Origin of the sequence: Cupriavidus pinatubonensis, assembly GCF_019602855.1 — a bacterium.
In the GTDB taxonomy this organism is placed as follows: domain Bacteria; phylum Pseudomonadota; class Gammaproteobacteria; order Burkholderiales; family Burkholderiaceae; genus Cupriavidus; species Cupriavidus pinatubonensis.
Genome location: NZ_CP080767.1, coordinates 2,932,952 through 2,990,622 on the forward strand (window position 1 = coordinate 2,932,952; position 57,671 = coordinate 2,990,622).

50 protein-coding genes (1 of these 50 cut by a window edge) are annotated in these 57,671 nt (G+C 62.5%); 37 read left to right on the forward strand and 13 right to left on the reverse strand.

Features of this window, described 5'->3' with window-relative positions; all coding sequences use genetic code 11:
- Nucleotides 1–766, forward strand: the 3' portion of a protein-coding gene (locus K2O51_RS26305; RefSeq protein ID WP_140950377.1) for an MFS transporter. Its footprint begins 545 nt before the window's first position; only the last 766 of its 1,311 coding nucleotides appear in the window; its start codon lies off the left edge, out of view; the stop codon is at nt 764–766.
- Nucleotides 767–983: 217 nt separating this feature from the next.
- Nucleotides 984–1,694 carry a hypothetical protein gene (locus tag K2O51_RS26310; protein WP_041679688.1) on the forward strand — a complete coding sequence of 237 codons (711 nt, stop codon included), beginning with the start codon at nt 984–986 and terminating at the stop codon, nt 1,692–1,694.
- Between the two features lie 88 nt (nt 1,695–1,782).
- Here K2O51_RS26310 and K2O51_RS26315 read toward each other — a convergent pair whose 3' ends face one another.
- The 6 genes from K2O51_RS26315 to K2O51_RS26340 form a co-directional block, all read right to left on the reverse strand.
- Entirely contained in the window at nt 1,783–7,641 is a 5,859-nt protein-coding gene (locus K2O51_RS26315) for a hybrid sensor histidine kinase/response regulator (protein WP_245001879.1), read from the reverse strand.
- 144 nt (nt 7,642–7,785) lie between these two features.
- A complete protein-coding gene (locus K2O51_RS26320; RefSeq protein WP_140950375.1) occupies nt 7,786–9,987 on the reverse strand; it encodes a methyl-accepting chemotaxis protein in 2,202 nt (733 codons plus the stop codon).
- A 114-nt stretch (nt 9,988–10,101) separates the two neighbouring features.
- On the reverse strand, nt 10,102–10,650 hold the full coding sequence (locus K2O51_RS26325) for a chemotaxis protein CheW (RefSeq protein WP_011298770.1): 549 nt from the start codon (nt 10,648–10,650) through the stop codon (nt 10,102–10,104).
- A 51-nt stretch (nt 10,651–10,701) separates the two neighbouring features.
- Nucleotides 10,702–11,073 (reverse strand): response regulator, encoded by a 372-nt coding sequence (locus K2O51_RS26330; RefSeq protein WP_011298771.1) that lies wholly within the window; start codon nt 11,071–11,073, stop codon nt 10,702–10,704.
- A 22-nt stretch (nt 11,074–11,095) separates the two neighbouring features.
- The gene (locus K2O51_RS26335; protein ID WP_011298772.1) at nt 11,096–11,578 is read right to left on the reverse strand and encodes a response regulator; all 483 of its coding nucleotides are present in this window, start codon (nt 11,576–11,578) and stop codon (nt 11,096–11,098) included.
- Between the two features lie 337 nt (nt 11,579–11,915).
- Nucleotides 11,916–12,086 carry a rubredoxin gene (locus K2O51_RS26340; protein ID WP_011298773.1) on the reverse strand — a complete coding sequence of 57 codons (171 nt, stop codon included), beginning with the start codon at nt 12,084–12,086 and terminating at the stop codon, nt 11,916–11,918.
- Nucleotides 12,087–12,321: 235 nt separating this feature from the next.
- Here K2O51_RS26340 and hemL point away from each other — a divergent pair, with 235 nt between their 5' ends.
- From hemL to K2O51_RS26365, 5 genes are all read left to right on the forward strand, one after another.
- A complete protein-coding gene (hemL, locus tag K2O51_RS26345; protein WP_140950373.1) occupies nt 12,322–13,611 on the forward strand; it encodes a glutamate-1-semialdehyde 2,1-aminomutase in 1,290 nt (429 codons plus the stop codon).
- Nucleotides 13,612–13,692: 81 nt separating this feature from the next.
- Nucleotides 13,693–14,319 (forward strand): LemA family protein, encoded by a 627-nt coding sequence (locus K2O51_RS26350; protein ID WP_011298775.1) that lies wholly within the window; start codon nt 13,693–13,695, stop codon nt 14,317–14,319.
- A 73-nt stretch (nt 14,320–14,392) separates the two neighbouring features.
- Nucleotides 14,393–15,202 carry a TPM domain-containing protein gene (locus K2O51_RS26355; protein WP_049796472.1) on the forward strand — a complete coding sequence of 270 codons (810 nt, stop codon included), beginning with the start codon at nt 14,393–14,395 and terminating at the stop codon, nt 15,200–15,202.
- 12 nt (nt 15,203–15,214) lie between these two features.
- Nucleotides 15,215–15,718, forward strand: a complete 504-nt coding sequence (locus K2O51_RS26360) for a TPM domain-containing protein (protein WP_011298777.1) — start codon at nt 15,215–15,217, stop codon at nt 15,716–15,718.
- Between the two features lie 271 nt (nt 15,719–15,989).
- Nucleotides 15,990–16,607: a methyltransferase family protein gene (locus K2O51_RS26365; RefSeq protein ID WP_235679760.1), complete on the forward strand. Its 618-nt coding sequence runs from the start codon at nt 15,990–15,992 to the stop codon at nt 16,605–16,607.
- Here K2O51_RS26365 and K2O51_RS26370 read toward each other — a convergent pair.
- The gene (locus K2O51_RS26370; protein ID WP_140950372.1) at nt 16,601–17,878 is read right to left on the reverse strand and encodes an MFS transporter; all 1,278 of its coding nucleotides are present in this window, start codon (nt 17,876–17,878) and stop codon (nt 16,601–16,603) included. The genes K2O51_RS26365 and K2O51_RS26370 overlap by 7 nt on opposite strands.
- A gap of 77 nt (nt 17,879–17,955) precedes the next feature.
- Between K2O51_RS26370 and K2O51_RS26375 the strand changes: the two genes are divergently transcribed.
- The 3 genes from K2O51_RS26375 to K2O51_RS26385 all read left to right on the forward strand — a co-directional run bounded on the left by K2O51_RS26375 (nt 17,956) and on the right by K2O51_RS26385 (nt 21,972).
- Entirely contained in the window at nt 17,956–18,903 is a 948-nt protein-coding gene (locus K2O51_RS26375; RefSeq protein ID WP_140950371.1) for a LysR substrate-binding domain-containing protein, read from the forward strand.
- 1,193 nt (nt 18,904–20,096) lie between these two features.
- On the forward strand, nt 20,097–21,470 hold the full coding sequence (locus tag K2O51_RS26380; RefSeq protein WP_140950370.1) for a sigma-54 dependent transcriptional regulator: 1,374 nt from the start codon (nt 20,097–20,099) through the stop codon (nt 21,468–21,470).
- 31 nt (nt 21,471–21,501) lie between these two features.
- The gene (locus tag K2O51_RS26385; RefSeq protein ID WP_220630959.1) at nt 21,502–21,972 is read left to right on the forward strand and encodes a GtrA family protein; all 471 of its coding nucleotides are present in this window, start codon (nt 21,502–21,504) and stop codon (nt 21,970–21,972) included.
- 134 nt (nt 21,973–22,106) lie between these two features.
- Here K2O51_RS26385 and K2O51_RS26390 read toward each other — a convergent pair whose 3' ends face one another.
- Together K2O51_RS26390 and K2O51_RS26395 are read right to left on the reverse strand one after the other, a co-directional pair.
- Entirely contained in the window at nt 22,107–23,120 is a 1,014-nt protein-coding gene (locus K2O51_RS26390) for a glycosyltransferase family 2 protein (protein WP_220630960.1), read from the reverse strand.
- Nucleotides 23,121–23,161: 41 nt separating this feature from the next.
- Complete coding sequence (locus K2O51_RS26395; protein ID WP_220630961.1) at nt 23,162–24,415, reverse strand: glycosyltransferase family 87 protein; 1,254 nt, start codon at nt 24,413–24,415, stop codon at nt 23,162–23,164.
- A 1,114-nt stretch (nt 24,416–25,529) separates the two neighbouring features.
- On the opposite strand from K2O51_RS26395, the gene K2O51_RS26400 reads away from it, so the two are divergent.
- The 17 genes from K2O51_RS26400 (at nt 25,530) to K2O51_RS26475 (ending at nt 40,500) form a co-directional block, all read left to right on the forward strand.
- Nucleotides 25,530–25,715, forward strand: coding sequence for a Flp family type IVb pilin (locus K2O51_RS26400; RefSeq protein WP_220631684.1), 186 nt, complete (start codon nt 25,530–25,532; stop codon nt 25,713–25,715).
- A gap of 84 nt (nt 25,716–25,799) precedes the next feature.
- Nucleotides 25,800–25,982, forward strand: coding sequence for a Flp family type IVb pilin (locus tag K2O51_RS26405; RefSeq protein WP_220630962.1), 183 nt, complete (start codon nt 25,800–25,802; stop codon nt 25,980–25,982).
- Nucleotides 25,983–25,997: 15 nt separating this feature from the next.
- The gene (locus tag K2O51_RS26410) at nt 25,998–26,501 is read left to right on the forward strand and encodes an A24 family peptidase (RefSeq protein ID WP_220630963.1); all 504 of its coding nucleotides are present in this window, start codon (nt 25,998–26,000) and stop codon (nt 26,499–26,501) included.
- Nucleotides 26,502–26,574: 73 nt separating this feature from the next.
- On the forward strand, nt 26,575–28,002 hold the full coding sequence (locus K2O51_RS26415; RefSeq protein WP_220630964.1) for an ATP-binding protein: 1,428 nt from the start codon (nt 26,575–26,577) through the stop codon (nt 28,000–28,002).
- Between the two features lie 40 nt (nt 28,003–28,042).
- Complete coding sequence (gene cpaB, locus K2O51_RS26420) at nt 28,043–28,885, forward strand: Flp pilus assembly protein CpaB (RefSeq protein WP_220630965.1); 843 nt, start codon at nt 28,043–28,045, stop codon at nt 28,883–28,885.
- A 69-nt stretch (nt 28,886–28,954) separates the two neighbouring features.
- Nucleotides 28,955–30,856, forward strand: a complete 1,902-nt coding sequence (locus K2O51_RS26425) for a type II and III secretion system protein family protein (RefSeq protein ID WP_220630966.1) — start codon at nt 28,955–28,957, stop codon at nt 30,854–30,856.
- Nucleotides 30,857–30,888: 32 nt separating this feature from the next.
- Nucleotides 30,889–31,236 (forward strand): hypothetical protein, encoded by a 348-nt coding sequence (locus K2O51_RS26430; protein ID WP_220630967.1) that lies wholly within the window; start codon nt 30,889–30,891, stop codon nt 31,234–31,236.
- Nucleotides 31,237–31,258: 22 nt separating this feature from the next.
- Nucleotides 31,259–32,554: a pilus assembly protein TadG-related protein gene (locus K2O51_RS26435; RefSeq protein WP_220630968.1), complete on the forward strand. Its 1,296-nt coding sequence runs from the start codon at nt 31,259–31,261 to the stop codon at nt 32,552–32,554.
- A 9-nt stretch (nt 32,555–32,563) separates the two neighbouring features.
- On the forward strand, nt 32,564–33,073 hold the full coding sequence (locus K2O51_RS26440; protein WP_220630969.1) for a TadE/TadG family type IV pilus assembly protein: 510 nt from the start codon (nt 32,564–32,566) through the stop codon (nt 33,071–33,073).
- Nucleotides 33,070–33,528 (forward strand): TadE/TadG family type IV pilus assembly protein, encoded by a 459-nt coding sequence (locus tag K2O51_RS26445; RefSeq protein WP_220630970.1) that lies wholly within the window; start codon nt 33,070–33,072, stop codon nt 33,526–33,528. Before K2O51_RS26440 ends, K2O51_RS26445 begins: the two co-directional genes overlap by 4 nt.
- 50 nt (nt 33,529–33,578) lie before the next feature.
- Entirely contained in the window at nt 33,579–34,772 is a 1,194-nt protein-coding gene (locus tag K2O51_RS26450) for a CpaE/TadZ family protein (protein ID WP_220630971.1), read from the forward strand.
- A gap of 52 nt (nt 34,773–34,824) precedes the next feature.
- Nucleotides 34,825–36,195 (forward strand): TadA family conjugal transfer-associated ATPase, encoded by a 1,371-nt coding sequence (locus K2O51_RS26455; protein WP_220630972.1) that lies wholly within the window; start codon nt 34,825–34,827, stop codon nt 36,193–36,195.
- 47 nt (nt 36,196–36,242) lie between these two features.
- Nucleotides 36,243–37,220, forward strand: coding sequence for a type II secretion system F family protein (locus K2O51_RS26460; protein WP_220630973.1), 978 nt, complete (start codon nt 36,243–36,245; stop codon nt 37,218–37,220).
- Between the two features lie 53 nt (nt 37,221–37,273).
- Nucleotides 37,274–38,245 (forward strand): type II secretion system F family protein, encoded by a 972-nt coding sequence (locus K2O51_RS26465; RefSeq protein WP_220630974.1) that lies wholly within the window; start codon nt 37,274–37,276, stop codon nt 38,243–38,245.
- 193 nt (nt 38,246–38,438) lie between these two features.
- Entirely contained in the window at nt 38,439–39,227 is a 789-nt protein-coding gene (locus tag K2O51_RS26470; RefSeq protein ID WP_220630975.1) for a metallophosphoesterase, read from the forward strand.
- 101 nt (nt 39,228–39,328) lie between these two features.
- Nucleotides 39,329–39,634: a hypothetical protein gene (locus K2O51_RS35270; protein WP_245001880.1), complete on the forward strand. Its 306-nt coding sequence runs from the start codon at nt 39,329–39,331 to the stop codon at nt 39,632–39,634.
- The gene (locus K2O51_RS26475; RefSeq protein WP_245001881.1) at nt 39,565–40,500 is read left to right on the forward strand and encodes a glycosyltransferase family 87 protein; all 936 of its coding nucleotides are present in this window, start codon (nt 39,565–39,567) and stop codon (nt 40,498–40,500) included. Before K2O51_RS35270 ends, K2O51_RS26475 begins: the two co-directional genes overlap by 70 nt.
- A gap of 150 nt (nt 40,501–40,650) precedes the next feature.
- Here the strand turns inward: K2O51_RS26475 and groL are convergent, their stop codons facing one another.
- Both groL and groES read right to left on the reverse strand, forming a co-directional pair.
- Nucleotides 40,651–42,294: a chaperonin GroEL gene (gene groL, locus K2O51_RS26480; RefSeq protein WP_011298805.1), complete on the reverse strand. Its 1,644-nt coding sequence runs from the start codon at nt 42,292–42,294 to the stop codon at nt 40,651–40,653.
- A gap of 46 nt (nt 42,295–42,340) precedes the next feature.
- Complete coding sequence (groES, locus tag K2O51_RS26485; RefSeq protein ID WP_008644494.1) at nt 42,341–42,631, reverse strand: co-chaperone GroES; 291 nt, start codon at nt 42,629–42,631, stop codon at nt 42,341–42,343.
- A 722-nt stretch (nt 42,632–43,353) separates the two neighbouring features.
- Here groES and K2O51_RS26490 point away from each other — a divergent pair.
- The 4 genes from K2O51_RS26490 to K2O51_RS26505 all read left to right on the forward strand — a co-directional run bounded on the left by K2O51_RS26490 (nt 43,354) and on the right by K2O51_RS26505 (nt 49,355).
- Nucleotides 43,354–44,601: an SIR2 family protein gene (locus K2O51_RS26490; RefSeq protein ID WP_220630976.1), complete on the forward strand. Its 1,248-nt coding sequence runs from the start codon at nt 43,354–43,356 to the stop codon at nt 44,599–44,601.
- Complete coding sequence (locus tag K2O51_RS26495) at nt 44,598–46,388, forward strand: ATP-binding protein (RefSeq protein WP_220630977.1); 1,791 nt, start codon at nt 44,598–44,600, stop codon at nt 46,386–46,388. The genes K2O51_RS26490 and K2O51_RS26495 overlap by 4 nt, the downstream gene beginning before the upstream one ends.
- 475 nt (nt 46,389–46,863) lie before the next feature.
- On the forward strand, nt 46,864–48,489 hold the full coding sequence (locus K2O51_RS26500) for an AAA family ATPase (protein WP_220630978.1): 1,626 nt from the start codon (nt 46,864–46,866) through the stop codon (nt 48,487–48,489).
- A gap of 2 nt (nt 48,490–48,491) precedes the next feature.
- Complete coding sequence (locus K2O51_RS26505) at nt 48,492–49,355, forward strand: HNH endonuclease (protein WP_220630979.1); 864 nt, start codon at nt 48,492–48,494, stop codon at nt 49,353–49,355.
- An 814-nt stretch (nt 49,356–50,169) separates the two neighbouring features.
- Here the strand turns inward: K2O51_RS26505 and K2O51_RS26510 are convergent.
- Entirely contained in the window at nt 50,170–51,294 is a 1,125-nt protein-coding gene (locus K2O51_RS26510; RefSeq protein ID WP_220630980.1) for a porin, read from the reverse strand.
- Nucleotides 51,295–51,591: 297 nt separating this feature from the next.
- Between K2O51_RS26510 and K2O51_RS26515 the strand changes: the two genes are divergently transcribed.
- Genes K2O51_RS26515 through K2O51_RS26530 form a run of 4 tightly spaced genes read left to right on the forward strand, consistent with a single transcriptional unit; the run spans nt 51,592 to nt 55,137 of the window.
- Nucleotides 51,592–52,365: an SDR family NAD(P)-dependent oxidoreductase gene (locus tag K2O51_RS26515; protein WP_220630981.1), complete on the forward strand. Its 774-nt coding sequence runs from the start codon at nt 51,592–51,594 to the stop codon at nt 52,363–52,365.
- 48 nt (nt 52,366–52,413) lie between these two features.
- On the forward strand, nt 52,414–53,763 hold the full coding sequence (locus K2O51_RS26520) for an aromatic ring-hydroxylating dioxygenase subunit alpha (RefSeq protein ID WP_220630982.1): 1,350 nt from the start codon (nt 52,414–52,416) through the stop codon (nt 53,761–53,763).
- 43 nt (nt 53,764–53,806) lie between these two features.
- On the forward strand, nt 53,807–54,310 hold the full coding sequence (locus tag K2O51_RS26525; protein WP_220630983.1) for an aromatic-ring-hydroxylating dioxygenase subunit beta: 504 nt from the start codon (nt 53,807–53,809) through the stop codon (nt 54,308–54,310).
- 14 nt (nt 54,311–54,324) lie between these two features.
- The gene (locus tag K2O51_RS26530) at nt 54,325–55,137 is read left to right on the forward strand and encodes a DODA-type extradiol aromatic ring-opening family dioxygenase (protein WP_220630984.1); all 813 of its coding nucleotides are present in this window, start codon (nt 54,325–54,327) and stop codon (nt 55,135–55,137) included.
- Nucleotides 55,138–55,386: 249 nt separating this feature from the next.
- Here K2O51_RS26530 and K2O51_RS26535 read toward each other — a convergent pair whose 3' ends face one another.
- A complete protein-coding gene (locus K2O51_RS26535; protein ID WP_220630985.1) occupies nt 55,387–56,067 on the reverse strand; it encodes a GntR family transcriptional regulator in 681 nt (226 codons plus the stop codon).
- Nucleotides 56,068–56,080: 13 nt separating this feature from the next.
- On the opposite strand from K2O51_RS26535, the gene K2O51_RS26540 reads away from it, so the two are divergent.
- Together K2O51_RS26540 and K2O51_RS26545 are read left to right on the forward strand one after the other, a co-directional pair.
- Entirely contained in the window at nt 56,081–56,845 is a 765-nt protein-coding gene (locus K2O51_RS26540) for an SDR family NAD(P)-dependent oxidoreductase (protein ID WP_220630986.1), read from the forward strand.
- 2 nt (nt 56,846–56,847) lie between these two features.
- Nucleotides 56,848–57,603, forward strand: a complete 756-nt coding sequence (locus K2O51_RS26545) for an alpha/beta fold hydrolase (RefSeq protein ID WP_220630987.1) — start codon at nt 56,848–56,850, stop codon at nt 57,601–57,603.
- The last annotated feature ends 68 nt before the right edge of the window (nt 57,604–57,671 follow it).

The following is a 57,671-nucleotide window of genomic DNA, read 5'->3' on the forward strand; positions in this document are numbered from 1 at the left end:
CTGGTCCGGCTGGCAGTGGATGTTCCTGCTCGAAGGCATCCCTTCGATCCTGGTCGGCCTGTGGGTGCTGGCCTACCTGGATGATCGTATCGTGCACGCCAAGTGGCTGACCAACGAGGAAAAGGCGCTGCTCGAACGCAATATCGCCCACGAAGACGCCCACAAGGAAGACCCGCCGATCCGCACCGTGCTGTCCAGCCCGCGTGTGTGGCTGATGAGTGCGATCTACTTCTGCTTCGTGATGGGCCTCTACGGCGTGAGCTTCTGGCTGCCGACCATCATCAAGCAGACCGGCGTCAAGAGCGCGCTCGACATCGGCCTGCTGACCGCGATCCCGTATGGCTGCGCGGTGGTCGGCATGGTGCTGTTTGCGTTCAGCGCCGACCGTTCCGGCGAACGCCGCTGGCACATTGCCATTCCCGCCGTGGCGGGCGCGCTCGGCCTGCTGCTTTCGGTGTACTGGCATGACAGCACCGCGCTGGCCATGGTGGCGCTGACGCTGGCGACGATCGGCATCCTGACCACGCTGCCGCTGTTCTGGAGCCTGCCTACCGCCTTCCTGGCCGGTACCGGCGCTGCCGCCGGCATCGCGCTGATCAACTCGCTCGGCAACCTGGCCGGCTTCCTCAGCCCGTATGCGGTCGGCTGGCTCAAGGACCTGACCCATACCACCGATTCCGGCATGTACCTGCTCGCGGCCTGCCTGGTGGTCGGCGCCGCGCTAACGCTGTCGGTGCCGGCACGGCTGGTAAGCAGCAAGACCTGACCTTCGTTCCCCTTGCACGCCGCAAACTGCCGCGGCGTGCACCTGCCGGGTGGCCTGCGCGCCGCCCGCATCCTGCAACACGCCCTCCTCCGACACGCATGTAGGAGCCTGACGGGCAGTGTGCTCCGGTACCCCTCCGTAGCATGGAATGGAGACCCGCCACGTCCCTCCGGGATTGTGGCGGCCCTGTTTCCCTTCTTTCGTCAAGGAGGCCAAGATGAAGCAACTGTCTTCACGAACGGCCCGCCCCGTCGAGGTGTCCGGTGCGCGGGAACGGCACGCGCGCGCACTTCGCGTGGCGCTTCTGACGGGCGCAGGTGCATTGGCATTGCTGGCTTTCGTACCGGCGGCGAGCCAGGCACAGGCTCCCCCTGCACCGGCGGATGCCGCAACCGCGCCCATGGCGCCAACGCCGGGCACAACGGGCGCACCTGGCACGCCTGGTACACCGCCGCTGCCGGTCCCCTCGGCCGTACCGCCGGCCGCGGGACCTGCGCCCTCGACCGCGCCAATCAATACGGCTCCCGCGGCACCATCGCCCCCGCTGGCCTCACCTACGCCTCCCTCCCCGCCATTGACGACGCCGCCGCCCCCGCCGCCGCGCGACGCCATGGTGCCGCGCAAGGCCGGCTCAGTGACCTATATCTGCGGCGGCGTTGCCGACGACGAGCAGCGCGCACTGTCCGCGCAGGCCCGCAACTACAACATGGGGCTGCTGTTCACGCAGGGCGCGCGCGGGGAATACCTGTCCGACGTCAACGTGAAACTGATTCGGAACGGGCGTGAAGTGGCCAACTTCGTCGCCGACGGGCCGAAGTGCCTGCTGCGCGCGCCGGAAGGCAGCTACAGCGTACGTGCGACGTATGAAGGCCGGACCAAGACGCAGGTGGTCAGCACGGGCACGCGGAATGCGCAGATGCGTTGGTAATCCGCTGTCAGCGCGCTAACCATCCGCAAAGAAGAGAGGGCCACCATGACGGCGGCCCTCTCTGCTTTCTGCACGTTCGCAAACGGCTTCAAGGTTCCGGCTGGTCCCCCAGCATCTGCGCAACCGAACCTGCAACCCTGGCAGCCCGCGCACCAATCAGCCGCTGCAGCGTGCTGAGCAGTTCATCCTCGTTGTAGGGCTTGCCGAGGTAGACGTCCACGCCGATTTCCTGCGCATAGCGGCGGTGCTTTTCCGCCGTGCGCGAGGTAATCATCACGAGCGGCATATGCGCCGTGCGGCTGTCGGCCCGCACGTTGCGCGTGAGGTCGAAGCCGTCCATGTGCGGCATTTCGATGTCCACAAGCATGGCGTCCGGCATCACATCCTGCAACTGCTTGAGCGCGTCGACACCGTCGCGGGCGAGCAGCACCTCATAGCCGGCACGCGTGAGCAGTCGGTGCGCGGCCTTGCGCACGGTCAGCGAATCGTCCACGACCATGACAGTGGGCTGCATCACCAGACCATGCACCGGCGTGGTCGCGCCACTGCCGTCCAGTTCTGCCACGGCGCCGAGCGGCTGCGCAGTTTCAGGCGGCACCATGGCCGGCGCCGCTTCGCCGCGCACGCGCTCGAAGCGCTGCGCGAGCACCACGGGGTTGTAGATCAGCACGATCTCGCCGTCGCCCATCGTGGTCGCGCCTGCAATGCCCTCCAGGCGCGCGAGGTGCGGGCCGATGTGCTTGACCACCACTTCGCGGTTGCCCACCACTTCGTCCACGTGCACCGCCACGCGTTCGGAGCCGCTGCGCACGATGACCACCGGCGAATACTTGCGGCCGGACGGGCTCGCGGCGCTTTCCTCGAGCAAGCCACCGAAGTAGTAGAACGGCACGACATGGCCCGCCACGGCGATCTGCCCCTGGTTGTAGGCGTCGAGCAGGGCCTGCGTACGAAGCTGCTGGACCTGGTCGATCATGCCGCTCGGCATGGCATATATGCGACCGCCGAGCATCACGACCAGCACCTGCGTGATAGCCGTGGTCAGCGGCAGATGCACCGTGAACGTGGTGCCGCGGCCAGCCGTGGTGGACAGCGTGATCCGGCCGCCGAGCGCCACGGTTTCGGCGCGCACCACGTCCATGCCCACGCCGCGGCCGGCGAGTTCCGAGACTGCATCGGCCGTCGAAAAGCCCGGCGCAAAGATCATCTCGGTCAGGCGGGCCTCGCTCGCGTCATCGTCCTGCGCAAGCAGGCTGCGCTCCACGGCCCGCGCGCGAATGCGTGCAAGGTCCAGCCCTGCGCCGTCATCGACGAAATGCAGCACGACCTCGTTGCCTTCCTGCTGCACTTCCAGCGTCAGCGAACCGGCTGCCGGCTTGCCTGCCGCGCGGCGGGCGTCCGACTTTTCGATGCCATGCACCACGGCATTGCGGATCAGGTGCTCGATCGGGCCGGCCATGCGATCCAGCACCGACCGGTCGATTTCCACGGTGCCGCCCTGGATCAGCAGGCGGACTTCCTTGCCGGTCTCGGCAGCGGCCTGGCGCGCCACGCGGTAGAGGCGTTCGGCCAACGCGTCGAACTGCACCATGCGCGCCTGCATCAGCCCGCGTTGCAGACCACGCGTAAGGCGCGCCTGCGCCGCCAGGTCGCCGGCGGTGCGGTCGAAGCCGCGGTGCAGGTTTTGCTCCACGGTTGCCACGTCGTTGACCGATTCGGCCATCATCCGCGTCAGTTCCTGGAAGCGCGTGAAGCGGTCGAACTCGAGCGGATCGAAATCCTGCTTTTGCTGGGCATCGGCAATGCGCGAGGCCATCTGCGATTCGGCCTGGATTTCGATCTCGCGCAACTGGCCGCGCAGACGCGCGACGTTGTCGTTCAGTTCGCCGAGGTACGCGCGCATGGAATCCAGTTCGCTTTCCAGGCGTGCGCGCGTGGCGCCGACTTCGCCAGCCTCGTTGATCAGCGTATCGAGCGCACGCGCCTGCACGCGCACCAGCGCACGCTGGCGCTCAGTGGCATCCGAAGGCTGTACCGCAGCGCCCGCAGGGGCCCCGACAGCCGGCACCGGCAGCGCCGTGCCAGCGCTCTCAGGCTTCGGCGGAGCAACGCTCGCCATCACCGGCGTCGCCGGCTGCTCGGACTGGCCGATCCCGTTGATGAGATCGGCATCGTCCGGCACCAGCAGGCGCCCGGCTTGCAGCGCCTCCACGTGCATCAGGATGCGGTCATACCACGCATACAGGCGCCCGAACAGCTGCGGGCCAACGCGTTGCGCGCGCAGGCTGGCGTCGAGCAGCGTTTCCATCTCGTGCGCGGCCTGGCCCAGCGCCATCGCGCCGGCCATGCGCGCACTGCCCTTGAGCGTATGCAGCGCACGCAGTACCAGGCCACCTTGCCGGGCGTCTTCGGGCGCGGCTTCCCATGTGCGCACCAGCCGGCCAAGTTCCGGCAGGCTGCCGTGCGCTTCTTCCAGGAAGATCTCGACCAGGGCCGCATCGAGTTCGGCGGCATCCGACTGCATCATCGCCTGTGGCAGCGGCCGCGCGGGCGTCGGCGTCGGCAGCGGGATCACCATGGCGTCATGCTTGATTGATGCCGGTGCAGGTTCCGGCGGCGCGATCTCGGGCGCTGCGGGCGCAGCTTCCACGGTCGGCTCGGGCGCAGGCTGATCCGGCGCCACTGCAGCGGGCGGCACCTGGCCGAACAGGCTCGCCACCGAAGCATCGGGCTCGGCAGGCGCCTGCGGCGCAGGCACCAGCACGCGCGGGCGCAGCAGCGCACGCTCGCCGAATTCGGACAGGCTGCGGTGCAGGCCCGCATCGGCTTCCGGCCAGATGCCCGCGGCGAACTGGTGCAGCATGCCGCGCAGCCGCTCGACCGACTGCTCCAGCAGGCGGAAATCGCCCGGGTGCATGGCGACGGGATGAGAGCCAAGCTGCAGCAGCAGGTGTTCAAGCGCCTCGGCAATCTCGCGCACGGGCTCCAGACCGACGGTCGACGCACTACCCTGCAGCGTGTGCGCGACGCGCAGGGCCAGCTCGCTCGGGCACGGATGGTTCTCGTGGCGCCACTCGGAGATGTCGGTAGCGAACTGGCGCAGCAGGTCGTCGGCCTCCTGCAGGTAGACGTTGTAGAGCGGCAGTCCGATCCGGATCGGCCCGATCACCTTGAAGTTGTCGTCCGCGTCCGACAGCGCGCCGGACAGGCGGAAAGGAATGACGTTGCCGTCGTCCGTCGCATGGGGTTGCGTGAGTGGGTCCGTGTCGGGCGGCCCGGCAATCTGGACATCCGGCATCGGCGCATCGTCGGGGACGGCATGGCGCGGCTCCGTCACGGCTGCGGTAGCGTCCGCTTCAGGTTGGGGATCCCGCACCGCCTCCGCTGCCGCTACCAGCGGCGCAATGTCATGCGCGGCGCCGGCATCGCGATGCAGCAGTGCCACCCACGCGGACAACTCCGCATGCGCGCGGCGCAGCAGGTTCAGCAAGGCCGGCACGGGCGCGCGCGCCTCGGCGAGCCACAGGTTCATCACCTGCTCCACGGCCCACGCGGCATCGCCATAGCGATGCAGGCCGACCATGCGGCTCGAACCCTTGAGCGTATGGAATGCGCGGCGAATCCGGCTGAGCGTGTCAGTATCGCCAAGCGCCTCCAGCCCCGAGCCGAGATCACCCGCGATGCCGCCGAGCACTTCGTCGGCCTCGTTCAGGAATATCTCGAACAGCTCGGCATCCAGCGCGGCACTGTCGTCGGCTGCAGGCGCGGCTTCCGGCGCCTGTGCGGCAACCGGCATCGGCTCGGCCAATGCAGCAATCAGCCGTTCGCCGGACGTGTCGCTGCCCGCAAGCCACGCGTTGAGTTGCGTGCTCGCTTCCGCGGCCTGGCGACGCAATACGGCGTTATCGTCGATCGCGGCCTGGTCTGCCAGGGTCTGCAGCGCAGCGCGCAGCCGCTGGACCGCCGGCGTATCGGCCGTGGCTTCCGTGCGAATCGCTTCCCTGGCCGCGGCACGCGCTACCGCGAGCGGGTCGCTGTTCGCGGAATGCTCCTGACGCAAGGCGGCGCCATCATCGAGATCGATATCTTCGGCATCGTGGCGATTGCGGCCGAGTTCCAGCGCATCGATAAACGCGTGCACCGAACCCAGCGTGGTGGCAATTGCTGCCAGGCATTCGCCGCGCGCTACCTCGCCATCATCGGGGCCGAGCGTAGCGGCTTGCCGCACGGCCTCCTGCACGGCTTCGCTGGCGTGCTGGGCATCGTCGCTGAGCGTGTCGGGCAATGCATCGGTGTGCTGCAGTGCGTCCAGCGTGATCCGCAGCGCCTCGAATGCCTGCACGGCCTCGGCAAGGCTGGCGCCGGCGTCGGGCCGCGCCGCATTGCGGTCGTACGTATCGAGCCACGATTCGCCGCCGTCAAGCTGGGAGCGCAATTGCGCGACGGCCTGCACCCGCGCTGCCTGCGCGCGCGCTTCATCGGCCATGCGCGCAAGCCATGCGGGCGCGGCGGCGGCCGGGTCGACGAGGCATTGCGCGAGTTCCTCGCAGCGCGTGGCAAACACCGCTGCGGCAGCGTTGGGACTCATGCCATGCACGCGCCACGGCAGCGCCAGCGCGCGCGTCAGGAACAGCGCGATGCCGCTCGCACCGAGCGCCTCGTTGCGATCATGCGCCGCGCCGGCCTTCAATGCCGCCTGCGACAGGCAAAGCTGCAACGCGGGCTGCGCGAGCGGTTGCGCGGCCTCGGCCAGCGCCGCGAGCGCGATTTCCCAGCCAGCCGTATCGCCTTCCGCGGCCCGCTCAAGACCTGCGGCGGCCTGTTGAAGGTTTCGGGTATCGATCGGATCGAGCCAGCCGTAGTAGCGCAGATGGTAGTCGGCGCCCCGCGTGGCATGCGCACGGTCGAGGCGGAATGCCTGCAGCGTGCGCGCGATATCGGCACGCAGCAACTGGACGGCAGCATCCTCTGCGCCGTGCGGCGGCTGTCCCCCGTCATCCTGTGTCGTACAAACGAGCAGGAAGACGGCGTCGTTGAGCAGCGACTGCGGCACGCGGACCTGGCCCTGCTGGTACTGGCGCAGCAGCAGGTGCGCGCGGCCGGCAAAGCGCTTGGCCAGCAGGTCGGACAGCAGCAGCCCGTGGGCAAATGCTCGGAACGCCAGCGACAGCACATGCCAGACGCCACGGTCCGGGTGGTCGGTCACGCGGCGTGCCTCCTGCTCGCTGGCGCGGACGTCGTCCAGCGCTTCCTGCAGCGGCAGGTAGGCTTCGCGCAAGCGCGCGGATTCTGTGCACGGCACCGGCAGGCGCAGTGCCTTGAGCAGCGCCGCCTCGTAGCGCTGGCGCGCACGCGTCACGGCCGATGCATTGCGCGTCGGCAGCAAAATGCCAGGCAGCATCTGCAGTTCATCGAGCCAGAGGTCGGCCGGATGCACACGCTCGTCGCCGAGCAGTTCCAGGATCTCGGCATACGGGCGGAACAGCCGCAACGGGTCCTGTTCATCGCCCGCCATCAGGTCATCTACGTATTCGGCCAAGGCCTGTACGCCCGCGCGAAACACGGCGAGCGTTCCAGCGTTGGCGACTACGCCGCCGCCATCAAGGCCTTCGATCAGGCGGCGCAGCGCCTGGCAGTATGGATCGACGCCGCGCAGGCCTACGATATGCACCGCTCCGGCGGCCTGGTGCAGTTGCTGCCCGGCCAGGCGCAGCGACGTGGTATCGCGCGCGCCCAGTGCCTCGGGCGCCTGCTGGACTTCATCGACGTAGTGGGACAGCTCGGTCGCGGCGTCATCGAGCGCCGCGCGCAGGCTCGGCACCACCCATGCCAGCACGGACAGGTCGCGCGAGGCCGATGCGGCCGGCAGGGCCAATGCGTCCGGTTCGAGCGCATCCGTCATCGGCAACTCGGCGGGGTCACGCGAAAAGGGAGAATTCAAAGACATCACGGCTTCCATTGCGGCCTTTGCGCGCGGGTCGGGGCTGTCCCGACGCGGCGGGCGCCAGGATCGTCATTCGCACCGGGGCTGCCTTGCAGCCGGCATGCGCGATACCGGCATGCTGGCGGGAAACCCCGTGCCTGTTCATGGTCAGGCGATCTTGAACCGCGACACGGAGTTGCGCAGCTCTTCGGTGAGCTGCGTCAGATCGCGCACCGAATTCGCCGTCTGGCGCGTACCGGCGGTGGTCTGCTCGGTCGCCTGCAGAATGCGCTCGATGTGGCGGGCCACGCCGCCAGCGAGATCCGCTTCGTGCGAAGTGGAGCGCGAGATCTGTTCGATCAGTTCGGCAAGCTGGCGCGACACGCGGCCGATTTCCTGCAGTGCGGCGCCGGCATTGTCCGACAGGCGCGCCCCTTCGACCACACCCTGCGTGCTGCGCTCCATCGCGTGCACGGCATCCTGCGTGTCGGTCTGGATGGTGCGGATCAGCGCGCCAATCTGCTTGGTTGCTTCCCCCGAGCGTTCCGCCAGGCGCTGCACTTCTTCGGCCACCACCGTGAAGCCGCGGCCGGCCTCACCAGCCGATGCGGCCTGGATGGCGGCGTTGAGTGCCAGCACGTTGGTCTGCTCGGTAATGTCCGAGATCAGCTCGACGATTTCGCCGATCTCCTGCGACGACTCGCCCAGCCGCTTGATGCGCTTGGACGTTTCCTGGATCTGCTCGCGGATGTCGTTCATGCCCGCGATCGCGTTCTGCACCGCCTGCTGCCCTTGCTCCGCAGCCGTCAGCGAGGCGCGCGCCACGTTGGCAGACTCCGCCGCACCGCGCGACACCTGCGTGATGCGATCCGCCATGTCCACCACGGACTCACCGGTCTGGCGGATCTGGCGCGACTGCTCTTCGGTCGTCGTGGCAAGCTGGTTGGACGTGGCCTGCACCTGTCCCGACGCCAGCGTCACTTCCCCTGCCGTCTGCTGCACGCGGCCCACCAGTTCGCGCAGTTCTTCCACCGTATAGTTCACCGAGTCGGCAATGGCGCCGGTGATGTCCTCGGTCACGGTCGCCTGGCGTGTCAGGTCACCGTCGGCGATGTCCTGCAGTTCGTTCATCAGCTGCAGAATGGCCTTTTGCGTGGTGTCGTTGTTGCGTTTTTCTTCCAGGCGGCGTGCTTCGGCTTCACGTTCGCGCGCTTCGGCTTCGACCGCGCGCAGGCGCGAATCGCGCAGGTACAGCGAGGCCAGGCCGGCCAGGCAGAGCAGCGTGGCCAGCGCTGAAACCAGCATCGCGCCCAGCGTCACCGGACGGAAGCGCGCGCCTTCGGAGTAAGACTTCTGCAGCGCCGACAGCTCGCCGCGCAGGCTTTCGTTGTCGTTGAAGATCTGCTGCTGCGCGCGCTTGGCGGCAATCAGGCCGGGCAGGTTCTGCAGGATCGTCTGGGTGGTCTTCTGCACCGCGTCGAAGCGCTGCGACAGCTGCTGCAGGTACCCGCGCGTCTCGGCATCGGTGGCGGCATTCAGCCGCAGCGCCTCGCTGCCGTTGAGCAGACCGTCCAGCGTCTCGCGGAAGGTGTTGGTGTCCTTGCCGAGCAGGAACGCGGTTTCGGGGTTCACGCCTTCGCCGGACAGGAACTCATTCAGGTTCTTGCCCAAGCGCTGCGTCAGCATCACAAGCTGGGCGGATGCGGCCACCTCACGCGCATTGGAGCCTGATTGCAGCTTGAGCGCCGCCACCTGTTCGGCGGCTTCGAGCAGTTCGGGGTTGGATGCGTTGAAAACCTGCAGCGTCTGGCCGATCGTCGTCAGCACCGCCTGCTGCGCGAGCACGTCGGCGGCGCTCTTCTCGCTGCGCTTCCACGAGCTGATCGCGGTTTCGAGCAGCGGCTGTGCCTCGCCCGTCGTGGCGCGCACGTGCCTGTCATCGCTGCCGGCCTGCAGCGCCTGCAAGTCAGCGGCCAGCGCTTCCTTGGACTGGCGCAGCTGCGTGAAGGCCTGCATATTGCCCAGCAGCGCCACTGGCGCGGCCTTGCCCAGGCGCTGCGAGTGCATCAGCATGTCGCCCGAGATTTCGATCTGCGCCGCGGCATTGTTGGCGATGCGGTTATCCATATACACCGAGCCGAGCAGCGCGACCAGCGACACCACCACGCCGATGGTCAGCGCACGCTGCTGCGAGGAGAACGGCATGCGCGACAGCAATGCCGACACGGCCTCCAGCGGAGTTCTGCCCAGCCCGTCCGCACGCGGTGCGGTACTCGCCGATGGTGCCGCGCCGGCGCGGTCTCCCACCAGGCCGGCGGCCGCGTCGGCTGCCGGCTTCCGGCGTCCCAGGCTGATTTTCTTGAACCCCATAGCACCCTCTGTCCGTTGAATCGTTATCTGGGGCAGCCTCGACACGGGCCGCCGCGCTATTTGTTCTGTTGCCACGGGCACCGCGACCAACGGCGCCGGAAAATTACTGCGGGCTTATGCCGCCATGCGCCCTGCCTGCAGAAATGCCGGTGTGTCAAGCAAGGCGCGCACGTCCAGCACCTGCCACGCGCGGCCGTCGCCGTCATCCAGCCGCCTGCCTTCCCATGCCTCTACCGCCCCGGCTGGTTGTGCCGGCTCGCGCAGGTCCGCCGCATGGCGCAAGCCAACCACGCGCGTCGCCAGGATGCCGCACGCGCGCTCGACCTGGCGCGACAGCACGACGATCTTGCTGCCCGGCTGCAGTGGCGTCGGCGCGTCGCCGCAGAACAATCCGAAATCAATCACGCCAAGCAGGCTGCCGCGCGCATTGACCAGGCCCGCGTACCACGGCTGCGTCAGCGGCACGCGGCTCGGGTGGCGCATGTCGAGCACCTCGCCGGTCTGCGCAAGCGGCAACAGCCAGCCGCGCTGGCCTACCTGGAGAGCGAGGTAGCTGTCGGCGGCAGGCACGTTGCGGGCCTCGCGCAGGCGCCTGGCGAGCATGGCCTGGTAGTCCTGCAGCCGAGTCTGGCGGGTGCGGAGGTCTTGGCGTGGCGCGTTCATGTGGCGTCCCCGGCGGTGCTGGCGAAAACTGGTGCGTCAGTGTTGCGGCTGTCAGTGAGACAGCGCAGCGATCTTGGTCAGCAATTCCTTGCTGTCGACTGGCTTGACGATATAGTCCGACGCACCCTGGCGCATGCCCCAGATGCGGTCCGTGTCCAGGCCCTTGCTGGTGCACATGATCACGGGGATGTCCTTGAAGCGATCGTCGCGCTTGATGGCGCGCGTGGCCTGGTAGCCGTTCTGGCCAGGCATGACCACATCCATCAGGATCAGGTCGAAGGCCTCGGCCTCGAGGCGCGCGAAGGCCTGGTCGCTGTTGCCCGCGACCGAGACCTTGAAGCCCTGCTTGCCGAGCAGGTCGGACATGAACAGCGCTTCCGTCGGCGAGTCATCGACGATGAGGATCTTGTTGATGGTTGTCATGAGTCAGTTCCTTGAATCCGGGTCAAGCCGGCAGCGCGTTGCCGCTCGCATGGCCAGGCAGGCAGGCCTGCACGGCCTGCAGCAGGGCGTCACGCGTGAACGGCTTGGCCAGGTGGTCCTGCGCGCCCACGAGCCGTCCGCGCGAACGGTCGAACACGCCATCGCGCGACGACAGCATGATCACGGGAATGGCGTGGAAACGCGGACTTTTCTTGATCAGCGAGCAGGTCTGATAGCCGTCGAGACGCGGCATCAGGATGTCGCAGAAGATGAGGTCGGGATGCATGTCGCCGACCTTGGCGAGCGCTTCGAAACCGTCCTCCGCAAGCACGACCTGATAGCCCGCCTGCGACAGGAAGATCTCCGCCGTACGGCGGATGGTGCTGGAATCATCGATCACCAGCACTCTGCGCGACGATGCCGGCGCGCACGCCGGCCCCTGGTCCGGCTGCGCGCTGGCGCCGGCATTGACCCGATGGTTTTCTAGTGGTTGAGCGACCCGCATGTTGTTCCCGCGACCAGCGTCTCCATGCGGAGCACCGGCAATCTCTTGAGAACACCCGCGCGAAACGGCTTGGCCTGACCTGGCCAGCCGCCCCGACGGAACCCCGATTTCATCTTCCCTACAAAAGACCGGCAAGTTCACCGGCCAGAGGCGGTGCGTGGAACCCGCACCTGCCATTCCGCCCTGCGCCACCCCCGGATGGCGGGATGGACGGATTTGAATTGTGTCAGAGTGTGACAAGCCGCCCGATGCCCGTCAATCCGGAGCGTCCGGCACGGTCAGGCGAATTGTCGCGCCGGCGCGACGCATATCGACACGCAGCCGGCGAGAAGCAGCGTCAGATCGCCACCATCTCGAAATCTTCCTTGCGGGCGCCGCATTCCGGACAGGTCCAGTTGATGGGCACGTCTTCCCATTTGGTGCCGGGGGCAATGCCGTCTTCCGGCGCGCCGGTGGCTTCGTCGTAGATCCAGCCGCAGATCAGGCACATCCAAGTCTTGTATTCCATAACAGGCTCTGGCGCTCTCCATTAAAATTCAGCGCAGATGGTACCGAATCGGCGCCGACGGCGCCAGCCGCTTAAGCCAGAATCGTGCCAAATCCGCCGTGTTCGCGCACGTTAGCGTACAAATACCGGACAAAAGCCGCGCTATTCCACCGATTTGCACCGCTTTGCCCACGCTTTGGACGCCAGTTCGCGCCCGCTTGAACGCGTTTCCCCCGAGTTTTCCACCAGGCAGACCATGTCCCGTAACCAGCAGCTCTTCGACCGTGCCCAGCAAACCATTCCCGGCGGCGTCAACTCGCCCGTGCGGGCCTTCCGCTCGGTGGGCGGCACGCCGCGCTTCATCACGCGTGCCGAGGGCGCATACATGTGGGATGCGGATGGCCAGCGCTATATCGACTACATCGGCTCCTGGGGCCCGATGATCGTCGGCCACGCCCACCCCGACGTGGTCCGCGCCGTGCAGGAGACCGCCGCGCACAGCTTCTCGTTCGGCGCCCCGACCGAGGCCGAGATCGACATGGCCGAGGAAATCTGCAAGCTGGTGCCGTCGATCGAACAGGTGCGCCTGGTGTCGTCGGGCACCGAGGCAACCATGAGCGCGCTGCGCCTGGCGCGCGGGTTCACCGGCCGCGACCTGATCATCAAGTTCGAAGGCTGCTACCACGGCCATGCCGACAGCCTGCTGGTCAAGGCCGGCTCGGGCCTGCTGACCTTTGCCGACACCACGCAGAACGCACCGTCGTCGGCCGGCGTGCCCGCGGACGTGACGCGCCACACCATGGTGCTCGAGTACAACAACGTCGCGCAGCTCGAAGAAGCGTTTGCCCAGCACCGCGGCGAGATTGCGGCCGTGATCGTGGAAGTGGTGGCCGGCAACATGAACCTCGTGCGCGCGAGCGACGCGTTCCTGAAGGCCATGCGTGAACTGTGCACGCGCGACGGCGCCGTGCTGATCTTCGACGAAGTCATGACCGGGTTCCGCGTGGCGCTGGGCGGCGCGCAGTCCCACTACGGCATCACGCCGGACATGACGTGCCTGGGCAAGGTCATCGGTGGCGGCATGCCGGCAGCGGCGTTTGGCGGCCGGCGCGACATCATGGCCAAGCTCGCGCCGCTGGGTGGCGTGTACCAGGCGGGCACGCTGTCGGGCAATCCGCTGGCCGTGGCGGCCGGTCTGACCACACTGCGGCTGATCCAGGCGCCGGGCTTCTACGACAAACTGACCGCGCAAACCCGCAAGCTGGCCGACGGCCTGAGCGAAGCGGCCCGTGCGGCCGGCGTGCCGTTCGCGGCCGATGCCATTGGCGGCATGTTCGGCATCTACTTCCGCGACGGCGTGCCAGGCAGCTTTGCCGAGGTGACGAAGAGCGATACCGCGCGCTTCAACCGATTCTTCCACGCCATGCTCGACAACGGCGTGTACCTGGCGCCCTCGGCATTCGAGGCCGGCTTTGTCTCGGCCTGCCATGACGACGCCATCCTGCAGGCCACGCTGGACGCCGCACGCAAGGCCTTCGCGGCCTGACGGGAGCCAAAGCAGGGACCGCGGCTGTCAGCAACGCGCCGTGCGCTACACTTGAGATTCGCCTCAAACCGGGAGCCCACGATGCGCGCCTCACTGCCCCTGTCCTCCACCCCGATCCGCTCCGCCGGCTGGCTCCGCTGGCTGTTGCTGGCCTGCATGGCCAGCCTGCTGTCGGCCTGCGGCTACAACGACTTCCAGTCCAAGGACGAGGCGGTCAAGGCAGCCTGGGGCGAGGTCGTCAACCAGTACCAGCGGCGCGCCGACCTGATCCCGAACCTCGTCAACACCGTCAAGGGCTACGCCACGCACGAGCGCGAGACGCTCGAGGCCGTGACCAAGGCACGCGCCGCCGCCACCAGCATCCAGGTATCGCCCGAGACGCTGAACGACCCGGAAGCGTTCAAGCGCTTCCAGCAGGCGCAGGGCGAGCTGTCCGGCGCGCTGTCGCGCCTGCTGGCGGTGTCGGAGAACTACCCGCAACTCAAGGCAGATGCCTCGTTCCGCGACCTGCAATCGCAGCTCGAAGGCACGGAGAACCGCATCACGGTGGCACGCCAGCGCTACATTGCCGCGGTGCGCGACTACAACGTGCTCGCACGCAGCTTCCCGACCAACCTGACGGCCATGGTCTTCAAGTACCAGGTCAAGCCTTCGTTCGCGGTGGAAAACGAGAAGGCAATCTCCACGCCGCCGACCGTGAAGTTCTGACAGCAGGACACATATCGTGGGCACACCGACCGCCCTGCCCGCTTTCCGATGCTGGCGCCGCTGGCTGGCCGCCATGCTGTGGCTTGCCAGCGTGGTGGCGATGCCGGCGCTGGCGGCCAACGACGGCTTCGTTCCCGTTCCGCCGCTGACCCAGCGCGTCACGGACCTGACCAACACGCTTTCCGCCACCCAGCGCACCGCGCTGGAAAACGTGCTGGCCGAATACGAGCAGCAGCGCGGCAGCCAGATCTTCGTGCTGATGCTGCCGACCACCGAGCCCGAAACCATCGACGCCTACAGCATCCGCGTGGCTGACGCATGGCGCGCCGGCCGCAAGGGCATCGACGACGGCGTGATCGTGCTGATCGCCAAGGACAATCCACCCGGCCTGCGCAAAATGCGGCTTGAGGTCGGGCGCGGCGTGCAGGGGTCGCTGACCGATGCCATGTCCAAGCGCATCCTGCAGGATGTGATGGCGCCTCACTTCCGCCAAAACGATTTCTACGGTGGGCTGGCGGCCGGCATTTCCGCGATACAGGCCACCATCGACAAGGAAGGCCTGGCCGGGCCGCAGCCGCGCAAGCAGGAGTCATCGTTCTGGTCGGACTGGCTGCCGGTACTGTTTCCGCTGGCCATCATCCTGTTCTTCTTCCTGACCGCCGCCACGCGCCGCCGCGGCCCGCAGATCGTCACCACGCCGCGCGGCCGCGACGTCATTGCAGGAGGCCTGGGCGGACTTGGCGGCTACGGCATGGGCAGCGACTGGGGGCGCCGGGGCGGCGGATTTGGTGGCGGCGGGGACTTCGGTGGCGGCTCGGGCGGCGGATTTAGCGGCGGAGGCGGTGGCGGCTTCGACGGAGGCGGTGCCTCCGGCAACTGGTAAGGAGACCCGGCCATGCCATCGCTGCGACGTGCGCTGCGCCACCTCGGTACGACAACCGGCACCGCCCGACGCTATTTCCCGGCGGAGGCGCAACAGCAGCTTCACGATGCGGTCCATGACGGAGAAGCTCGCCACCTCGGTGAAATCCGCGTGGTCATCGAATCCAGCCTGCCGCTCGGCCACGCCTGGCGTGGCACCACGCCGCGGGAGCGCGCGCGGGCCCTGTTCGGCGCGCTGGAGGTTTGGAATACCGAGGAGCATACCGGGGTGCTCCTGTATATCAATCTGGCTGACCATGCAGTGGAACTGCTGGCAGACCGGGGCATCGATGCACGCGTGGGGGCGAAAACCTGGCGGGTTGTCTGCGATGAACTGGCGCAGGGGCTGGCCAAGGATCTTTCGGTGCGCCCTGTGCTCGTCGCAGTGGCCAGCATTCATGATCTGCTGGCAGCGCATTTCCCATCCAATGGTGGCCGCAATCCGAACGAACTGGACGACCGGCCGTTGGTTCTCTAGACCGGGCTCTGGCCTCGCGCCCCGGTTTCACTTCGCCTCACCAGGCTTGGAAACCTGCGTCGATATCAGGCGCTGACGAATCATCCGTGTAGCGCCACAACCGTTCACGCACGAAACATCCCTTTACCCGATATTGCGGCGAGCCAGCCACGACTAAGCTGACTGCACAACGACATTGCAGTCAGAAAAGGCGAAGCCTCAATTTCGCCGGAACGGGGTAAATATGTCAGAAAGCCTGGTGCACCACGGGCAAGCGAACGCCGCGCCCAAGATGGACTTGCGTGAACTGCTGTTGGAGTTGACGCTAAGATCCACCACCGCCGCACTGCTTGCCGGCTTCGTATATGGAGCAATCCAGCGATGGCTGGATACCCCCTCGCGAATCACCCTTTTGCTACTCGTGGTGGCGAGTTGCCTGACGCTAGGCCTGACCTTGTTTGCCCGTGTCCCCAAGAAGCGCGACTGGAATCCGGTCACAGTGCTCTGCTCACTGGGCGGCACGTATTATTTCCTTGCCATCGACCTGGCGCCTGGCGCGCACTTCGCGCCCGAGATCGTCGGTGCGGGCCTGCAGATCGCCGGGATTGCCTGGCAGATCTACGCAAAGCTCTCGCTGCGGTTCTCGTTCGGCATCCTGCCGGCGAATCGCGGAATCGTGTCGAGCGGTGCCTACCGCTTCATGCGTCACCCGATCTATCTGAGCTATCTCATTGCCGACATCGGCTTTCTGCTGACGAACTTCGGACTGCAGAACCTGCTGGTCTATGCAGGGCTTTATACGCTTCAGGTCATGCGTATCAGGCGCGAAGAAGCACTATTGTCCGACGACCCGGAATATTGCCGGTATCGCGAGAAAGTACGGTTTCGCGTGTTGCCGGGAGTCTACTGAACCCTGCGCGGATCGGTCGGGCCGCCGCGCCCGATCGCATACCACACTGCCGCAAGGGCCTGCAGCGTTACCAAGCCAGCCCATGCCGACAGGTGGGCAGTAGCGGGATAGCGGCCGCCCGTGGCCGGCCACAGGTCCAATACCTGGCCAATCCCGACCTGGCAGAGGAACGTGGCCAGGAACACCGTAAGTGTCATGGCTGTCGTCGCGCGGCCGATCAGGGCATCCGGGAAACTGCGCGCCAGAACGGCATAGGTCAGGATGCCGCTCGAGCCGAACACGCCATAGGCCGCCCACAGCAGCACTGGCGACAGCGGCACCTGGGCCATGATCAATATCTGGACCACGATGAAGCCCGTCATGCCAGCGCCGGCAAAGGCCTTCAGGCTTACGCCGAGCCGCTCCAGATGACGTGCCGCCCAGCCCGACCCTACGCACCCGGCCATCATCGCCAGACCAATGACTGATACCAGTCGCGCGCTCTGGTCAGGCGCAAATCCGGACACATCACGCATGAAGGCACCCACCCACAACGTTTGCACCGCCAGGAATACGCCCTGGTTAAGCAAGGTCAGCGGCACCACGCGCCAGAAGCGCTCGCTGCCAAGAATTTGACGCGTGCCACGCAACTGCTCCGCCAGGCTTTCACGCCGCGGGCTGGCCTTGTCCGGCACGCCGAACCAAAGCAAGGCGGCCATGGCCAGCGATACGAAGGCCAGCCCAGTGCTGACGGATCTCCAGTCCGTCCAGGACAGCAGCCACGCCAGCGGCGAACCGACAGCCACCGCCCCCAGCCCGCCAATCGCCATGACGAGGCCGTTGAGCAAAGGCATACGCGACAGCGGGAACCACATCGACAGCGCCTGGATGGCCGCGCCAAGGCAAACCGAAACACCGATCCCGATCAGCAGCCGCGCCGCAGCCAATCCGGCCATGCCGGGGGCCACCGCAAACAACATGGATCCGGCCACTGCTGCCAAAAGCATCGCAGCTTCGGTCTTGCGGGGCCCATACCGATCCAGCAGGATGCCGGCCGGCAGTTGCGCCGCGGCGAACCCGAGGAAGTAGAAGCTGGTGAGCAGACCGAGGTCACCAGCGCTCAGTCCCAGCTCACGAATCAAGTGCGGCGCGAAGCCCAGATTGACACCGCGGAATACGTAGGAAACCAGAAAGCCAAGCGAAAAAACCGCCAGAACCCGCCAGCGGGCGTCTGTAACAGGTCCGTGTTCCGGGCGGGCCATGGAAGATCGGGTAGCAGCAGAGGTCGTCATGCCGCCATTGTCCTCACCAGCATGGTGCAACGCCAACGAAAGTTACGGTCGGCAATTGTGAGTAGAATTTGACGGCCATGGCCCGCAAACCTATCGATCGCCCTGTTCACATCCCGCCGTTGCAAGCGCTGCGTGCGCTGGAAGCTGCCGCGCGCCATCGCAGCTTCTCGCGTGCCGCAGAAGAGCTTGCACTGACCCACAGCGCCATCAGTCATCACATGCGGGCGCTCGAGGACAAGCTCGGCACCAAACTATTTCAGCGTACCGGCAGCCAGATGGCGCCGACCAGTGCCGGAGCAAGGCTCGCCGAGCAAATCCGTGCCGCGCTGGACGATATTGAAAGCGCCCTGCGCGAAGCCAGCAGCAGCACGACCACACCGGTAGTGCGACTGCAGGTCAGCGTCATGGCGGACCTGGCCAACGCCTGGCTGATTCGCCGCTTGCCGAGCCTGCACGCCCAGGTGCCGTCGCTGGACCTGCACCTGCGGCTGCATGCCGAGATCACGCCGCCCGACCCGTACAGCGTCGACGTCGGCATCTGGCACCAACGCATCGATCTTCCTGGCTTCGAATGCCACAACCTGATCGAAGACCATGTCATCGCCGTGGCCAGCCCGGCGCTGCTGGCGCGCTACCCCGGCTTCACGCCAGCCGACGTGCCTCGCATGCCGATGCTGCGCTTTGCGCTGCGGCCCTGGCGCGACTGGCTCGAAGCCGCCGGCCTGCCGGATGCCGAGCCCGAACGCGGCCCGATCTTCCAGGACGCCGGGCTGATGCTGCAGTCAGCCGTGGCCGGCCTGGGCGTAGCCACCGCCAGGGCGCAACTGGCCCACGACTACCTTGAGAGCGGCCAGTTGGTGCAGGTCGGTTCTACCCGCATTCCGTCCAGCCTGCATTACTGGGTCACCTGGCGCGAGGGCAATCCTCGCGAGAAAGCGATCCAGCAGTTCCATGCCTGGCTGCAGGAACAGGTGCGCCGCGAAACGCTGACCGCGGAGCCGACGACAGACGACGCCATGAAGTAACAGACATGAAATGTTTTCGATGTCCAAAGTTGGCAATACGAATCATTTTCGTTTGATTCAGAAGAATCCATGGCTTAGCGTCATGCAGGGAAGCGTTGCCGCCGGCTCAACGCCTCGGGGACGACTCGTCTTCCATGCGGGGCGAGTTTCACGGATGCAACCATTTCGCTCGGTCAGGTCGACTACCGTGCAACTTCTACTCACTCCATCCATAAAGATGAGATAGGGATGGGAGCCTCATCCAACGACTCGTGCAAATGCTTGTCATCGCATGGCTCGTTTCCAATGCGTCGCGACCGCCCGATGCAGCAACGCCGGTTTGACTAGGGATAACACCCTAGAGAATCCGACTCTGCCATGTAACTCATGCCGCTCCCTGTAACGGAAACGAAACCATTTTGAGCGGCGGGTCGGATCCAAACCCGCTGCCGTGGCACTCCGGCGTTTCTCATGGCGCTTCCCTTCCTTCGGACAGGGCTACCAAGCACAAATGCTCCTCCGGCCACAGGAAGATGAGTATGAGTGTCGTTTGCACTCCCCCAGAGCCATACCAAAGGGTGTTTCAGGTCACAGGCTGTAACAGAAATGGAACGATTTGGCGGCGCCACAGCGCCCCCAATTTCCATCGAATCGAGGTTTTCCTTTGTTTTCAGAGACATGCCCGACTCTGGCATGCTCATCGCGATATATGTCCACGCGAACATGAAGCCTGGAATTGGGGAAGTCTGAGACCGAAGCGCCTACACACTGGCAAACGTTCGACGAGGTCAGTTTCAGAACGACCCCGCACCCCAGGGCGGGACTCGGGCTGGTGCTGTAAGCGTAGGGCCGCGCTGCAGGGAATGGCTCGCACCGACGCATACCGTTGCGGTCTGGGCCGGGAAGAACAGGTGAGGTCTTTCAGGGAACCACGGGTCGCGCCGGTCTGGGCGGCCCGTGCAGCCTGAAATACTGAAGCCAGCCATGGACGACCATGGCGGCGATGGGGACCGCTAACAAGCGGGATGCCGGACACCGGCGTCACGAGGGGCATGGCCAAGCCTGCAAAGCAGGCTTGGCCAACACAGAATTCGGGAAATACGCCGGCCAAAGCGAGATCAACCCGCGGCCGGTGCGGGCCTAAGGCCACCGAATCCGATATCCGGCAACCGCTGGAGTCGGTTTCGTCAAAAACAAGAATCCGGGGAAATCTCATGAGCACTTACGCCAATCGTCCGCTGCTCTATCTGTCCAAGCATCATGACGCCACGCTGTGCAGGGCGTTTTCGCAACGCGGCTGGAAAATCAGCTTTGCATCGAGCCTGCAAGACCTCGACGCGCTGGCGCACAACACGGCCTGTGCCGCTCTGCTCGACGTCCATAGCGGATTCAGCGATGCCGAGCTTGAATCCTTCGAGCCCTGGCTGGCCCACCCGTTGCTGGGCTGGATCGGCATGGTCGCCAGCCGCGAAGAGCTGGGCGACGCGGCGCGCCGCCTTCTCGGCCTCTATTTTATTGACTACTACACCGCGCCATTCGACCTGATCCACCTGGCGCATTCGCTCGGCCATGCACAAGGCATGGCGCAGATGCGGCCCGCCGCCCAGCGCACAGCCGGGAGCAGCGCGCGCCCGGACGGCATGATTGGCACCTGCGCTGCGATGCAGACGCTGTTCCGCGGTATCGAAAAGGTCTCGCTCTGGGATACCCCCGTGCTGATCTCCGGCGAATCCGGTACCGGCAAGGAACTGGCTGCGCAGGCCATCCACCGCGCCAGCGAACGCGCGCAGAAGCCGTTCGTGGCCGTGAACTGCGCCGCGATCCCGCCCACCCTGCTCATGTCGGAGTTGTTCGGCTATGAGCGCGGGGCTTTCACCGGAGCGGCCAAGCGCAAGCTCGGCCGCATCGAGATGGCTCAGGGCGGCACGCTGTTCCTTGACGAAATCGGCGACATGCCGCTGGAAAGCCAGACCAGCCTGCTGCGCTTCCTGGAAACCGGGCGCATAGAGCGGCTCGGCGGCACCGAATCCATTGAAGTGGATGTACGCATCATCTCGGCCACGCACGTCGATCTGGAAGCGGCCATCGCAGCCGAGCGGTTCCGCGGCGACCTGTACCACCGCCTGTGCGTGCTGCGCGTGCGTCAGCCACCGCTGCGCGAACGCGGCAGCGACCTCATGCTGCTCGCCGAGCATGTGCTCGCCGGCGTGCGCAAGCAGTCTCCCAACCATATTCGTGGCTTCGCGCCTACCGCGCTGCGCGCGATTCAACAACACGATTGGCCCGGCAATGTGCGCGAACTCATCAACCGCATCCGCCATGCCGCGGCGATGTGCGAGGACGGGGTGATCCAGCCCGAGGACCTGGAACTCGCTGCTCCGGTGGAGGAACGCCCGCTCACGCTGGCGGCGATCCGTGAAGCAGCCGAGCAGAATGCCCTCGTGGAAGCGCTGCAGCGCAATCATGAGCGCCTGATCGATGTCGCGGCGGAGCTCGGAATTTCGCGGGTGACGCTGTTCAGGTTGATGCGGGACTACAAGTTGCACGTGAAGAAGGGCGATCTCGGCCTGGTATGCGTGCAAGGCTAGACATCAGCCAACAAGCGGTCATACCCACCCCATGCTGCACTCAGATCCCGGCGCCGGCTGTACGCCGGACGACCCGACAAGAAATGCCTGCCAGTGGTACGTGCCCCGCAGGCGCAGATTTACCGGGCTTGTACGCTTCGGCGTCGCCGGCGTCATCGCAACGGGCGTTCACGTGGCCACCGCCACATCGCTGATATATCTTCTCAACGCGTCGCAGGTAGAAGCCAATGGCGTTGCATTCGCCATTGCGAATGTCAGCTCCTACTTCCTAAACACGTTGTGGAGCTTTTCTCAAACGCCACGGCGAGACAACTTCCTGCGGTTCTTCTGCGTCTCGATATTGGGGCTCGGCATGACCCTCGGCATTTCCTGGCTGGCCGAACGGTTGGGCACGACGTACTGGCAAGGACTCGTTTGCGTCCTTGCGGCGGTACCTCCGCTGACGTATGTCCTTCACCGCGTCTGGACTTATCGGCCACTTACATCGCGTGCTCATCACTGACTCCAAACGCCGGGTGGCGCCGGTGGTCATGGAGCAGTGAAATCAAACCTGGCAAATACGCGACGAGAACCCGCTCCGCAAAGTGGCGAACCGGGCTTGCGCGCCTCTTTCGCGATACCAGTCAGTTTCACCCGCTAACCACGCTTTGCGCTGGCAAGCCGGACGACGCGCCTGGGGTTAGATGCAGTGTCTTGCGGCCACAGTTCGTGATACCGGCGCCTGACCAGATAAATCGGCCTGCCTTTTGATTCGTCATAGATGCGGCCGACGTACTCCCCCACCACACCAAGACCGATCAATTGTAATCCGCCAAAAAACAACAACAGCGACAACAACGAGGCATAGCCGGGGACGTCGACACCCAGGATCATGGTCCGCACGACGATGTACATGCCATACAGGAAGGCCAGCGATGCAATGACACAGCCAAGGTAAGTCCAGCTTCTGAGTGGCAGCGTGCTGAAACTGGTTATGCCTTCAAGGGCAAGATTCCATAGCCGCCACCCGGAGAACTTCGATTCCCCGGCGCTCCGCGCTTCCCGCTCATAAGGAACAATGACAATGCTGAAGCCGACCCAGGCAAAGAGCCCCTTCATAAAGCGATGGCGCTCGGGCAACAGCTTTAGCGCGTTGACCACTGCACGATCGATCAATCGGAAGTCGCCGACGTTCTCAGGCAGTTTGAGATCGGACAGGCAATTGTGTACCCGGTAGTACGCGTTTGCCGTAATCCGCTTCAACAGGGTATCGGTGTTGCGGCTGACGCGCTGTGCCAGTACGACTTCGGCGCCCTCACGCCAGTGCGTCACGAGAGTCGGTATCAGTTCCGGCGGATCCTGCAGGTCGGCGTCGATCGGGATCACCGCGTCTCCATGTGCTTCGTCGATGCCGGCGGTCAGCGCTGCCTCCTTCCCGAAATTGCGCGTCAGATCAATGACACGCAGGCGGCCGTCGCCGCTGGCGGCCCGAAGCAGTACACCAAGGGTGTCATCGGTGCTGCCGTCATTGACGCAGACAATCTCGAACCGGCTCCCTGCGACTGCCTCAAGGATAGGTACCACGCGCGCGAAGAATGCTTCCAGCACTTCCGCCTCGTTGTAGCACGGTACCACCAGCGAGATCAGCTTGGGCTCGTCATACTCGGCCATAATGTCGTTGCTCCTTTGCGCGATATCGGACCGTGCACTGTTCAGGCATCTCGCGACACCCTTCCCGTCCGCTCCAGCCGGATCCGCCATACGCCGAACGCCAGTGCGAGCACTAGCCCGATCGGAGTCGGATTGATTCCAATCGCCTTTCCCGCTGCAAGTCCGCCCATCAGCGCCCCGCTCAACGGCAGAAGCCACAGCAAGACCAGCACCTCGCGTTCGCCGACGCGCCAGCCGATCCGATAGCTGTGAATGCTCAGCCAGGCAATAGCAAAGCCGAGGAGAACCAGGTCGTAGTCGTACAAGTAAGCAGGGATCAGCAAGGCGGCTGTCATGAGTACCGCCGCCCGCAAGGCAAAGCTTGACGGCCGGGCCCAGGCATATACCACCGCAGTCACGGCCGCAGCCGCCATGCAGCCGTGCATGGCATAGGCCCAGCCTAGGCTCCCCGTCAGGGTCCTGGCGGCCGCAAATATGGTTGGCATCCGGGCCGGCAGCGTGGCACCTTGCTCCACTGCGGCCTGTACCACTGCCGCGTTGCCGATGAATTCGGTGAACGGCTCCATGCCGAAGGCAAGCATCGACGCCGCAGCAAGCCCAGTGGCCGTGACGAACATCGCCGCGAGCGCTTGCCATGCGCGTGCGCATAGCAAGGCCAAGGGAAACATCACTGCCAGATGAGGCTTGACGGTCAGCAGTCCGAGCAATGCACCGGCCAACACCGGACGGGTACGCAACCATGTCATCGCCAACCCCGCACAACCGGCGAGCCACAAGCCGTTCTGTCCGGATGCCAGCGTCACGGCGACTCCGGGAAACGCGACACCTGCCAGCCAAAGGCGGCGCCACGGCAAGGTGCGGTACATCGCCCACGCATACCAGGCAGCGCCCCCACACATGAACGCCAGTGTGGCTGCACCGTATGGCAACAGCGCAAACGGCAGCAGACATAGCATATAGGTGGGTGGGTACAGCCATGGCAGGACGCCATCGCCAAGGGGCAGGCCCGGCACGGCCGCTAGCTCGGTTGAGCGCAACAGATCGAAATCGTAGGGCGCGGCCGGTCCGTGCTCGAGTGTCAGGTGCGCCGCGCTCCAGAACACGACAAAGTCTCCACCAGGACCAATGACGCCAGCTGCCTGCAGCAGGTATGCGCGCAACGTCCAGACGCCAAAGTAGAGCACCTGGCACGCCAGCGCCACCCAGACATACAGGCGCAGCCGGCCCGGGTCGAGCCAGTGTTCGTGCTGCGACTGGCAATGCGGCCTGCCAGCCGTGTAGTTTGGAAGCTCCATTTCATCTGCTCCGGCAACGCCAGGGCCGGTTGCCATGGGGCCGCTGCATCCAGCCCCCGGTCACGGACCTGTCAACCAACCGCCTGGGATATTGGCACATCTCCCCTCCCTCACGTTCTTGATTTGCTAGCTCACGCTAACCGACTCCTGACTCAGTTTCATAGCCCGCACCGGCGAAAGCAAGCCCGCTCACCAGCCTCGGCACGCTTGCGCCTTTCCCGCAGCGGCGCGGCATACGCCCATGTTTCTTGCTTGAATCACGCAGCTTCACCCGCCCCCGAAACAAGCTCTCATGCGGCTTGCAGCCGAATCTGCGAGGGCGCGGCGCTACGGTTTCCAAGCGGGACGTGGTATCCGACGTTTCTGACTGGAAACGCCCGCCCTGCGCCAGGAACCCTCATCCATCTGTCGGGCACCACTGTGTGTACCAACTGGAATTAACGGTTCCTCATCCAAACACTGCACCAGAAAGCTGATGCCCCCGAGAGCCGGCTCATGCTTTTGGCTGAAGCATCTGCCTCTCTCCCGGTGCAGCCCACAGGTGACTTGATGCAACGCTCTCAGCCATCGGTCTCGTCATCCAAAAATCCCTGGCTGACGCGCGTTTCCGGGCGGCAACGAAAGGCCGCCGAAACGCCGCCTACGGGCCATCGCGTCCGGCATGTGGCACGCAATGGCACCCGCAAAGCCTTGCAGCACAAGGAATTCCTGCAGGCTGGCCCGCGCTTTGCCTATGCCATGTCGAGCGGCATCGCAGTTGTCGGCGCCGCAACGCCGGCGCAAAGAATGCCGGCAAGCCATTCGAACACGGGGAGCGTACAAGCATGCAAGCCATTCGCGAACCTGCGATGCCGCACCGGAAGACCGCACACGATGCCATCCACTTCGGCCCGTGGTGCTCTCTTCATGATGCGGCTCACGGGCAATGCAACGCGCAATGCTTGCATGCCTCGGCAGGGCGACCGCAGCACGGGCGCGATCCAGGAGTCGCGCGCGGCGATCCGGGGCGCTGGCCGTTCCATGCATGCCCGATCTGCGCGCCGCCGAACCCTCTGCATCCGTCTACGTGAAGCCGCAGCACCTGAAGTTCTCTGTCCAACGCAAGGAGATCATCATGAAGAACCTGACCCACTCCATGAAGCAGTTTTTCCGCGATGAAGATGGCGTGACCGCCATCGAGTACGGCCTGATCGCCGCGCTGATTGCCGTCGTGATCATTGCTTCTGTCACGCTTGTCGGCACGCAACTCAGCTCAATCTTCAATTACATCCAAGGCAAGCTCGTCACGCCTGCTGCCTGAACTACAGCGTAGTCGGACGACTTGGGCTGCCGCAGTGCGGCCCAAGTGCCCGCCAATCGCTTCGCCCCGGATCTGGAGGCCCCGATGCAACGACGCGATACGCTGTGGAAGAGCTTCCGACGCGACGAACGCGGCGTCACCGCGATCGAGTATGCGCTGCTCGGCGCGCTGATCGCGATGGTGATCGTGGGGGCTGTCTCATTATTGGGTACCCAGGTGCGGGCGCTCTATGAACTGGTCGTGGCTGTCATGCCAACGACGCCTTGAATACGAGGACACGCCATGTCTGCCATGTCGATGCTCGCGCCTTTCATCGGTCCGGTCACCATCGCCATCGTGCTCACGGCCGCGGCGCTTGACCTGCACCGCCGGCGGATTCCGAACTGGCTGACGCTTGGTGCCTGGATGCTGGGCCTGCCGGTACAGGTGGCCATGCATGGCCTTGGCGGCGGATGTCTCGCATGGATTCTGGGCTGGATCACCGGGCTGGCGGTGTTCCTGCCCCTCTACGCGCTGCGCGGCATGGCCGCCGGCGACGTCAAGCTCATGGCTGCAGTGGGCGCCTGGCTTGGCGCGGCCATAGCCCTCCAGATTGCACTGTCCACCTTCCTCATTGGCGGACTATGGGCGGCAGCCCTGGTTTTCTGGTTCCGTAGCGGCGGGCAGGTCCTGCGCAACATCAGCAACATCCTCCGCACAAGGCCAGGGGGGCCTTCGGTCGGTTCGTTGCCCTACGGCGTGGCGATCGCTGCCGGAACGCTGGCAATCCTGTTCACCAAGCCATGAGAGCAAAGCACAACCACGACCACAGCGTTCGGGCGTCTTGATGAATACGCTGGTCAGCATACAGGGGGACGGCATGTTTGAGCACCACGACGCAGGTCAGGCACCACGGCACCTAGAGCCGGTGGCCTCCATCAGCAGGAATGCCCGCGGGGATCAGGACTGCCCGCCCGCCTGGCATGTGCTGCCGCGGACCATCGCGGATACCGGGCTCGATAGTTCGCTGCTGCTCGGCCTTTTCATGAAGGCCGCCTATCTGCACCGCACCGTCACCCTGGCGGTACTGACCGACTCGCTGAAACTTCCCGCCGTCGTCGTCAACGAGATCGCCACGGTCGCGGTACGCGAGCGCCTGCTGGAGATTGCGCACCGCGGCGCCAGCGACCTCGATGTGCGCTTCCGCCTCACTGATGCCGGCTACACGCGTGCCGCCGAAGCATCCGCGCGCTGCAGCTACAACGGTCCCGCACCCGTCAGCCTGGATGCCTACATCGAAGCTGTCAAACACCACTCGGTAAGCCATGGCTCCGTCACCAAGGCCGATGTCACCGCGGCATTTCATGACCTCGTGATCCCGGTCCACCTGCTGGACGCGATCGGCATGGCCCTGAACACCTGCCGTGCGCTGATGATCTACGGCCCCCCCGGCAGTGGCAAGACCTACCTGGCGCAGCGCCTGGGCATGCTGCTGCCCGGCGCCGTGCCGGTGCCGCATGCGATCACCGTAGCCGGCGAAATCATCCAGGTGTTCGATCCCCTGGTGCATGTTCCTTTCAGCGACAGCGAGGCATCGATGGCACGCCGCTCGCTGGATCGCCGTTGGGTCCTGTGCCACCGCCCGGTGGTGCTGACCGGCGGCGAACTCACGCTGGCCATGCTGGACCTGCGCTACGACAGCACCGCAGGCTTCTATCAGGCGCCTCCGCACATGAAAGCCAACAACGGCATCTACATCATCGATGACCTGGGCCGGCAGCTGGTGGGTGTCGACGACCTGCTCAACCGCTGGATCGTACCGCTGGACCGCTCCGTCGACATGTTCACGCTGCAAACTGGCGTGCGCTTTTCGGTACCGTTCGACGTCTGGCCGGTGTTCTCGACCAACCTAGAGCCTTCTGCGCTCGGTGACGAGGCGTTCCTGCGCCGCCTGGGCAGCAAGCTCTACGTGGGGCCGTTGTCGATCGACGACTACCGAGAGGTGTATCAGCGCACTGCCGCAGACTTCGGTCTGACTACCGCGGACACCGTCTTCGAATTCCTGGTCGACAGCCTGCATTATGAAAGCGACACGCCGCTGATGGCCTGCCTGCCGCGCGACCTGTTGCGCCTGGTCGCCTCGGGCGTGCGCTATCACGGCCATGCGCCGCAAGTCACCCAGGAGGGACTGCTCGCGGCATGGCAAGCCTATTACGGATTGCGGACCTCAGCCGAAGGCATGCCACCGGGCAGCACGCATCACCGTACTCATCATCACTGGTCCATCGATCAGCGCGCGGCAAGCTGAACCGTAGCAGCCCACACGTAACCTCCAGGAGAGAGTCATCATGAAAAACACACGCGCAATCCTGATGCTGCTGATTGCCCTGATCGCCGGCGTGGCGGCCGTGGTATCAGCGTCCAGATGGCTGCTGGAGCAATCGTCCAACTCCGTAAAGCAGGTGGTGGTGGCAGCCAACGATCTGAACCTGGGGCAGCCGCTGAACGGCAGCCAGTTGCGCCTGGTCAACTGGCCCACCGCAAGCGTGCCGCCCGGCGCGTTCGAAGACCTGAAGCTGCTCGAAGGCCGCGTGGTGCGGACCAGCCTGCAGCGCGGCGAACCCGTTCTTGAGGCGAAGCTCGCACCCGTCGGCACCAAGGGCGGACTGTCCGCCGTCATCAACGATGGCAAGCGCGCCATCACGGTACGCGTCAACGATGTGGTGGGCGTGGCGGGCTTCGCCCTGCCAGGCAACTATGTCGATGTGATCGTCAATACGAATGAGGAAGCCAAGAGCACGCAGAACAACAGCATCTCGAAGATCGTGCTCGAGAAGATCCTGGTACTGGCTGTGGCTCAGCAGGTCAGCCGCGACGACACCCAGCCGAAGGTGGTCAACGCGGTGACGCTCGAGGTCACGCCCGACCAGGCCGAGAAGCTGGACGTGGCCCGCAGCGTGGGCACCCTCTCGCTGGTGCTGCGCAACCAGATGGACGTGGCCGACATCAACACCGGCGGCGCGACCAAGGGCACGCTGCTGGGCAAGGGGCCGGAAGCACCGCAGGTCAAGGTGGTCACGCAGACGCAAACGCGCACCGTGGTCAAGACCCGTACGGTGGCAGCACAGCCGCACTCGGGCAATTGCGTCGGCGTGCTGGCAGGCATCCAGGGCGGCCTCGAGTGCTTTTGAACTCGTACCGTACGGCATCGATGAATTTTGAGCTGTAACAAACACAGCCTCTCCGGGGGGAGATTCAAAATGAACCAGAAACGATCCGAAGCCGCCGGCGGCACCCGCATCCTGGTGCTGGCTGCCATCCTTTGCACACCGCTGGCCGCCGCGGCGCAAGCCGCCATCGAGGCCGGCAACCTGGGCAGGGCCACCGCGCCCGTGGCAGCGAAGGCGCCCCAAGCGCCGATGCAGATGACCATCAGCATGGCGCCAGCCGGCGCGGTGCCCGTGGGATCCGCGACGCCGGTGCCGGCCGCGGACGCGCGCGGCCCCAATTGCACCGGGTCGGTCCGGCAAGAGTCGAGCGTCATCGTTCCGGTCGGCAAATCGCAGCTGATCACGCTGCAGGAGCCTGTCAAGAACCGCACGCTGGGCAACCCCAACGTGGTGCAGGCCACGATGGTATCGGCACAGACGCTCTATGTACTGGGGCGCTCGGTGGGAACCACCAATATGATCGTGCAGGGCCGCAGCGGCAGCTGCAGCATCATCAACGTGGTGGTCAACGCCGATGCCGGCGGCCTGCAGACATCGCTCGGCCAGCTCCTGCCCGGCGAACCCGGCATCAAGGTCATGACGGCCGCGGACAACCTGGTGCTGACCGGGAGCGTCACCAATTCGCAGGCCGCGCTGCAGGCCATGGACATCGCACAGGCCTATGCCAGCGCCGCGCAGGCTGGTGGCGGCGATCCCAACAGGAAGGGTGGCGTGCTCAACATGCTGTCGGTCGACACACCGCAGCAGGTGATGCTGGAAGTGAAGGTGGCGGAGGTCTCGAAGACGCTGCTGAACCAGCTCGGCTCGGCGGTGAACCTGCAAGGCGGCTTTGGCTCGTGGACCGGCGGCGTGGTGACGTCGCTGCTTACCGGCGCTTCCGGCGCGATCTTTGGCAGCAAGGCCAACAACAAGCCGTTCAATTTTGCCATCGACGCGCAGAAGAACGACAGCCTGGTCAAGATCCTGGCCGAGCCGAACCTCGTGACCATCAGCGGGCAGGAAGCGAGCTTCCTCGCCGGCGGCAAGATCTACATCCCCGTGGCGCAGGCCAACGTGCTGAATGGTGCCGGCACGGTCACGCTGCAGGAAGAAGAGTTCGGCGTGGGACTGAAGTTCACGCCAACGGTGCTTGCCAATGGCCGCATCCACCTGAAGGTAGCGCCGGAAGTGTCCGAGTTGTCCCCCACGGGCGCGACTGTCAGCGGCAGCAGCCTGGCGGGACAGACCGTGCTTCCGCTCATCACCACCCGCCGCGCCTCCACCACCGTGCAGATGCGTGATGGCGAAAGCTTCGCGATCGGCGGCCTGCTGCAGGACAGCGCGCGCGGTTCGCTCAAGGCGCTCCCTGGCGCTGGCGAAGTGCCGGTGCTGGGCACGCTGTTCCGCAGCACGCAGTACCAGCAGGACCTGACCGAACTGGTGTTCATCATCACGCCACGCCTGGTCAAGCCGATGGCGACCAACAACTACCCGCTGCCCACCGACAGCTTCGCCACGCCTGATCCGTTCTCGCTGTACTTCATGGGCAATATGGAAGGCCGCCGCAATGCGCCGCCCACTCCGGCACCGTCGCAACCGGCCGCGCCGGCTCCTGCTGCAGCGCCCGGCACCGCGCCGTCGGCCCCGCGCAGTGAAGTTACTCCGGTCACGTCGATCTCGGCCACGCCGAATGGCCGGCCGCTGGAGGAACCGTCCACGGCGGCAGCGCCGTCCCCGGCGACGCCGCCTGCGCCGACCCCGACGGCCCGCACGGCCCCGCAGCCGGCAGCCGCCGCGCCCAAGGCACCGCCGGCACCAGCGCGCAGCGTGGCGGCGCTACCGCCCCCGGAGGACTCCGCCGCACGCATCGCCCGCATTGAAGCCACCGCTGCGCGCCTGGCGCAGGCGCGGCCCGCCGGCACGGCCACCGGCACCGCATCGGGCAGCAACTGAGCCCCAGCGCCACCGCAAACAGGAGAGCAACCATGAGCAAGATCTCGAAGCTTCCGCGCAGCGCCGCCGCCTTGGTGGCGGGTGCCCTGTCCTGCCTCGGACTGTCGGCCTGCATGACAACCACCCCGGTGTGGGACGGCCAGCGCGGCGTGGCACTGGCCACGGTCAACCAGATGCAGATCATCAACCCCGACGCCCCGGCGGGCCTGCCGACGGTCACCGGCACTGACGGCAAGACGGCAGTGGCCGCGATGCGCAACTTTGACCGCTCGCTGATCCGCATGCAGACCACCGGCGCCCAGACCGGCGGCTTCGGCATTGACTTCGGCTCGGCCGGCTACGGCGGCGTCGGCATGTCCGGCGCTGGTGGCGCACGCTAGGTCCACGTTGGGGAGCCAGACCATGCCCAGAACCACGAATCACGCACGGCGCCTGCACCGCATTCACGCACGCCAGAAAGGCGCGGTCGCCATCATCATGGGACTACTGATCGTGGTGCTGGTCGGCTTTCTCGGCCTGGCGCTCGATCTGGGCAAACTCTACGTGGCCAAGAGCGAGTTGCAGAACAGCGCCGATTCCTGCGCACTGGCCGCGGCACGTGACCTGACCGGCGCCACGCCGCTGGTCGTGTCCGAAGCCGCGGGCATTACGTCCGGATCGCGCAACATGGCCCTGTTCCAGCGCGAACAGGTCGAACTGGTGGCCAGCAGCAGCGTGAAATACACCGACTCGCTTGCCAATCCGTTCCTTGACAAAGATGCCGTCACCTATCCGCTGAATACCATCAAATACGTCAGGTGCGAGGTGTCCCGCACCGGCATCGCCCACTGGTTTGCGCAGGTGCTCAATGCCCTGCCGGGCACGAACATCGGCCCAAGCACGGTTGCCGCCTACGCGGTCGCCACGACCACCTCCGCCCAAACCACATGCGCCATCCCCGTTTTCGTCTGCCGGCCTGACACCGCTAACCCTCCGGTACCGGCTGGCTACACGATCGGGCAATGGCTGACCACCAAGGCGGGCACCGCAGACAAGGACAGTGTTGCCTACGGTGGCGGGAACTTCGGCTGGGCCGACCTGACCGGCGGATCGAGTGCCAAGGATCTCGCCAACCAGTTGAAAGGTGCGGGCCAATGCAACCTGCCTGCAGAGGGATCCTTTATCGGCACAACCGGTGACAAGGCATCCCTGTCGGATGAGTGGAACAGCCGGTTTGGGATCGTCAAGGGCAGCACAGTGGGAGTGACTGACTTCACCGGCTTTGCCTATACGGATGCGACCTGGACGGCGAAGAAGAGCGCATACGACGGCACCTCGAGCGATAGCAAGGGCAACGCCCAGCCGAATTTCCTCGCTGCCCGCAAGGCCTACATGGCCTATCAGGGCGATTCGACCACTAATCTCGATACGCAAGGCAGCGCAGGAAGCACAAACTACAAGGCTGGTGCCGACCGACGCCTGGTGCTGGCCCCCATCGTGGACTGCAGCTCTCTCGGCACGCCTGGCACCCACAAGATCCCGGTGACTGGCTGGTCCTGCCTGCTAATGGTCGAGCCGATGCAGAAAGGCGGCCACAACGACACCGTACGCCTCGAATATCGTGGCACCTCGACAACGCCCGGCAGCCCCTGTGCCACGCAGGGCCTCCCGGGCGCCGGGACCGGCGTCGGTCCGCTCGTGCCCGTACTGGTGCAATAGGAGCGCGCGATGAAACGTCTGACGACTTCCGGCAAGCGCCAGCGCGGCGTGGCCGCAGTGGAATTCGGCATCCTGCTGGCGCCGATGATCCTGATGGTCTGCGGCGTGGCCGAGTTCGGCCGTGCAATCTACCAGTACGACACGCTGACCAAGGCAACGCGCTCGGCGACGCGCTACCTGTCGCAGTTCTCACCGGACGATGTGACTTATCCCACCGGGGCTGCAAAGTGCCTGGCGGCCTATGGCAACACGACTTGTGCCGGCCAGCCCCTGGCGCCGGGACTGACCACCGCCATGGTCGTCGTCTGCGATCGCGTCAACGCCACGGGCTGTCCCGGCCAGACATTCCTGAATGTCAGCACCTATGACAACTCCGGTGGTACCGGCGTGGCGGCTGGCACGGTCAACCTCGTCTCGGTCAAGATTTCTGGTTTTGCCTATTCGCCGGTGCAGTCGTTCATCAATGTGACCGGCCTGACGTTCAGCGACATTTCCACTGTTATGAGGCAAGTGCTATGAAGCGGGCCGCCTTCTCCCATTCGTGTCAGCGCCAGCGGGGCGTTGCCGCTGTTGAATTCGCCCTCATCGCCGGCGTGTTCTTCACGCTTCTGCTGGGGATCGTCGAATTCTCGCGCGTGCTGTACTACTGGAACACCGCCTCGGAGGCCACCCGCCTCGGTGCTCGCATGGCCGTGGTATGCGACGCCGGTGACCTCGTGATCAAGAACCGGATGCGGGACATGCTGCCGTTGTTACAGAACGGCAATATCTCGGTGGCCTACGAGCCTGCGGGTTGCGACTCCGATCCGGCCAATGCGCGCTCGACGTGCCAGAGCGTCATGGTCAGCGTCGCCAATGTATCGGTTGCCACGGTGATCCCGCTAGTTCCACTGACCTTGAACATGCCTCCCTTCGCGACCACCATGACACGCGAAAGCATGCAGACATCAACGGGCGGCTCCGTTTGCAGCTGAAGCACCGGGACATACGTCATCACATTTGATCCGAGTATCGCGAGGACATTATGCTGAAGATCCTGATCGCATCCGAAGACGCCGAGCGGCTGGCCGAGATCAACCGGCTGAGCACCGTCGTCGGGAATTTCCAGGCCATGTCGCTGCAGGAGAGCCTGACGCGATTCCCGTTCCATGCCAGTCGTCTGCGCATGGCCGATCTGCTGATCCTCGAGCTGCCTCTCATCGGACCGTCACAGATGCATGCGATCGAGGCCCTTCGCGAGCAGCACCCCGATCTGCCGTGCATCCTCGTTACGCAGTCCAACGGCTCCGACATACTGCTCAAGGCCATGCGCGCCGGCATCCGTGACGTGCTGTCCTGGCCCCTGGACAAAGGCCAGCTGGCCGAAGCCTTGAAGCGGGCAGAGGCAACGCATGTGCCGCGAGAAAAGGAACTGGCGCAGGTCATCTCGATGATCTCGTGCAAGGGCGGAGCCGGCACCAGCTTCGTAGCGGCCAATCTGGGCGACGCCCTGTCCCGTCACTTCGGCAAGCGCGTGCTGGTGGTCGACTTGAACCGGCATTTCGGCGACCTGACGCACATCGTCAGCGACAAGACACCTCCGTCGACGCTGCCCGACATCTGCGGCCAGATCGACCGCATGGACGCCGCGTTCCTCGATGCCTGCCTGGTTCACGTGGACAAAGGCCTGGACATGCTTGCCGGCGCCACCGATCCGGTCAAGGCCAGCCAGATCCAGAAGGAGAAGCTGGAATGGATCCTGTCAGTGATGCAGCCCAACTACGATTTTGTGATTTTCGATATCGGCCAGACCATTGACCCGCTGTCGATCGGAATCCTGGACCACAGCGATCACATCTGCGTACTGGCGGAACCCGCCATTGCATTTGGTCGGCCAGGCCGCCGCCTGGTTGATATCCTGCATGCGCTGCACTACCCCGCAAACAAGATCCAACTGGTACTCAACCGCACCGGGCGCAAGAACGAAGTGCCCCGCGTCAAGATGGAAGAGATTCTCGGCGTAAAGGTCGCTTTTGCATTGCCCGATGATCCGTCCGCTGTGGATGAAGCCGTGAGCCAGGGAGAGCCCGTTGCCAAACTGAGCCGGCGCAGCGGTATGGCGCGTGCCTTGCAGGCGATGGCGATGCAACTGACCTCCGCACCGGATGTCGAGAGACGTCCGCGCCAAGAGCCTGGCTCCCCGTTCCGCCGGCTGATGCTGCGTGCGAAGAGTATCTGAACCCACCGACCCCCTTCCGCCGAGAACTAAACCTGATAACGAGGAGTGCATCATGTCAATCCGCGAACAACTGGCAAACGCCGGGCCGGCATTCGCCACCAATGGACACGCTGCCATCCAGTTCAGCATGGCGGCCAAGGCTGCTTCGCCCGGCTACCATGCACTCAAGCGCGATGTGCATGAGACCGTGCTCGACCGGGTCGAACTGGAACGCCTGGCGCTCTTCCCGCCAGAGCAGGTAAAGCAGGAAATCGCCGCGCTCGTGAATGTGATCGTCGATGAACAGAAGGTTCTGCTCAACGACAACGAGCGCCGGCAACTCATCGTGGAGATCTATGACGAGATGTTCGGCTTCGGCCCACTGGAGCCGCTGCTGAAAGACCCCACGGTATCGGACATCCTGGTCAATACGGCGCGCCAAACCTATGTAGAAAGGCGGGGCAAACTCGAACTGACCGACGTGCTCTTCTACGATGACGCTCATCTGATGAAGGTCATAGAGAAGATCGTTTCGCGCGTAGGCCGCCGTATCGACGAGACCAGTCCGATGGTTGACGCACGCCTGCCAGACGGTTCTCGCGTCAATGCCATCATTCCGCCCTCTGCCATCGATGGGCCGCTGCTGTCCATCCGCCGCTTCTCCGTGAATCCACTACAGGTGGCAGACCTAGTTGACTTGAAGAGCCTGACGCAGCCGATGGCACAACTACTGCAGGCACTGGCGCATGCGAAGGTGAACGTACTGGTATCCGGTGGCACCGGCAGCGGCAAGACAACGCTGCTGAACATTCTTTCCGGCTTTATCCCCGAAGACGAACGCGTGGTCACCATCGAAGATGCGGCGGAACTGCAACTGCGGCAGCCCCATGTACTGCGGCTGGAAACCCGCCCGCCCAATATCGAAGGAAAAGGAGAAATCACGCAGCGAGCACTGGTGCGAAACGCACTGCGGATGCGACCGGACCGCATCATCCTGGGCGAAGTGCGCGGTGGCGAGGCGCTCGACATGCTGAACGCCATGAACACTGGCCACGAGGGCTCGCTGACGACCATCCACGCCAACACGCCACGCGATGCGCTTACGCGCCTGGAAAACATGGTCAGCATGGCGGGACTGACCATGCCCGCCAAGTCGATGCGCCAGCAAATCGCCTCGGCCATCACCGTGATTGTCCAGGCGGCACGCATGACCGATGGCCGGCGCAAGATCATCAGCATCCAGGAGATCACCGGCATGGAAGGCGACATCATCAACATGCAGGAAATCTTTACTTTTCAGCGGACCGGCGTAGCCGAGGACGGCACCGTGCGCGGACATTTCCGGGCCACCGGCGTTTATCCGAAGTTCGCCGAGCGGCTGCGCGTGTTTGGCGTCGGCCTGCCAGATGAAACCTACGACCCCGCGCGCCGCTACGAAGTCTGAGCCGCCATCGTGCCAACATCGGTTCAAAACGCCACTGGGAGACGCAGATGAGCATGATCTTCTATGCCTTCAGCATCCTGCTGTTTGTCGCGGTCGTTCTCTGCCTCGAGGGCATCTACCTCTGGTGGAACAGCTACCACGGCCCCTCGGCCAAGCGGATCGAGGCTCGGCTACGCGCCATCTCCGCTGGCGGACAGATCAGCGCCGATCGCCTTTCCATCCTCAAGAAGCGGCTGCTCAGCGAATCACCCCAGATGCAGCAGTGGTTGATGCGCCTGCCACGCATCGGCTCGCTCGACCGCTTGCTGGTCCAGTCCGGCAGCACATGGTCGGTCGCGCAGTTGCTGGGGTATTGCGGGTTGGTGGTGCTCTGCACGGTGGCGCTGATCCCACTAGTGCCGATCCCGATACCGGTCATGCTAGCTGTCGCTGCCGTGATCGGCCTGCTGCCCATGCTCCGTGTGATGCGGCAGCGGGCCAAACGGCTCAAGCAAATGGAAGCGCAACTGCCCGATGCCGTGGACATGATAAGCCGTGCACTGCGTGCAGGGCACTCGTTCTCGGGCGCTCTGGGCATGGTCGGCCAGGAGATGAAGGCCCCCATCGGCCCGGAGTTCCGCACCACTTTTGAAGAAATCAACTACGGCGTGGCGCTTGACGAGGCGATGACCAACCTTGCGATGCGCGTGCCAGTGGGCGACCTTCGCTACTTTGTCATCGCGGTACTGATCCAGCGAGAGAGCGGAGGCAACCTGGCGGAGATCCTCGACACCATCGGCACCATGGTCCGCGAGCGACTCAAGTTGTTCGACAAGATTCGCGTGCTGTCGGCTGAAGGGCGCTTGTCGGCGTGGATACTTGGCCTGCTGCCCTTCTGTACGGCAGGCCTGATCCTAGTGGTCAACCCAGGCTTCATGAAGGTTTTGTGGGAAGACCCCATCGGGTGGCGGATGATCGGAGGCGCGCTGGTATCGATGACACTTGGCGTGCTGTGGATGCGCAAGATCATCCGAATTCGCGTATGAGACGACAACAACAACAAGCAAGGCTTGGGCGGTCACTCTGACGGGAGTCCATCATGCAAGGCATCATCCAGGGATTTCAGGCGAACCAGCTCGTCGTACTGGCACTGGTCTTCATCGCGGCATTCGGCTCGGTGTTCGGCATTCTTTACGCGCTCTCGCCGAACCGCATGCGCGGCCGGGTGGAACAGATTGCAGGGCAGGCGGGCGGCACTGCAGCGGATCCCAACCAACAGCATGCCTGGTTGGAAAAGCTGGTGCAGTGGGCACAGCCAGTCTCCCGCCTGTCCCTGCCCAAAGAGGGCTGGGAGAACTCGCAATTGCGCGTGCGTTTCATGAACGCCGGCTGGCGCAGCGCCAGCGCCGCGCCACTGTACTTTGCCGCCAAAACGGTGCTGGCCCTGGGGCTGCCAATGATCGGGCTGCCTGCCGTCACCGGACGCCTGGGCTTGCAGGACCAGTACATCATATTCTCGCTGCTCGTGGTCCTCGCGGCGATCGGCTACTACCTGCCCAATTTCGTATTGGCCCGCAAGGTGGCGCAGCGTCAGCGCACCGTGTTCGAGGAGTTTCCCGACGTCATCGACCTGCTGACGGTCTGCGTGGAGGCAGGGCTCGGGCTTGATGCCGCACTGATGCGCGTTGCCGACGAACTGGCCCTGCGCTGCCCCGTCCTGGCCGACGAACTGAAGCTAATGCTGCTGGAGTTGCGCTCTGGTTTCTCGAAGGAGAAGGCATTGTCAAACCTATCGCTACGCACTGGCGTTGAAGATGTGGACAAGTTTGCCTCCATGTTGATCCAGGCCGACCGGTTCGGCACGAGTCTGGGCGAGTCGCTGCGCGTGTTGTCTGACATGTTGCGCACGAAGCGTCGCATGCGCGCCGAGGAACAAGCGGCGAAGATTGCACTGAAGCTGCTGTTCCCGCTGATCTTCACGATCTTCCCGTCTCTGCTGCTTGTCCTGCTGGGACCAGCATTCATCCAGATCTACAGGGTGCTCCTGCCGACCATGTCAGGTGGAAACTGACGCCTCGCGTGGCGCCTGGGTTGAAAAGTTCCCCCGGCTGTCTTGCGCTGGCGCAATGCCAGGCGGTCGGCCTTGCCCGGACGACGGTCCGGGCTTTTCTGCTTTGCGGAGCCATCCCGGTGCGTGCCGGTCGCTTGACCATGGCCGCGGACTTCTAAAAAATACCGGAAACAGTCAGCCGGAAGTCAGACCCATGAAAATCCGCATACTCAGCGATCTGCATATCGAACACAACATGCCGCAGGCAATTCCCGACTGCGACGCAGACCTTGTGATTCTGGCCGGCGACATTGCCAATGGGCGAACTGGCATTGACTGGGCCGCCTGCGTCTTCGATAAACCGGTGCTCTATGTGCCCGGCAATCACGAGTACTACGAGAGCACATTCGAGACGGTGGACCGGCTGATGGCAGAAGCCGCTGCCGAGCATCGGCAAGTTCAGTTGCTGGTTGAGGGCGTGGCCGAGTTTGGGACCGATCCACACCAGCGAGTACGCGTAATCGGCACGACCTGGTGGACCGACTACGCGCTGTTCGGCGCGGACCGACGCGACGCTTCGATGCAGGCCTGCTCGTCAGTGATGCTGGACCACCGGCTGATCGAACTCGCCGACAATCATGGCCGCCTGCGACACTTCACGCCCCAGGATGCGCTGACACGGCATGAGGCGGCTTCGGCCTGGCTCGCGGCCCAACTGGCCCAGCCGTTCGACGGCAAGACCGTGGTCGTGACACACCATGGCCCGGATCTGGGGAGTCTGGACCCACGTTTTTCGCACGACCTCGTGTCTGGAGGGTTTCTGTCGCGTCGCCCTGATCTGGTAGCGCAGGCAGATCTCTGGATCCATGGACACACGCATACCAGCTTCGACTACGGGATCGACAATTCGCGCGTGGTCTGCAACCCGCGGGGGTATGTAAGCCGCAGCACCGGCGAGTTGGAGAACAGTCGGTTCGACTGGTGTTACGTCGTCGAAATCTGAGGCATCCATGGCGAGGGCTGCCAAAGCCGGGTGAGAGAATCGCTTCCAACTTCCCAAGCTAGGGAAATCACATGTCGTCCAAGCATGAAGGAGTGCGGGTTATGCCCCGCCTGACGGTCTACGCTTTCGCGATACTTGTGATCGAGATCCTGGTTCTGGCGATCTGGATTGCCCATTTCTATATCTTGAAAGACCACTCGTCACCGATGGTTGGCTTCGACTTCGGGGTTTTCTGGTCTGCGGCACGGGTGGCCATGGAGCATGGGGCAGCCGCGGTTTTCTCGCCACAGTGGATGTTGCCTGTGGAGGCCGCATTGGGGCTCGACACCTATGCCGCATGGCCTACCCTCCCACATTTCTGCTTGCGGTCCTCCCATTTAGCCAACTGCCCTTTGGCGTTGCGCTGACGCTGTACTCGGTACTCGGCTTGATCGCTTATGGATCTGCCCTGGTGTACTTGTGCCGCAGGCTTGACCGGAAATATTTGCCGGTGCTGGCAGCGTTCCCCGGCGTCTCCATTGCCATCGGGCTTGGCCAGAATTTCCTCTTCACCGTGGCGGCTGCCGGCGCGGCGCTTGTCATGATCGAGTTTGATGCGGCACTTGCCGGAGTGTGCATCGCGTTCCTCGCCATCAAGCCGCAATTCGGCGTATTGTTCCCCCTGGCACTGATTTGCAGCAGGCAATGGAATGTGTTCGCCGTTGCCGCGCTTTGTACCCTCACATTTGCCGGAGCCACCGTTGTCGCGTTTGGACCGAATGCCTGGTATGCATTTAAGACGTTTCTCCCTCAATTCAGCGAACTCGCAGTAAACCAGGGCGGCAGCATGATGTGGCCTGGCATGCCAACCATGTTTGCGCCAGGGCGAAATGCCGGCTTGTCCGTCAATGCCGCTTATCTGTTGCACGGCGTTGCGGCAGTACCAGCGGCGGTTGCAATGGCCTTTCTCTGGGCCCAGCGCGCCAGATTCGAACTTCGAGCGGCTGCACTTATCATCGCCACGATGCTGATGCAACCCTATGTCATGTTCTACGACCTGGTCTGGCTCATCCTGCCAATTGTCCTACTCTTGCGCGACGCCCGGGCGGCGGCGCTGGGGAGCATGGAACGGCTTATCCTCGCTGCAGCATGGCTGGCGCCGGCACAAGCACTCCTCTCGGCATACCTTCACCATTATCTGAACGTCCTTCCCGCCGTTCTGTTGTCTTTGCTCGTCATCGTCGTGCGACGGCATCTGGCGGCGACAGTTGCAGCGCCGGCTATCAGCAGCTGATGAGAGCGCGTAAGCGTGCCTGTTCGGAAATACCAGCTCCGTACCACCGCATGACTCGAAACGCGAACAAAAACCCCCGCAAGCTCGCGCTTGCGGGGGTTTTTTCAGACAGCCTGCCCGTTAAGGCAGTCGGCAGTCGGTCGGCCTGATTTACATCATGCCTTCCATGCCGCCCATGCCGCCCATGCCGCCCGGCATTGCCGGAGCCGACTCTTCCTTCGGCGTTTCGGCAACTGCGCAGTCCGTGGTCAGCATCAGCGATGCCACCGAAGCGGCGTTCTGCAGTGCGGTGCGGGTAACCTTGGTCGGATCCAGCACGCCCATTTCCACCAGGTCGCCGTACTCGCCCGAAGCCGCGTTGTAGCCGTAGTTGCCCTTGCCTTCGATGACCTTGGCAACGACGACCGAAGCTTCTTCACCAGCGTTCAGCACGATCTGGCGCAGCGGCTCTTCCATGGCGCGCAGCACGATCTTGATACCGGCGTTCTGGTCCGGGTTTTCACCGGTCAGTGCCGAGATCGCAGCGCGGGCACGCAGCAGGGCCACACCGCCGCCGGGGACGATGCCTTCTTCCACCGCAGCGCGGGTGGCGTGCAGGGCGTCTTCCACGCGGGCCTTCTTTTCCTTCATTTCGACTTCGGTGGCAGCGCCAACCTTGATCACGGCAACACCGCCGGCCAGCTTGGCCACGCGCTCTTGCAGCTTTTCACGGTCGTAGTCCGAGGTCGCTTCTTCGATCTGGGCACGGATCTGCTTCACGCGGCCTTCGATCGCAGCTGCGTCGCCGGCGCCGTCGATGATGATGGTGTTTTCCTTGCCGATTTCGATGCGCTTGGCTTGGCCCAGGTCGTTCAGGGTCGCCTTTTCCAGCGTCAGGCCGATTTCTTCAGCGATGACGGTGCCGCCGGTCAGGATGGCGATGTCTTCCAGCATGGCCTTGCGGCGGTCGCCGAAGCCCGGAGCCTTGACGGCGGCGGTCTTCAGGATGCCACGGATGTTGTTGACCACCAGGGTCGCCAGGGCTTCGCCCTCGACGTCTTCAGCAATGATCAGCAGCGGGCGGCCAGCCTTGGCCACTTGCTCCAGCACCGGCAGCAGGTCGCGGATGTTCGAAACCTTCTTGTCGAACAGCAGCACGAACGGGCTGTCCAGCTGGACAACTTGCTTTTCGGGGTTGTTGATGAAGTACGGCGACAGGTAGCCGCGGTCGAACTGCATGCCTTCCACGACTTCCAGCTCGTCGGCCAGCGACTTGCCGTCTTCGACGGTGATCACGCCTTCCTTGCCGACCTTGTCCATGGCTTCGGCAATGCGCTCACCGATCGAGGTGTCGCTGTTGGCCGAGATCGCGCCAACCTGGGCGATTTCCTTGCTGGTGGTGGTCGGCTTGCTGACCTTCTTCAGCTCTTCCACGGCGGCGGCGACAGCCTTGTCGATACCGCGCTTCAGGTCCATCGGGTTCATGCCGGCGGCGACGAACTTCATGCCTTCGCGCACGATCGACTGGGCCAGAACGGTAGCGGTGGTGGTACCGTCACCGGCGTTGTCGCTGGTCTTGGAAGCCACTTCCTTGACCATCTGGGCGCCCATGTTCTGCAGCTTGTCCTTCAGCTCGATTTCCTTGGCCACGGACACGCCGTCCTTGGTCACGGTCGGGCCGCCGAAGCTGCGCTCCAGCACCACGTTGCGGCCCTTCGGACCCAGGGTAACCTTCACTGCGTTGGCGAGAATGTTCACGCCTTCGACCATCTTGGCACGGGCGGCGTCGCCAAATACTACGTCTTTTGCTGCCATGTTCTGATTCTCCTAATTCGGTACGGTGCTAGTCGTCAACAAGTGATCACTTGTTCACCACGGCCATGATGTCTTCTTCGCGCATGACCAGCAGCTCCTGGCCATCGACCTTCACGCCCTGGCCGGCGTACTTGCCGAACAGCACACGGTCACCCACCTTGACGTCGAGGGCAATGTTGTTGCCCTTGTCATCCTTCTTGCCCGGGCCGATGGCCAGCACTTCGCCTTGATCCGGCTTCTCGGCGGCGTTGTCGGGAATCACGATACCGGACGCGGTCTTGGTTTCATTGTCCAGACGCTTCACGATCACACGGTCGTGCAAAGGACGCAGATTCATACGGACTCCTAGATACAAAAGTGAGTTTTGATTCACAAACGGGCCGCGATTCAGCCTGGCTGAACCTCGCTGGCCGCGGAATTTCGGGTACCGCAGGGAGCTGTTAGCACTCACCCCCAGCGAGTGCTAATTATAGGGACGGGGTATGGCCATTTCAAGACAGCGGCTTGATGGGGGTTTTCCCTTGGGTCAGGTGGGGAGCATTTGGCGGACCGGGTGTCGAGATTCCGTCAACGTTGAATTTCGTTCACCTAACTTTGCACCCCCAAGTGGGGATTACATGCGGCCTCATCGCCACAAATTCTTTAATAATCAGTAGCTTAACTAATAACAGGCCCCAGAACGTGAACCATGTTTCCGGCCCTGGCGCACTTGCTCTAAGCAGCAAGCGAAGCACGTTTAGCCGAGCGGGTCGACTGGACCGATTGCATGCGGCGATCAATGGCTAGGCGGCACAACTCTCCGCCATGGCGGGCTTCGCCTGCCCCAAGTCGTCAACTGACCCTTCAGTACGTATGGACGCTACTTGGCTTCTGCTGTCAGGATCAGTGCAATCACATTCGCATCAAGAAGGGGGCGAAGAAGGACCGATTAGCGAGGGCCACATCTCCCGAGCGATGTGACGGCAACAAGCCGCTAAGGTTCCAAGCGAGAGAAATAGGCGACACATTCTTACTCGATGGTACAAAATACCCGCGGCGCAAGAGCTAGGACGACGAAAGATGCAAATTTTCAGCTATCGCAGTGGCGGATCATGGCGAGCCGTCGAACCGACTAACAAAGACGAGAACGGCAAAGTCGTTCCGGACGAGGCCCAGCTAGAGATCACACGAAGTCTTTCGGATTGCTTTCGGTGCAATAACTTGGTCGTTCTCACCGGGTTGGGAACTTCACTCAACGTCAACGTCAAACAGTCCCCCTCCGACAAGCCGAGGTTGCGAGAACCTATCGAAGGCAAGCGTCTTGCACCGACGATGGGCGACCTCTGGAGCGCAGTGAAGAACAAGAACGACGCGACGTTCGAGAACGTTTTTTCGCTGTCTAAGTGTCCCGAAAACAGCAGGGGGAATATTGAGACGCTCCTCTCCTACTGTAAGGCCGCATCAGATTTCATTGATGACCCTGCCGACAAGGCGATAGTAGAGGCATTCATTGAGAGTGCAGAGGACACCGTTCGCGATTCGGTTCGATTCCTGACGCCAGACGATGACCTCGGCGTACATTCCGACTTTCTGCGTCGCCTGGCCCGCCGGTCGTCTCGCAAGATTCGCTCGAAGATCTTCACGACGAACTACGATTTGTGCTTCGAGTACGCTGCACGACGCGGGCGCTACGTTGTAATCGACGGTTTCTCACATACGACCCCTCAGGTCTTCGACAGCCTCTTCTTCTCATACGACATTGTGAAACGTGATAGCAATCCAGACAGTCACGATTTCATCCCAAACGTATTCCATTTATACAAGCTTCATGGCTCCGTGGACTGGACGAAGAACCAGAAGACAGGAGAGATTGAAAAGGACGACTCTACCGAGACACCTATTCTCGTCTACCCGCGGAATACAAAATACGAACTGGCCTTCGAGCAACCATACCTCGAAATGATGTCAGCATTCCAATCTGCGATCCGACAACCGGATACTGGCTTGCTCATCCTTGGCTTCGGATTCAATGACAACCACATCGCTGAGCCGATACTGTCCGCCATCAACTCGAATTTGCATCTGAAGGTCGTCGTGTGCGACCCCGCGCTAGGCCCTTGGATGCAGGATGGCACATGTATGGGCGGAGCCGATACGAAAAATCCCCATCTCGCCAAGATTCGCTACCTGATTGAGCACGGAGACGCGCGTCTCAGCCTCATCAGTGCAACTTTCAAGGAGATCGTTCCGCATCTTCCTGACATTGCAGCGGAAACCGATCTCGAGCAACACGTCGAGCGCGTGCGACTGCTTCGGGGTGCCGCATGACCAAGGCCGCACTACCCACGAGCCCATTTGATTCGAGTCGCTATGTCGGTTCCGTCACGTATATCAGTCCTGATGCGATCAAGATAAACCTGCCTCACGCCGCGAGCGTTAGTGCCCGCCAGTATTCGGGCTATCCGGTTCTTGGAGGCCAGGTAGGTGAATTCGTTTTCATCGAGGGTGAGGGTGTTGCTGTGCTGGGACGGATTACTGAAGTTCAGTTGCCCGACAGCGAGCGGTTGAAAGCCGAGCCTGCAGTTGGTGAACGACCAGATGCACATCCCATCGGTTATGTGCAACTACTCACAACATTGGAATTGTCTCAAGGCTCAGTCATTTCAGGAATACCACAGCACCCTCGCATCGGTCAGCATGTCTATTCCGCACACCCCCTGCTTGTGAAACATGTCATTGAAGGAGGCTTATCGGATCCGGAAGGAACAATGGAGCTTGCCACCATCCCCGAGGATTTCAACACAAAGGTCAATGTAGGACCGAAGCAAATGTTCGGGCGCCACTGCGCTGTGCTTGGCGCCACAGGAGGGGGCAAAAGCTGGACGGTAGCCAGAATCGTTCAAGAAGCCGCTCGCCTCGGCGGAAAGATCATTTTGGTGGACCCTACCGGCGAGTTCCACACCTATAGGGACAAGGTCCACACGGTATTTCTCGGGGGACGTGCCAGCGGCGATCAAGATGACCGTACATTCGTCGCCTTTCCATACTGGGAACTCACCGAAGCCGACCTGTTCGCGATATTTCAGCCGAGCCCGCAGTCGCAGGTCCCGAAGCTTCGCGAGGCGATGAAGAGTCTGAAGCTCAAGTGGCTGCTAGACGAAGAGGATACGAAGGCAAAGGCCGCCGCCAGCGGCGCAGAGTCGCACTCAGGGAGCGACTTTCCCGCGGGCGCTGAGGAGAAGGATCTAAAAGCCGGCTTGTATGTAAAGGCAAACCAGCCTCGCAAGGTGTTCCATCAGCAGTGGTCGCGACGTCTCGCACAAGTTGAGGCTGAAGGCGCCCGATATGACATCGCCAAGTTGTGCTTTCAGATAATCGAAGAGTGCGTACAAGAACCTGCTTCGAGAAACTGGGGCAGTTACGACGATCGCACAAGATCATTCTGCGAGACGCTCATCTCGAAGATCTACTCCCTCTTGCGCTCCCCGTCACTCCGGTGCCTGTTCCATCCTGGAGAGTTCGAGTCCCTTACGGACCATATTACGCGCTTTCTGTACTCTGATGACCGAGTTCTGCGAATCTCCATGGAGTTTTTGTCATTCGAGCATGGAGCCCGCGAACTATTGACAAATGCAGTGGCAAGATTCCTGCTCGGCATGGCAAGGAGCGGGCAGTTTGCCAATATGCCCACCGTGGTTGTCTTAGATGAGGCCCACCAGTTCCTGAACAAAAGCATGGGCGATGAAAATAACCGCATCCATCTTGATGCGTTTGGCTTGATCGCCAAAGAAGGGAGGAAGTACGGACTGACGACCGTGTTGGCTACCCAGCGGCCGCGCGACATTCCGGAGGACGTTCTAAGCCAGATGGGGATGTTTGTGGTTCACCGGCTAATTAATGAGCGGGATCGCGAGGTGGTTGAGAAGGCCTGTGGGAGCTTGGACGCCTCGGCGGCCGCATTTCTGCCTACTCTGGGACAAGGTGAAGCCATCCTAGTCGGCGTTGATTTTCCGATGCCAACACCGGTAAAGGTAACAAAGCCGCGTCACCCGCCGAAATCTGAAGGACCTTCATTCAAGAACTGGCGACCACAAACCGCTAGCACCGTCGGCTAATCGCTCTACGAATGGCTTTTTGACCGGTACGGGGAGTAGCGATTGGTGACCGTCGGCACCTTTTCGCCCAAGAAAAGAGGAGTTATTCTGAAGCGGCCCTCGAAGAAACGATCGGCAGCCAAGGCGAGCCAAGACATCAGCTCCCACACCATAGGGGGACAGCGGAAAGACATGCGCACGCGCTATCATTTCGGTAAAGTTGCCTGCTGCCCCACTCAGCCGCCGGGCGACAGGACAGGATTTGCAGCTTCCACTGTGCGAAGCATCACCCGCGCCGTGGTCAAGCGCGGAGGGACTATCTCGAGCCCAGGCACAGCGAACTTGGCCTCATCGGGGAGGCGGGTCTCAGCCGCGAGGATCGCAAATACCCAAGGGTACGAAACTCTAATCCTGTAGCCCGTTAAATTGGTGCCGAACACCGTCTCCGTCCTCACTTTGAATCATCACCGTCATGATGTTTACGTCCGACAGTCACTTGCCCGACGTCACCGTTCTTTTTGGAACACAAACGGCACTCAATAGGCCGCTGCCTCCGAACACCGTCCTAATCGTGCCAAGCAGCGACTCGTGGAATGACTTCGGCCTTCACAGCCGTGTGGACGTGCGTATGCGCCTTGGTGAAGATGCGAAGGAACATCACGCTTTCAGCTTTATTGGGTTTCTCACGAACACCCCGAGCGAGCCGAACGGTATATCACCACTCAACGACCTACTCAAAGGGGCCGAACAACTCACGATACCGGCTACGGACAGCCATCGCTTCTTCACCATGCTGCCCGACATGGAGTCCTATCGTGCCATCGTGCGAGCCTTCGGAAGCCAGCATGCGTTCGTGGCTCTCAAAGCCATGAAGGACCTCGTAGCACTGCGCGCGACGGCGCCCCGACCAAACTGGCTCGACCTTGCTACCCGGACGCGCGTGTTCCAAGTGTCGTTTATGCGGAATACGGAGTCCTATTTTGCGTTCAAGAACGCGGCGTCGGTCCTCCGCGAACTGGAATTCGAGGAGACTCGCGAACTGTCCAGATCGCTGCGCATTACATTTGCTTTGGCCGGCCGACCCGATTCCCATGATTTGACTTTCGATTTCGACCATGACGGCACACTGCCCAAGCGCATTGCGGTTGTGATCGGCAAGAATGGCGTCGGCAAGAGCCAGACGTTGGGGCGCATCGCCAAGGCGGCGCTGGGCGGCCACAAATCACTAAGGGATGGAGACAGCGGTGAGCGCCCACTGTTCAATCGTGTGCTCGCCTTCGCGCCAAGCAACGAAGCACATTCCGTGTTCCCTACGGAGCAATGGCAACGCCCGCGCGTGCGGTACTACCGCTTCTCTCTCAATCGCTCTCGCGACAGATCGCGCAACACGCACCACGTCACCGACAAGATCGTTCAGCTTGCTCGTTCCGTCGACCGGATTGGTAAACGATCGCGCTGGGAAATCTTTCTCAGCGCGATCCGAGCCATCGACCGTTGGGAAGAACTTTCCCTTCCCAACCGGGACAAGCCGGCCGAACCCCTTGCACTGGAAAGTCTGCCTCGAGCAAGTGAGCAGCGGCTCCTAGAACGTCTGAGCAGTGTCCACATCGACAAGGAGCCGATACGCGTGCTCGATGGATCCAGCTATCCGTTGAGCAGCGGCGAGATATCGTTCCTGCGCTTTGCGGCACAAGCTAGTCTGCATATCGATAATGGCTCTCTGCTTCTCCTGGATGAGCCTGAAACACACCTGCATCCCAATTTCGTTAGCCAATTTGCCGCCCTGCTCGATCGCCTGCTCGACCAAACCGGTTCTGCGGCGATCATTGCCACGCACTCGGCCTATTTCGTGCGGGAAGTATTTCAAAGCCAGGTCCTCGTGCTGCGCCAGGATGCAACTGGTCGTGTTTCGTCTGAGCGGCCACGACTGAGAACCTTCGGTGCTGACGTCGGGGCGATCTCACATTTCGTCTTTGGCGAAGACGAGCCGTCGCGCATGGCTAGCGATGTCGAACGGCGATTGAAAACAGCCTTCAACACGTGGCAAGAACTGTATGACGTGTATAAGGACGAGCTGTCGCACGAAATGCTCGGTGCCTTGCGCGACGCGATGGAGACGTGACCATGAACAAGCTGCCTCGCCCTCCTTACGATGACGCGGTCATTCTGCAAAAGCTCACGCAGAACAAGCGACTCAAGAGTTACCCACACCTGCAGTCACAAGCGGCGATGCTGCATCTAGCATATGCCCAGTACGAAGCTGTAGCGGGCAATGTCCACCACGTAAACGCCGTTCCCATCGGCAACGCCATCGCAGATTATCTGCGGAGCCACTACGAGAGTCCCGGCAAGGATCTCGCTCACATTGAAGCAATTCGCGCTGAGCACGAGCATCGCACCTGCCCGATGTGTGGGTCCTTTCACAGCGGCACGCTGGACCACGTGCTACCCCAAGCTGATTATCCTGCGTTTGCGCTGTTCTCGCGGAATCTCGTTCCGGCGTGCAAGTGCAACAGCAAGCGTGGCAATATTGTTGCTGGCGCAGCGAACGAACGCATCCTGCACCCCTACTTCGACCATTGCCTAACCGAAAGGCTGATTCGGGCGGATTTCTCCGATCTGGGAGCAGTTCCGGGAATTACACTGCAATTGTGTATCGATGGGGCGCATCCCTACTATGCTCCGGTGGCCTTTCATGCTGCCACCATTGTCGGTCGCTCGGCCATCCTGCGGTACTTGCGCGACCGCTGGTTAGCACTGTGCCGCAGGCCAAGCCTGGCGGTACGAGCCCTAGTGCGGAATCCCGCCACCGAGGCCGCTCTCCGTCGCATCCTATCGGACGAGCTCGAGTTGCTCGATGATGAGCATGGCAGCAAGAACAATTGGAACTCGGCCTTCATCGCGGGAGTAATGGAGCCTCATGTCGTGACGTGGCTTTACCAACGGATGCACGCACCCGGACGAGCGTCAAACGCCCCTCTTCTCTGATAGGAATTGTCTGCATCCACACCAGCCGCCCCGCGCGGCGTTGCGGCGCGTTACATGTACCAGCCGAAGGGCTTCCCGAACCCTCCCCAGCGGTACTCAAGGGCGCGACCCAGTACGCAATTGAAGGGTCAACGAAGATCGGTCCTCAGCCGGTTCCGGATAAACAACGTGATGAGCTTGTCAATGTCGCTTTGGCGACAACGAGCCCCATCTTTGCTGCGGCGGCTGCCTCACAGCCATGCGGCCCATCGGACTGGCAGTCCCGAGACAGCATTGTGCAAAGGTACGCGATCTCGCAGGGTCTCACTCCCACCATCTTGGAGAGTCAGGTAGATGTCCAAGCGCGACGCTTGTGCGTCCTGGATCGCATCTACAGAGAATCTATTTATTGGTCACTGTCGGACAAAGGTAAAGAGGGATTCAATTCCACCATTGCAGCGTTGAAGGTCGGAGGTTATTCGAAGATCCGAACGATTCTTCGTAGCAGCTTTTCGACGCTGGATGACGCCGATTTTTTTTGAGCGTGGCTTCCAATCAAGTGGTGGACAGGGGCAACGCCGTAATCATCGTGGGAGCTGCCCACCTGCCCGGCCCGGAAGGATTGATTTCACTACTAGGCCCGTGGGACGTCGGGCAGCCCAGCGCAACGGGAGACACCACAATCTGCTGATGCGCGAACAAGGCTCGAAGGGTACCTACCGCATCGTTTTCAGGTACAGCCGTCTCATTTGCGAAGATGCCCTCTTGCAATGTGTGAAACGAAATGAAGCACTCCCTCCAATCGTCCCCGCACCCACACCACCTCTCACACAGGTTAGAAGATGTGCTTTACCCCAATCATCGTCCCGAACTGGTTACCACCCGGCACCGGATTACTGCCGGAAGCGCCGCTGCTTACCGAGAGCGCAAGCTGGCCACGATTGTCGATAAAGCCAGCCGTTGCATAGACGGAGGTTCGCTTCGAGAACGCATAAGCCGCACGTGCGGCGTACAGGAATGCCTTGTTGCCGCTATTGTGGAACTTGAGGTAGTAGACCTCGCCAGACAACGTAACGGCCGGCGTAATGTCGTACATGACACCGCCGTACCAGAGGTCAGAACGAGGAGTAGGGCTGCCGTCGTTGTCCCGGCGGATCACACCTGCGCCGATTTTTGCGCGGTCCAACAATACATAGCCGCCCAAGGACAAGCGGTCATCACGCATGCCGCTGCTGGTCAGTCCCGCAAACGCGCCAGGCCCTCCGCGCTGCGAATCGTAGACGGCTGATAGCCCCCACCAAGTGGTGGAGTACTGAATCATGGCCGACCATTCGCGACAAGCCGACTTATCAGCCGGGTTTTCGCCCGCGCAGTTTGTCCCTGCCGGGCTCGGTCCTGCGTTAACGGCATCGCGCCCGAAGCTGTAGCTAGCGCCAACGGTAAGGCCACCGAACTTACCCTTATACGTCACTGCATTGTCGGCGCGCGCGTTCGGCAGATAGCTATCGAGCGAGCCGGACCCATAGATATTTGGACCCAGGATGTCTGAATCCAATGTGCCCCAGAAGGTCATGGTGTATTGCCGGCCCAGACCAACTTGACCCCATGGACCCGACAGCCCGACAAAGGCCTGCCGTCCAACCAGCCTTCCACCCTGGCCGGCTGTCCCCGCGTCCGGACCGAAACCAGACTCAAGCACGAACAGCCCCCTTAGGCCGCCGCCCAAATCTTCCGTCCCTCGCAAGCCCCAACGCGAAGGCACCGTTCCCGTAATGTTCGGCATGCGCACCAGGGCGTTGCCCGCAGTGCCTACGTTATTGACATACTCGACGCCAGTGTCGATCACGCCATACATCGTGACCGAAGACTGGGCTGACGCGGCGCTTGGCGCCGTCGCGCTCAGAACGGTCACTGCAAGCAGCGCACCGGGCGCCACCTTTTTAAAACCCTGCCTCAACATCTTTTCTCTCCTCCTGTTACCGACTTCTGTGGATAAGTCTTTTGTTGTCGCCCACGAGACACCTATACGGATTTAGGCGCCTCTGCGTCCCGGCGATAGACCGGTGTGGTCTGAAACTCTCACCCTGATGGAATGCCTCGACGGGTAATTCCTATACTTCTATTTTCTAGAATACTACTCTAGAATACTAGGCAGCGGTGCACGGAGACGCCAATATTTCCGTGTACCTCCAGCGACAAACGACATCGCGCCCCCGCCGGCGCAAGTCGTCCGCCTGGCACTCAATTGGGGAGTCTCATGTCAATGCAACTGAAAGGTAAGGTCGCCCTCGTGACCGGCGCGGCAAGTGGTCTCGGGCGCGCCATCGTTGAACGTTTCTTGAAGGAGGGCGCAAGCGTGGTCGCGCTCAGTCGAAGCGAGCCCCAGCCGGACTTTAGCGCTGACGCGGTCTTGCGTTTCGTGCCTATGACGGGAGACGTGCGCTCCAGCGTGGACAATGAAAGGGCCGTGGAAGTGGCTTTGGAGCGGTTCGGTCGACTTGATGCTTTCGTAGGTAATGCTGGTATCTATGACAACCGCAAGCCCTTGGATTCTTTCACCTCAAATGAGCTAGATGCAGCCTTTAATGAGCTTTTCGACGTGAACGTGAAAGGCTACATGCTCGGCGCTCTTGCGGCGCTGCCGGCACTTCGAATATCGCGCGGCTCCATCATCTTTTCGAGTTCGCTGTCCGGTGCACATGCAGGCTTCGGCGGACCTCTGTATGTGGCGTCAAAACACGCCATCAATGGCCTAACCAAGCAACTGGCGCTGGAATTGTCGCCACATGTCCGGGTAAACGCAGTCGCGGCCGGATACGTGCCGACAGGGCTACGTGGCGTCAACAGCATCGGCCAGGGCAAGAATCCGAAAGTGCCGGAAGCCGCAGATCTTCCCCTTCAAGTTATCGGAACCCCAGAGGACTACGCATCGGCCTACGTCTTCTTGGCCTCGGATGCGTGCGCACGTATCGCCTCAGGAACGATCCTGCAACTGGATGGCGGCGCCGCAGTGCACGGGCCTCGAAAGTAAGTTCATTTACAAGTTTTTTGGCTTAAATAGAAATCAAGGAGACACGCAATGAGCTCGTCCCACACCGAAACAAAGATCAGCCTCGATGCACTGCGCCCACCCCGCGTCCGCGAAGATGCTCACATTGGCTCACATGCAGCCCAAGACCTCGTGTCGAGCGATGGATCGGGGGTCGACCGTCGCGTGTTCGTCGACCCGGAAATCTATCAACTCGAGCAGCAGAAGATCTTCGCTAAATGCTGGCTCTATGTCGGCCACGAAAGCGAACTGCCCGATCGCGGATCGTTCCTTTCGACGACGATGGCCGAAGACCCCGTCTTTGTGGTTCGAGACAAAGAAGGTCAACTGAGGGCCTTCCTCAACAGTTGCACGCATCGCGGGGCGAAGGTCTGCCGCGCCGACTCGGGCAGCGCAAACTCCTTCAAATGCCCGTACCACGGGTGGACTTTCAACACCGAGGGAGCACTGATTTCCGTCCCTCGACTCGGCACCGTTTACGGCGACTGCTTCGACCGCCATCAACATGGTCTCCGCGAGGTGCCGAATGTCGACTCCTTCGGGGGAATGATCTTCGCCTCCTGGGATCCTGCAGCTCCTACCTTAAAAGAGTATCTCGGAGACATGACCTTCTACCTTGAGTTGATGCTATCAAGGATGGAAGGCGGCACCGAGGTGGTTGGCGGCGTCCACAAATGGACGATTGACGTGAACTGGAAAATCCCAGCCGAGAACTTCGCCGGTGATCACTACCACGTGCCATCCACCCACGGCGCGGGCGTCGACATGGGCTATCGCAGTCCGCTTTCGAACGACGGATATTGCATCCACACTGGCAATGGCCACTCGATCGGCACCGAACGCGGTGGTGCGCAAAAAGGTGATGCCGTGCGTACGGACTACGACGGGTTCCTTGCCGAAATGCGGGCGCAACTTGTGGCGAAGTACGGCGCCGCGGCCGAAGATTTTGTACCCATCGGCGTGGGAACCATTTTCCCCAACATGTCTTTCATGGACACAGCCCGGTTCCGCACGTTCCGCGTATGGCATCCACGCGGTCCAGGGAAAATTGAAATTCACTCGTGGTGTGTCGTCGATAAGGCACTGCCGGACGAGCTCAAGGCTGCCACCCGGCAAACCTACTCACTGGCATTCGGTCCGAGCGGAATCTTCGAGCAAGATGACGGCGACATTTGGCAGAGCGTACAGGACTCGATGAAAGGATACGTCGGAAGACAAGGTCGCCTGAATTACGAAATGGGCTTGGGACGCGAGATGCCAACATCCGAGCGCTACGGCTCTGCATTTCCTGGAAGCACAAGCGATATGTTGATGACGGAAGCGAATCAGCGAGCGTTCTACCGTCACTATGCATCGCTCATGACGGACGCCAAAAAGTAAGCGCTTGGGCTTCCAATCATCAACGCCAGGAAAAGATACGGAAATGACCGCGACAACCCCAAACCATGCCATTTGGCAACAAGTTGAAGCCTTCCACCGCAAGGAAGTACAGCTATTGCAGGATCGGCGATATCGTGAATGGCTCGACCTGATGGACAAATCCATCAGTTATCGAGTCCCAGTGACTACATTTACGACGCAAGGCTTGGTCGCCCGAGATGACCAACTCGGGTACTACGATGAGAACTTCGAGCTATTGGAGGCGCGCGTCGCAAAACTTGAGAGCAAGCAGTCCTGGGTTGAGCAACCTCCGTCCCGACTGCGGTACTTTGTGCAACTCGTCGATCTGTCGCAATCCGAGGGTCAAACGCTCGTGGCACGGAGCAACCTTCTGCTACTCCAGCATCGCTGGAACATGGAGCAACAGTTCAGCGGTGAACGCACCGATACGTTTGAGTTGTCCGAACAAGGCCTTCGCCTTAAGAAGCGCCTGGTAATCCTGGATCGGCAAGCCGTTGCCAACCAGGGTCTGAGCGTCTTCTTCTAAGCTGGAGTAGTTCGGTGATCATCGCAGCGACAGTTCACTTTCCCTACATGACCGCATCGCCAGAGAGCGCTTGCGAAGACCATGTTCATGCAACCATGAGCGGCTTCGATCGACTCGGGCGCGCGTTTGCAGACGCCGACGTTGATACGATCATCGCTATTACAAGCGAGCACATCGTCAATCTTCAACCGCGCCTCGCGCCCGCATTTACCATCGGCGTTGGTCAACGACATCGTGCTTTTCCCGAGCCGCACTTTAACCTGTCACCCATCGAGCGACGTGGCGACCCCGACTTCGCACAAGCAATTCTGCGCGATCTGTATGCCGAGGGATTCGAACTCGCCCATTCCAGCGACCTTCGTCTGGATCACGGTACGACGTTGCCGCTTGAACTCATGGAAATTCCAGACGAAGTCGCCATCATTCCGATCATCGTCAATAGCATCTTCCATCCGCTCCCAACGCTCACGCGATGCCGAGACCTTGGCGTAGCCATCGCGAATGCCATCGCTCGCGTACAGCCCTCGCGGAGAGTCGGCATCCTAGCCACGGGAGGAATTTCACACACAGTCGGCGCGCCTGGCGTCAACGGCAATGACCAGTCATTCGATGCTGACTTCATGAACGCCATGTTGCGGGGCGATGTCGACCACGCCTGTTGCTACTCTGATGCCCTGCTCAATGAGGTAGGAAATGGCACCCACGAGATCCGAAACTGGATTGTAGCCGCGGGGGCGGCACATCGACGAAAGCCTGAAGTTGTCACCGAAATTCCATTTGCCGCCGGCTGGAATAGCGGTGTATTTCAACTTCTGTGGAGTGAATAATGATCGACCCCGCCCTCACGCAATTTCTTATCGATATTACCCGCGGATTCAAAGCAGTCGAATTTAAAACCGATCCTCGGAAAACCGTGGAAAATTCCGACCTGGAGCTTCCGCTCCAGGACGCTATCCTACAGCAGGACATCGCGGGGCTCTGGTTGGCACGAGCCCACCCCATGGCCCTGCTTTACTTCTCACGAGCATGCGGCTGGCGCAATGAGCGCTATTACGAGTGCATTGCGGCCGCGGAAGTCACAAAATCCGCTCAATGCGTTGACTCTCAACCAACCGTTCCCGAGCAGCAACAAATGCATCGATCGACCGCTCAACATGTTCCGTGATCGCGCGTCGGGCGGCCTCGCTGTCGCGTCGTTCGAGCGCGTTCACGATGTCTGCATGTTCGCGCATCACGTCGTCATTGCGAAGTGATGTCACACGTGTGCCGCTCGCCATCAGGTACATCTTGCCGCGGACGCTTAGCAACTCCCGACGGATTTGGCGCAAACCGGCAAGTTCGGCCATCCGAATATGGAATGCCTCGTCATTCGTGAACATGTCCTGATGCGTACGGCCCTTGCCCGCGAGAATCGCCCGCAACTCCTGAATGCCTTCTGGAGTACCAACCTCGCAAAGACGGGAGACAACCACCTGCTCAAGTGCCACACGAAGGAGGCGAATTTCACTGATGGCATCTTCGTCGAGTTCCGCAAGCCGGTAACCGCGCTTCGGGACAATGTCGACAACGCCATCGCGGTATAGGTTTAGGAGCGCTTCGCGGACTGGCGTACGAGACACCCCTAACGACTCGGCGAGCGTGTTCTCTGAGAAAAGTTGCCCACGAGCGATCTTCCCATCTCTTATCGCTCGACGGATTGTGTTGTAGGCCTGCTGCGAAAGATTCTCTTCGCGCGTACTGCTGGAATTGGTAGACATCGCGGAAGCCCAAGTGCGTTATGCAAATGATTTTACCGACATTTTCTGTTCAGAGGTAATTATGAATCTAGGTTTGAAAGACAGGGTTGCTATCGTTACCGGCGCCTCACGCGGACTAGGTCGCGCAACGGCGGAAGCGTTGGCCAACGAAGGCGCCAAGATCGTGGCAGTGGCACGCGGAAAGGAAGACCTTGAAGCGCTGCAAGCACAGCATCCGGACCGTTGCGCGGTGGTGGTTGGAGATCTACTGGAACCAGATGTCCCTCAGCGCGCGGTGGACGCGGCGCTGTCCGCTTTTGGTCGCCTGGACATCGCCATTGTCAATACGCCGGGCCCACGCTCCATCACCCCCCTCGAAGCGCAAGAGTCGGACTTCGAGGAAGCTTTCGCGAGAGTTTTCTATCCAGCCGTACGCCTCGTGCAAGCTGCTCAAGGGCCGATGTGCGACCGAGCGTGGGGGCGCATCTTCATCGTTTCGTCCACCAGTGTCAAGGCGCCGAAACCGTTCCTCAGTCTGTCAGCGGCATCGCGTAGCGCACTCTGGGCGTGGGCGAAGAGTGCTGCCCCAGCACTGTTTGAACACAATGTCACGATTAATGCCCTGTTCGCCGGGCCTCACGACACGGATCGCGCACGCGAGCTCGGCGTGAAGAAAGACCGCCCAATTGGGAGCCCCGAAGACTTCGGCCGCCTAGTGGCAGCGCTCTGCGGAGAGTCTTGTCGCTTCATCACCGGAACCGGCTATCTGATTGACGGTGGCGAACTAACCGGAATCTAGACATGACTCGACTTCATACAGTTTGTGCCGGGGAAGGGCCCCTCATCCTCTTTGTGCACGGAATTGGCTCAAGCGCGACGGCCTGGGAAAAACAGTTCGATCGCTTCGCCGGCCAATTCTCCTGCATTGCGCCCGATTTGCCAGGTTATGGAGACTCTGACGACCCGGACGGAGATGACCTGCTCAGCTTTGTGAATGCCGTGGCTGCCGTTCTCGACAACCGTGCGGCCCATGTCGTCGGGGTCTCGTTCGGCGCCCTAGTTTCTCTGGGATTGGCAAAGACGCATCCTCATCTCGTACGCTCGCTTACTTTGGCCGACGCCACACTAGGTCGAGCCAACGTCCCGCAGAGTGAGCGACTAGACTGGCTACGGCAGCGCAAACGGCTGTCAGAGGGGCTGGGCACACTGAGCGTGGAACGTGCGAAACAGATTGCCGGACCGCAAGCATCTGACAAAATCGTTCAAGAGATTGCCGCACATATGCGCCGAGCCAGGCCGCAGGGCTATATGGCCGTTGCCGCGGCAGTCGCAACTACTGACGCGCGCCCATGGCTTGGGTGCATCCAACAACCGGCATTGGTCGTATGTGGTGAACACGATACCGTCACAGGAATTGACGTCTCTCAGCATCTTTCCATGTCACTGCCTCACGCCCGATCGCTCTCCATCGCGGGGGCTGGCCATGCTCCACATATTGAAGAACCGGATCGCTTCTACCGACAGGTGAGCGCATTTATTCAAGAGATTCAGCAGTAGATCGATGAAATGGTGGGCGCGGGCACATTTTGAACATCATGCCAACCAGCGCCCACAGCTAAACGTAA

Coding starts and splice junctions, on each gene's coding strand:
- K2O51_RS26310 (WP_041679688.1), top strand. CDS start 984: ATGAAGCAACTGTCTTCACGAACGGCCCGCCCCGTCGAGGTGTCCGGT.
- K2O51_RS26315 (WP_245001879.1), bottom strand. CDS start 7,641: ATGTCTTTGAATTCTCCCTTTTCGCGTGACCCCGCCGAGTTGCCGATG.
- K2O51_RS26320 (WP_140950375.1), bottom strand. CDS start 9,987: ATGGGGTTCAAGAAAATCAGCCTGGGACGCCGGAAGCCGGCAGCCGAC.
- K2O51_RS26325 (WP_011298770.1), bottom strand. CDS start 10,650: ATGAACGCGCCACGCCAAGACCTCCGCACCCGCCAGACTCGGCTGCAG.
- K2O51_RS26330 (WP_011298771.1), bottom strand. CDS start 11,073: ATGACAACCATCAACAAGATCCTCATCGTCGATGACTCGCCGACGGAA.
- K2O51_RS26335 (WP_011298772.1), bottom strand. CDS start 11,578: ATGCGGGTCGCTCAACCACTAGAAAACCATCGGGTCAATGCCGGCGCC.
- K2O51_RS26340 (WP_011298773.1), bottom strand. CDS start 12,086: ATGGAATACAAGACTTGGATGTGCCTGATCTGCGGCTGGATCTACGAC.
- hemL (WP_140950373.1), top strand. CDS start 12,322: ATGTCCCGTAACCAGCAGCTCTTCGACCGTGCCCAGCAAACCATTCCC.
- K2O51_RS26350 (WP_011298775.1), top strand. CDS start 13,693: ATGCGCGCCTCACTGCCCCTGTCCTCCACCCCGATCCGCTCCGCCGGC.
- K2O51_RS26355 (WP_049796472.1), top strand. CDS start 14,393: ATGCTGTGGCTTGCCAGCGTGGTGGCGATGCCGGCGCTGGCGGCCAAC.
- K2O51_RS26360 (WP_011298777.1), top strand. CDS start 15,215: ATGCCATCGCTGCGACGTGCGCTGCGCCACCTCGGTACGACAACCGGC.
- K2O51_RS26365 (WP_235679760.1), top strand. CDS start 15,990: ATGGACTTGCGTGAACTGCTGTTGGAGTTGACGCTAAGATCCACCACC.
- K2O51_RS26370 (WP_140950372.1), bottom strand. CDS start 17,878: ATGACGACCTCTGCTGCTACCCGATCTTCCATGGCCCGCCCGGAACAC.
- K2O51_RS26375 (WP_140950371.1), top strand. CDS start 17,956: ATGGCCCGCAAACCTATCGATCGCCCTGTTCACATCCCGCCGTTGCAA.
- K2O51_RS26380 (WP_140950370.1), top strand. CDS start 20,097: ATGAGCACTTACGCCAATCGTCCGCTGCTCTATCTGTCCAAGCATCAT.
- K2O51_RS26385 (WP_220630959.1), top strand. CDS start 21,502: ATGCTGCACTCAGATCCCGGCGCCGGCTGTACGCCGGACGACCCGACA.
- K2O51_RS26390 (WP_220630960.1), bottom strand. CDS start 23,120: ATGGCCGAGTATGACGAGCCCAAGCTGATCTCGCTGGTGGTACCGTGC.
- K2O51_RS26395 (WP_220630961.1), bottom strand. CDS start 24,415: ATGGAGCTTCCAAACTACACGGCTGGCAGGCCGCATTGCCAGTCGCAG.
- K2O51_RS26400 (WP_220631684.1), top strand. CDS start 25,530: ATGAAGAACCTGACCCACTCCATGAAGCAGTTTTTCCGCGATGAAGAT.
- K2O51_RS26405 (WP_220630962.1), top strand. CDS start 25,800: ATGCAACGACGCGATACGCTGTGGAAGAGCTTCCGACGCGACGAACGC.
- K2O51_RS26410 (WP_220630963.1), top strand. CDS start 25,998: ATGTCTGCCATGTCGATGCTCGCGCCTTTCATCGGTCCGGTCACCATC.
- K2O51_RS26415 (WP_220630964.1), top strand. CDS start 26,575: ATGTTTGAGCACCACGACGCAGGTCAGGCACCACGGCACCTAGAGCCG.
- cpaB (WP_220630965.1), top strand. CDS start 28,043: ATGAAAAACACACGCGCAATCCTGATGCTGCTGATTGCCCTGATCGCC.
- K2O51_RS26425 (WP_220630966.1), top strand. CDS start 28,955: ATGAACCAGAAACGATCCGAAGCCGCCGGCGGCACCCGCATCCTGGTG.
- K2O51_RS26430 (WP_220630967.1), top strand. CDS start 30,889: ATGAGCAAGATCTCGAAGCTTCCGCGCAGCGCCGCCGCCTTGGTGGCG.
- K2O51_RS26435 (WP_220630968.1), top strand. CDS start 31,259: ATGCCCAGAACCACGAATCACGCACGGCGCCTGCACCGCATTCACGCA.
- K2O51_RS26440 (WP_220630969.1), top strand. CDS start 32,564: ATGAAACGTCTGACGACTTCCGGCAAGCGCCAGCGCGGCGTGGCCGCA.
- K2O51_RS26445 (WP_220630970.1), top strand. CDS start 33,070: ATGAAGCGGGCCGCCTTCTCCCATTCGTGTCAGCGCCAGCGGGGCGTT.
- K2O51_RS26450 (WP_220630971.1), top strand. CDS start 33,579: ATGCTGAAGATCCTGATCGCATCCGAAGACGCCGAGCGGCTGGCCGAG.
- K2O51_RS26455 (WP_220630972.1), top strand. CDS start 34,825: ATGTCAATCCGCGAACAACTGGCAAACGCCGGGCCGGCATTCGCCACC.
- K2O51_RS26460 (WP_220630973.1), top strand. CDS start 36,243: ATGAGCATGATCTTCTATGCCTTCAGCATCCTGCTGTTTGTCGCGGTC.
- K2O51_RS26465 (WP_220630974.1), top strand. CDS start 37,274: ATGCAAGGCATCATCCAGGGATTTCAGGCGAACCAGCTCGTCGTACTG.
- K2O51_RS26470 (WP_220630975.1), top strand. CDS start 38,439: ATGAAAATCCGCATACTCAGCGATCTGCATATCGAACACAACATGCCG.
- K2O51_RS35270 (WP_245001880.1), top strand. CDS start 39,329: ATGCCCCGCCTGACGGTCTACGCTTTCGCGATACTTGTGATCGAGATC.
- K2O51_RS26475 (WP_245001881.1), top strand. CDS start 39,565: ATGGCCTACCCTCCCACATTTCTGCTTGCGGTCCTCCCATTTAGCCAA.
- groL (WP_011298805.1), bottom strand. CDS start 42,294: ATGGCAGCAAAAGACGTAGTATTTGGCGACGCCGCCCGTGCCAAGATG.
- groES (WP_008644494.1), bottom strand. CDS start 42,631: ATGAATCTGCGTCCTTTGCACGACCGTGTGATCGTGAAGCGTCTGGAC.
- K2O51_RS26490 (WP_220630976.1), top strand. CDS start 43,354: ATGCAAATTTTCAGCTATCGCAGTGGCGGATCATGGCGAGCCGTCGAA.
- K2O51_RS26495 (WP_220630977.1), top strand. CDS start 44,598: ATGACCAAGGCCGCACTACCCACGAGCCCATTTGATTCGAGTCGCTAT.
- K2O51_RS26505 (WP_220630979.1), top strand. CDS start 48,492: ATGAACAAGCTGCCTCGCCCTCCTTACGATGACGCGGTCATTCTGCAA.
- K2O51_RS26510 (WP_220630980.1), bottom strand. CDS start 51,294: ATGTTGAGGCAGGGTTTTAAAAAGGTGGCGCCCGGTGCGCTGCTTGCA.
- K2O51_RS26515 (WP_220630981.1), top strand. CDS start 51,592: ATGTCAATGCAACTGAAAGGTAAGGTCGCCCTCGTGACCGGCGCGGCA.
- K2O51_RS26520 (WP_220630982.1), top strand. CDS start 52,414: ATGAGCTCGTCCCACACCGAAACAAAGATCAGCCTCGATGCACTGCGC.
- K2O51_RS26525 (WP_220630983.1), top strand. CDS start 53,807: ATGACCGCGACAACCCCAAACCATGCCATTTGGCAACAAGTTGAAGCC.
- K2O51_RS26535 (WP_220630985.1), bottom strand. CDS start 56,067: ATGTCTACCAATTCCAGCAGTACGCGCGAAGAGAATCTTTCGCAGCAG.
- K2O51_RS26545 (WP_220630987.1), top strand. CDS start 56,848: ATGACTCGACTTCATACAGTTTGTGCCGGGGAAGGGCCCCTCATCCTC.